Raw genomic sequence first — 56,769 nt, 5'->3', positions numbered from 1 at the left:
GCCGTCGGGATCCCGGCCGGGATCCTCTCCTTCGTGATCGGGATCGGCGTGAGCTTCCTCGACATGCTGATCATGTTCCTCCAGGCGTACGTCTTCACGCTGCTGACCGCGATGTACATCGGCACCGCGATCTCCGACGAGCACTGATCCCTCACCTCCACCTCAGCTCCCGCTAATGACGCAGTCGCGTCACCAGGAAAGGAAAGAACCGTCATGGAAGGTTCCATCGCAACTGTTGGACTCGGACTGGCAGCGATCGGCCCGGCCATCGCCGTCGGCCTCATCTTCGCCGCCTACGTCACGGGCGTCGCCCGTCAGCCCGAGGCCCAGAGCCGCCTCCAGGGCATCGCGATCTTCGGCTTCGTCCTCGCCGAGCAGTTCTTCATCATCTCCCTCGCCCTGGCATTCGTCTTCGGCTACAACTGATCGACTCGAAGGAGTTAAGCGATGAGCGCGTTGCTACTCGCAGCAGCAGCCGAGGAGGAGGAGCACAACCCCCTCATCCCGGAGTGGCCAGAGATCGTCCTGGCCCTCGTGGTGCTGGGCATCCTGTTCCTCCTGGTGCGCAAGTTCGTCGTCCCTGCCTTCGAGAAGGCCTACGCCGAGCGGACCGCTGCCATCGAAGGTGGCATCGAGGACGCTCAGCAGGCTCAGAAGGAAGCACAGGCGGCGCTGGAGAAGTACACGGCGCAGCTCGCGGAGGCCCGCCACGAGGCGGCGCAGATCCGCGAGGAGGCCAAGGAGCAGGGCGCGCAGATCATCGTCGAGCTCCGGGCCCAGGCCCAGGCCGAGGCCGAGCGCATCACCTCCACCGCGCACGCGCAGGTGGAGGCCGAGCGCTCGCAGGTGCTCGCCCAGCTGAAGTCCGAGGTCGGAAGCCTGGCGACCGACCTCGCCGGACGCATCGTGGGTGAGTCCCTCGAGGACGAGGCGCGTCAGAAGCGCACCGTCGAGCGGTTCATCGCCGAGCTCGAGGGGTCGGCCAACTGATGTCGAGCCAGCTCCGAGGCATCTCCGCCCGTTCGCTCGAGGACGTCCTGTCGGCGGTCTCCGCCGCACAGGGCGACTCCGCCGAGACCGGGCGGGGCCTCTTCGGCGTCGTCTCCATCCTCGACTCCGCCCCGGCCCTGCGCCGGGTCCTCACCGATCCGTCCACCGAGTCCGACGCCAAGGTCAAGCTCGCCGAGTCCGTCTTCGGTGGCAAGGTCTCGGCCGGTGCGCTCGAGGTCGTCAAGGCGGCCGTCGCCGGTCGCTGGGCGGCCGGGCGCGACCTGCCCGACGGCATCGAGACCGCCGGCGTGGTCGCGTTCGTCAAGGCCGCGGGGAAGGGTGCCGACGACGTCGAGACCCAGCTCTTCGAGGCCGGCGAGATCGTCGCCTCGGACCCCGAGCTCCGGGCGGTCGTGAGCGACCGTTCCATCCCCACCGAGCCCAAGGTCACGCTGCTCGGACGCATCTTCGAGGGCAAGCTCTCCGCGGAGACGCTCGCCCTCGTGCAGCAGGCCGCGTCGGCCCGGCTCGGCTCGTTCGAGCGTGTGCTGGCCTCGTTCGGCCAGGTCGTGGCGGAGCAGGGACAGCGCTCCGTCGCCGTCGCCCGTGTCGCCTACGAGCTGGGTGACGACGAGAAGACGCGTCTCGCCGCGGCGCTCAAGGCCAAGTACGGCCGCGACGTCCACCTCAACATCATCGTCGACCCCGAGGTCGTCGGAGGCATCGCTGTCTCCGTCGGAGCCGAGGTCGTCGACGGCACCATGTCCAGTCGCCTCGAAGCAGCCCGCCGGCAGCTCGCAGGCTGAAGCATCACGACCATCCCGTAGAGAAGGCAGGCACCCACATGACGGAACTCTCCATCCGTCCGGACGACATCCGCGACGCGCTGCAGCAGTTCGTCGCCGACTACTCGCCCTCCGCGAGCAAGACCGAGGAGGTCGGTCACGTCACCGACGCCTCCGACGGCATCGCGCACGTCGAGGGTCTGCCCTCGGCGATGGCCAACGAGCTCCTCGAGTTCGAGGACGGCACGCTCGGCCTCGCGCTGAACCTCGACGTCCGCGAGATCGGCGTCGTCATCCTCGGTGACTTCGCCGGCATCGAGGAGGGCCAGACCGTCCGTCGCACGGGCGAGGTTCTCTCGGTCCCCGTCGGCGACGGCTACCTCGGCCGCGTCGTCGACCCGCTCGGCAAGCCCATCGACGGGCTCGGCGACCTCGAGACCGACGGCCGTCGTGCCCTCGAGCTCCAGGCCCCCAACGTCATGGAGCGCAAGTCGGTCCACGAGCCGCTCATGACCGGCATCAAGGCCATCGACTCGCTCACGCCCATCGGCCGCGGCCAGCGTCAGCTCATCATCGGTGACCGCCAGACCGGCAAGACGGCCATCGCGATCGACACGATCATCAACCAGAAGGAGTTCTGGGAGACGGGTGACCCGACCAAGCAGGTGCGCTGCATCTACGTCGGCATCGGTCAGAAGGGCTCCACGATCGCCTCGGTGCGCGGCGCCCTCGAGGAGGCCGGCGCGCTCGAGTACACGACGATCGTCGCGGCTCCTGCCTCCGACTCCGCCGGCTACAAGTACCTGGCCCCGTACACGGGCTCGGCCATCGGTCAGCACTGGATGTACCAGGGCAAGCACGTCCTGGTGATCTTCGACGACCTCTCCAAGCAGGCCGAGGCGTACCGCGCCGTGTCGCTGCTGCTGCGCCGTCCGCCGGGCCGCGAGGCCTACCCGGGCGACGTCTTCTACCTCCACTCGCGTCTGCTCGAGCGCTGCGCCAAGCTCAGCGACGAGCTGGGTGCGGGCTCCATGACCGGTCTGCCGATCATCGAGACCAAGGCCAACGACGTGTCGGCCTACATCCCGACCAACGTCATCTCCATCACCGACGGCCAGATCTTCCTGCAGTCCGACCTCTTCAACGCCAACCAGCGCCCCGCGGTCGACGTCGGCATCTCGGTCTCGCGCGTCGGTGGCGCCGCCATGACCAAGGCCATGAAGGCCGTCACCGGCTCGCTCAAGGTCGAGCTGGCGCAGTACCGCGCCATGGAGGCGTTCGCCATGTTCGCCTCCGACCTCGACGCTGCCTCCAAGGCCCAGCTCGCCCGTGGCCAGCGCATCATGGAGCTCTTCAAGCAGGGCCAGTACCGGCCCTTCTCGATGGAGCTGCAGGTCGTGTCGCTCTGGGCGGCCAAGGAGGGCAAGCTCGACACCGTGCCGGTGCAGGACGTCAGCCGGTTCGAGTCCGAGTTCATCGACTACGTCAAGCGCTCCCACGGCGGTGTCCTGGACGCCATCCGTGAGTCGGGCAAGTTCGACGACGACAGCGCCCAGGCGCTCGAGTCGGCGTACGAGTCCTTCACGGACCAGTTCGAGACCAGCGAGGGCGGCAGCATCAAGGCCGGCCACGAGGAGCACGAGGCCCTGGACGACGCCGACGTCGACCAGGAGCAGATCGTCAAGCAGAAGCGGTCCTGATCCATGGCCGCTTCGGTACGCGAGCTCCGCGCCAAGATCAGGTCGACTCAGGCGACCAAGAAGATCACGCGCGCCATGGAGCTGATCGCTGCCTCGCGCATCATCAAGGCCCAGCAGCACGCCGCTGCTGCTGCGCCTTACGCGCGCGAGCTGACGCGCGCCGTCTCGGCGGTGGCCACGTTCTCCAACGTGGAGCACCCGCTCACGACGGAGAAGGAGAACCCCAAGAAGGCTGCGGTGCTCGTCATCACGGGCGACCGCGGCCTGGCCGGGGCCTACTCCTCCAGCGTGCTCAAGGAGGCGGAGCGTCTCGGTGAGAAGCTCCGCGCCGAGGGCAAGGAGGTCGACTACTACCTCGCCGGCCGCAAGGCCGAGGGGTACTTCAACTTCCGTGGCCGTGAGTTCATCACGTCGTGGACGGGCTTCTCGGACAAGCCGCAGTACTCCGACGCACGGACGATCGGCGAGACCCTCACCAAGACGTTCGCCTCGCAGGAGTCCGACGAGGACGCCATCGACCCGGCCCTGGCCGCGGACGAGCTGCACGTGGTGTTCACGCAGTTCCGCTCGATGCTGACGCAGGAGCCCGACGTCATCCGTCTGCTCCCGCTCGAGGTCGTCGAGGGCACGGAGGCGCCGTCCAGCGACGACCTCCTGCCGCTGTACGAGTTCGAGCCGTCGGCGCACGAGGTGCTCGACGCGCTGCTGCCCAAGTACGTCAACAGCCGGATCTACTTCTGCCTCCTGCAGGCGGCCGCCTCCGAGCTGGCCGCACGTCAGAAGGCCATGAAGTCCGCGACGGACAACGCGCAGGACCTCATCGAGAAGTACACCCGCATCGCCAACCAGGCCCGCCAGGCCGGCATCACCCAAGAGATCAGCGAAATCGTCGGTGGCGCGAACGCGCTCGCCGACTCCTCTGCGAAGGATTGAGAGAACATGACTGCCACTGCAGAAGAGAAGACGACGGCCGACGGCCGCGTCGCCCGCGTCATCGGCCCGGTCCTGGACATCGAGTTCCCCGCGGACCAGATGCCCGAGATCTACGCGGCCCTCAAGGTCGAGACCGAGGTCGCCGGCGTCAAGGAGACGCTGACCCTCGAGGTCGCGCAGCACATCGGTGACGGCCTGGTCCGCGCCATCAGCCTGCGCCCCACCGACGGCGTCGTCCGCGGCACCACGGTCATCAACACGGGCGGGCCCATCACGGTCCCCGTCGGCGACATCACGCTCGGCAAGGTGTTCAACACCACCGGCACCGTGATGAACCTCGAGGAGGGCGAGACCTTCGAGCCCAAGGAGCGTTGGGGCATCCACCGCAAGGCTCCTGCGTTCGACCAGCTCGAGCCCAAGACCGAGATGTTCGAGACCGGCATCAAGGTCATCGACCTCCTGACGCCCTACGTGCTCGGCGGAAAGATCGGCCTCTTCGGCGGCGCCGGCGTCGGCAAGACGGTGCTCATCCAGGAGATGATCGCCCGTGTCGCCAAGGACCACGACGGTGTCTCCGTGTTCGCCGGTGTCGGCGAGCGCACGCGTGAGGGCAACGACCTCATCGCCGAGATGGAGGAGGCGGAGGTCCTCGACAAGGTGGCCCTCGTCTTCGGCCAGATGGACGAGCCGCCGGGAGCGCGCCTGCGCGTCGCCCTGTCCGCCCTCACGATGGCGGAGTACTTCCGCGACGTGCAGAAGCAGGACGTGCTGCTCTTCATCGACAACATCTTCCGCTTCACGCAGGCCGGCTCCGAGGTCTCCACGCTGCTGGGCCGCGTGCCCTCGGCCGTGGGCTACCAGCCGACGCTGGCCGACGAGATGGGTGTGCTCCAGGAGCGCATCACCTCCACGCGTGGTCACTCGATCACGTCGCTGCAGGCCATCTACGTGCCCGCCGACGACTACACCGACCCGGCCCCGGCCACGACGTTCGCGCACCTCGACGCCACCACGGAGCTCAGCCGCGAGATCGCGTCGCAGGGCATCTACCCGGCCGTCGACCCGCTCACGTCCACGTCGCGCATCCTGGACCCGCGCTACATCACCCAGGAGCACTACGACACGGCCAACCGCGTCAAGGGCATCCTGCAGCGCAACAAGGAGCTCCAGGACATCATCGCCATCCTCGGTGTCGACGAGCTCAGCGAGGAGGACAAGACGATCGTCTCGCGCGCCCGTCGCATCCAGCGCTTCCTCAGCCAGAACACCTATGTGGCCAAGCAGTTCACGGGCATCGAGGGCTCCACGGTCCCGCTGGCCGACACGATCGAGGCCTTCACCAAGATCGCCGACGGCGACTACGACCACGTGGCCGAGCAGGCCTTCTTCATGTGCGGCGGTCTCGACGACGTCGACAAGAAGTGGGCCGAGATCCAGAAGAACAGCTGATGGCCTCGGACAGCACCGCGACGCTGCGCGTCGAGCTGGTAGCCGCCGACCGCGTCGTGTGGTCCGGCGAGGCCACCGAGGTCTCGGCGCGCACCGCCGAGGGTGACATCGGCGTCCTGCGTGACCACGCGCCGCTGCTGTCGCTCCTCGTCCCCGGCATCGTGCGGATCGAGTCCACCGACGGGGGGCGCGTCATCGCGGCCGTCGAGGAGGGCTTCATCTCCGTGGCCGACAACCGGGTCTCGATCCTCAGCGAGGACGCGTCCCTGGTCAACGAGATCGATGTCGCCCAGGCCCAGTCTGCTCTCGAGCAGGCCCAGGCCGACGGCGACGAGCTGGGTGTGCTGCGGGCCGAGGCCCGGCTCGCAGCGCAGAAGGCATCCTGACGTCAGACTGACCGTGCGCGAGGGAGGCGACGAGTAGTGCCGTGGTGGCTGTGGCTCGTCGACTTCCTCGCGTTCGTCGTCATCATGACGGCGCTCGCCCTCGTGGCCCTCGTGTTCCGTCGGCGCTACATCGCGCGGGGGACGGCGTCGTTCGACCTCAGCATCAACCGGCGCGCCGAGCACGGCCCCCAGGGCTGGACCCTGGGTCTCGCGGTCTACCGCGGCGAGGTCGTGGAGTGGTACCGCACGTTCTCCTTTACGCTGCGGCCCAAGTACCGCTTCGTGCGTGGCGAGGTGATGGTGGAGGGCCGACGACTGCCCGACGGTCCTGAGGCCCACGCCGTGCACGCCGGACACCTCGTGGTCACGACCCGGAACCCCAGCGGTGTCCAGCAGCTCGCCCTCAGCCCCGACTCGCTCACCGGGCTGCTGTCCTGGCTCGAGGCCTCCCCGCCCGGACGCGGCGTCAACACCGTTGTCTGAATGAAACCTCCTCTCCCTTGACCGGTCTCGAGGACGGCGAGGATGATGGTCTGCACTGCAGCCACCCCCTGGGCTGTCATCGGAGGAGAAGCATCATGATGAAACGTCTTGTCGTCGCAGCCGTCGCCTCGGTGGTCGCGGTCCTGCCGCTCTCGGTCAGCGCCGCCGACGCCGCGCCCCAGCACAAGCCGGGCAAGGTCGTCGTCCAGGTCATCGACTGGGAGTAGGTCCACGACCTCCGGTCCTCGACGGGCTCAGGCAGGGCGGACCGCCCGAGCCCGTCGAGGGCCTCGGCTCAGCGCTCGCCGCCGGGGACCCAGAGGATGTCGCCGGCCTCACGGTTGGCGTAGCGGCCCAGGATGAAGAGCAGGTCGCTCAGGCGGTTGAGGTACTTGGCCGTGAGCACGTTCATGGTGTCGCCGTGCTCGTCGAGCGCGGCCCACGCGGAGCGCTCGGCCCGTCGGGACACCGTGCGGGCCACGTGAAGCGCCGACGCCGAGCGGGTTCCGCCCGGCAGGATGAACGAGCGCAGCTTCTCGATGCGGTCGTTGAAGTCGTCGCACCAGCCCTCGAGCCGCTTGACGTAGTCGGGCTCCACGCGGAGCTGCGGGTAGGGCGGCTCGGCCACCACGGGAGCGCCGAGGTCGGCGCCGACGTCGAAGAGGTCGTTCTGGATGTGGCGCAGCACGGCCACGACCTCGTCGTCGAGCTCCCCGAAGGAGATCGCCATGCCGATCTGGCTGTTGGCCTCGTCGACGTCGGCGTAGGCGATGAGCCGCAGGTCGTTCTTGGACGTCCGCGACATGTCGACCAGGTTGGTGGTGCCGTCGTCGCCGGTCTTCGTGTATATCCGCGTGAGGTTGACCATGGGCCGAGCCTAGCCACCTTGTGACCGGTACCTCCCCGGGAGTTGGTGCCGTGTGACGTAACCGTTCGGTAACCTGCCCCTATGCCTGACAAGTCTGCGCCCGACAAGCCTTGGGTGATGCGCACGTACGCCGGCCACAGCTCGGCCGCCGAGTCCAATGCGCTCTACCGCAAGAACCTCGCCAAGGGCCAGACCGGCCTGTCCGTCGCCTTCGACCTGCCCACGCAGACGGGGTACGACCCCGACCACGTGCTCTCGCGCGGCGAGGTCGGCAAGGTGGGCGTGCCCATCCCGCACCTCGGGGCCATGCGCCGGTTGTTCCAGGACATCCCGCTGTCGGAGATGAACACCTCCATGACCATCAACGCGACCGCCATGTGGCTGCTCGCGATGTACCAGGTGGCCGCGGAGGAGCAGGGTGTCGACCCGGCTCAGCTGGCCGGCACCACGCAGAACGACATCATCAAGGAGTACCTCTCGCGCGGCACGTACGTGTTCCCGCCCGAGCACTCCCTGCGGCTCACCACCGACATGATCGCGTACACGGTCAACAACATCCCCAAGTGGAACCCGCTCAACATCTGCAGCTACCACCTGCAGGAGGCCGGTGCCACGCCCACGCAGGAGCTGGCGTTCGCGCTGAGCACCGCCATCGCCGTCCTCGACTCGGTCAAGGCCTCCGGCCAGGTGGCCGACGAGGACTTCGAGAAGGTCGTCGGCCGCATCTCCTTCTTCGTCAACGCCGGCGTCCGGTTCATCGAGGAGACGTGCAAGATGCGTGCCTTCGGTCAGCTGTGGGAGGAGATCACCCGCGAGCGCTACGGCGTGCAGGACCCCAAGATGCGCCGCCTGCGCTACGGCGTCCAGGTGAACTCGCTCGGTCTCACCGAGGCGCAGCCCGAGAACAACGTCCAGCGCATCGTGCTGGAGATGCTCGGCGTCACCCTCAGCAAGAGTGCCCGGGCGCGTGCAGTCCAGCTCCCGGCGTGGAACGAGGCCCTCGGCCTCCCACGGCCCTGGGACCAGCAGTGGTCGCTGCGCCTGCAGCAGGTGCTCGCGTTCGAGTCCGACCTCCTCGAGTACGAGGACATCTTCGACGGCTCGCACGTCATCGAGGCCAAGGTCGCCGAGCTCGTCGAGGGCGCCAAGGCCGAGATCGACCGCGTCCAGGCCATGGGCGGTGCGGTCGCGGCCGTCGAGTCCGGCTACATGAAGTCCGAGCTGGTGGGCTCGCACGCCGAGCGCCGCGCCAAGATCGAGGCCGGCGAGATCAAGGTCGTGGGCGTCAACAGCTACATCGAGACCGAGCCGTCGCCGCTCACCGAGGACCTCGACGCCGCCATCATGGTGGCGGACCCGCAGGCCGAGGCCAACGCCGTCGCCGACGTCCAGAAGTGGCGCTCCGAGCAGGACCGGGCAGCCGTCGATGCGGCCCTGGCAGCCCTGCAGGAGCAGGCCAAGACCGACCAGAACCTCATGGCCGCCACGCTCGACGCCGTGCGCGCCGGAGCCACGGTGGGCGAGTGGGCCGGCGCCCTGCGCGAGGTCTACGGGGAGTACCGGGCCCCCACGGGTGTCTCGGGCGTCGTGGGCGTCGCCGAGGCCGGTGCCGAGCTCACCGCCGTCCGTGAGCGCGTCCGCAAGACAGGGGAGGAGCTGGGCAGCCGGCTGCGTCTCCTGGTCGGCAAGCCGGGACTCGACGGCCACTCCAACGGGGCCGAGCAGATCGCCGTGCGGGCTCGCGACGCGGGCTTCGAGGTCATCTACCAGGGCATCCGCCTCACGCCGGAGCAGATCGTCGCGGCCGCAGTGGCCGAGGACGTCCACGTCGTGGGCCTGTCTATCCTGTCCGGGTCGCACATGGAGCTCGTGCCCGACGTCCAGAAGCGTCTGCTCGAGGCAGGCGTGGAGAACGTGCCGCTCATCGTCGGCGGCATCATCCCCGACTCCGACGGTCGCCGGCTCGAGGAGTCGGGCATCGCTGCGGTGTTCACGCCCAAGGACTTCGGCATGACCGACATCATGGGCCGCATCGTCGACGAGGTGCGCAAGGCCAACGGCCTCGACGTCTGACGTCCCCGCTGGGTGTGACGTTCGCAGGGGAGATCGGTCCGATTCACCCCCGAGACGTCACACCCAGCGGAGGGTGCGTCAGTTGAGCATGCGGAAGTCCGAGGGCAGGCCGCCCCCGGCGACGACGTCCTTGGCCAGGTTCTCCAGGCCCATGAGGGCGACGGACTGGGCGAACGGTCCGTAGGAGACCCGGGCCACGCCCAGCTCGGCCATCCGCGCGAGCGGGACCGATCCCGGTGCGCCGATGAGCGTGAGCCTCTGCGGGCCCCAGGCGTCGACGAACGCGGCGATGTCGTCCTCCGAGACGGCGCCGGGAACGAAGACCACGGGTGCGCCCGCCTCGAGGAACGCCTTGCCGCGCTCGATGGCGTCGGCGAGGACGTCGGCGTGCGGGCGGTCGCCTGCCTTCACGAAGGCGTCGGTGCGGGCGTTCAGGACGAACGTGATGCCCTCGGCCTCGCCGGCCTTCACGACCGCCTCGACGGCGGCGACGGCCTCGGGCAGCGGCTTCATCTGGTCCTCGAGGTTGGCGCCGACGATGCCGACGCCCATCGCCTTGCGGGCGGTCTCGCCCGGGTCGCCGTAGCCGGCCTCGAGGTCGGCCGTGACGGGGAGGTGGGTGGCGGCGACGACGCGTCCCACGGCCTCGATCATGAGGTCGACGGGGATGTTCTCACCGTCCTCGTAGCCGTAGGACGCGGCGATGGAGTGGCTGGCGGTGGCGAGCGCGGTGGTGCCCTCGACGTCGGTGACGACGCGGGCGCTGATGGCGTCCCACACGTTCACGACCTTGAGCAGCTCCGGGGCCGTGTGCAGGTCGAGCAGGGTCTGGGCGCGATGCGAGAGTTCACTCATACCCCGAACGTAGCGCGGGACACGGCACCGCGCCGGGCGACCGGAGGACAGCCATTCCTTGCTGGAACCGGGCCACCGCGGACCACTAGGCTCGGGTCGACCGAGACGCCGAGGAGGGAACGATCAGGCCGCGAGAGCCGTCTTCTTCTTGGAGCCCTTCTTCACCTTCACGAGCTTGCGCTTCTTGACGGTGTAGCCCTCCGGAAGCTTGCCATCCTTCAACATCTGGATGGGGCAGCGCTTGCATCGCGGCTTGCTGACGCAGCACTTCTTCTTGGGCATCTTCGGCACCCTTTGACCGTAACATCCGTGAGGTGAGGCTCACCTCGGAAGGACTGATCCCCATGGCAGCACCCACGTTCGTCGCCAAGCTCCAGGAGCAGATCGGGCACGAGTTCGAGGCGCACCAGCAGTACGTGTCCATCGCCACCTACTACGACGCCCTGACGATGCCCCAGATGGCGGCGCTGTTCTACGCCCAGGCGGTCGAGGAGCGCGACCACGCCATGATGATGGTCCAGTACCTCCTCGACTCCGACGAGGTGCCCGAGATCCCCGCGCTGGCCGCTCCTCAGTCCGGCTTCGGCGACGTCATCGCCCCGGTCAAGCTCGCGCTCGAGCAGGAGAAGCGCGTCACCGACCAGATCAGCGAGCTCACGCGCATCGCCCGCGAGGCCAACGACTTCGCCTCGGACCAGTTCATGCAGTGGTTCATCAAGGAGCAGGTCGAGGAGATCTCCAAGATGAGCGACCTCCTGGCCGTCGTCACGCGCTCGGCCAACGACTACGAGCGCATCGAGGACTGGGTGGCGCGCGAGGACAAGGGCGAGGGCAGTGACCCCACGGCGCCTCCGGTCGCGGGCGCCTGAGCTCGGCGCAGCCCTCCTGCTGGCCGTGCTCTGCACGGCCTGCGGCACTTCGGATCTTCCTTCGGACCCCGATGGCACCGACGTGACGATCGAGCTGCAGAGGAAGCCGGGCGCCGACTCGGACGTCGTGACGCTCACGTGCGACCGCGTCGAGGCGGGCTGCTACGAGCTCGAGGACCTCGACCCGGCCGATCTCGCGGACGTTCCCGCCGGCCAGGCCTGCACCGAGATCTACGGCGGTCCGGAGAAGGTGACGATCAAGGGCACCATCCGCGGCACCGCGGTCGACACGGTGCTGACGCGCACCGACGGCTGCGAGATCAAGCGCTACGAGGCCTTCAAGCCAGTCCTCGACGCCCTGCCCTACAGCCAGCCCTGACCACCCGATGTGTGACGTTCCGGTCCTCATTCGAGCCGTTTGAGAGCGATACCGTCACACTTCGCGGCGGGGCTAGAACAGCCGAAGGCTGGGGTCGTCGATGCCGCGCAGCTCGTCGTAGTTCACGACGACGCACTGGATGCCCCGGTCGAGGGCGAGGGTGCGGGCCTGGGGCTTGATCTCCTGCGCGGCGAAGATGCCCTTCACGGGGCGCAGGTGCGGGTCGCGGTTCATGAGCTCGAGGTAGCGGGTGAGCTGCTCCACGCCATCGATGTCGCCCCGGCGCTTGATCTCCACGGCCACCGAGGCGCCGGTGGCGTCCTTGCACAGGAGGTCGACCGGGCCGATGGCCGTCATGTACTCACGACGCACGAGCGTCATCCCGGGGCCCAGGGAGGCGGTGTGCTCGGCGAGGAGCTCCTGGAGGTGCTTCTCCACGCCGTCCTTCTGCAGGCCGGGGTCGACGCCCAGCTCGTGGGCGGAGTCGTGCAGCACCTCCTCGAGGAGGATGCGCAGCGTGTCGTCGGACTTGTGGGCCGACACCGTCCACTCCGGCACGCCGTCGTCGGTGACGCCCTCGCGCAGCGTGCACGGGGGGCTCATCCAGTTGAGGGGCTTGTACGAACCGCCGTCGGAGTGCACGAGCACGGAGCCGTCGGCCTTCACCATGATGACCCGGGTGGCCATGGGCAGGTGGGCGCTGAGCCGGCCGGCGTAGTCGACCTGGCAGCGCGCGACGACGATCCTCACTCGGCAGCGACGCGCTCGAGCGTGCCGAGCTTGAAGACCAGGGTGTTGCCCTCGACAGTGCCCTCGTCGACCCCGTCGCCACCCTCGAGGGTGACCTTGCCGTCCTCGAGCGTGTAGGTGCCCGACATGAAGTCGGTGACGCCCTCGTAGTCCATCGTGAACTGCCCGCCGTCCTTGAAGTGGACGGTCCACTCGGCCTCGGCGTCGGTCCAGTCGCCCACGAGGTCGTCGGCGGTGGCGGGGGAGCCCTGCTCGGGGGCCGCGGACTCGCTGGGGGAGTCCGACGGGGTGGCGGCGGACGTGGGCTCCGTGAGCGGCGGCGACGGCTTCTCGTCGGTGCCGCAACCTGCCAGGACGCCGAGCGCCAGGGCACCCGTGCCCAGGGCTGTGGCCACTGTCATACGCCGATTCATGAGGCTCCCTCGCTCGTGGTCGTGATCGACGCTAGTGTGTCACGACCCCTTTCCTACTGAGGAGTAGCCATGCAGGAGATCGTCGACCGTCTCACCGCGTCGGACCGCGGCGCGGAGATCGCACGCACGCTGGTGCTGCCGTACCTGAACCACGCCGCCACGATGCTCGAGAGCGGCTACGCCACCGGTGAGGACATCGACGCCGGCATGCGGTTCGGCTGTGGCTACCCCGTGGGGCCGATCGCCCTCATCGAGGGCCTCGGCGCGCAGACGGTGATCGACGGGCTGAACGACCTGCACGCGCAGACCGGCGACCCGCTGCACGTGCCGGCCCCCATCCTGTCCGACCTCGCCGGTGCCGCCGGTGCGTCCGCCGCCGAGCCCGAGGTCCACCACCCCGTCTCCACCGTCGGTGTCGTCGGCACGGGCACCATGGCCTCCGGCATCGCCCAGGTCTTCGCGCAGGCGGGCTACGACGTCGTCTACGTCGGCCGCTCGCAGGACAAGCTCGACGGCGTCCTCGCCTACATCACCAAGAACCTCGATCGTGCCGTCTCCAAGGGCAAGCTCGACGAGGACGGCAAGTCCGACGTCCTCGGTCGCCTGTCCGGCTCCACCGAGCGCGAGGCGCTGGCCGGCGTCGACCTCGTCGTCGAGGCCATCGCCGAGGACCTCGAGATCAAGAAGCAGCTCTTCCGCGACCTCGACCGCATCGTGAAGCCCGGCGGCATCCTGGCCACCACCACGTCGTCGCTCTCCATCGACGCCCTGGCGGCGGAGACGGCGCGTCCCGCCGACGTCATCGGCATGCACTTCTTCAACCCGGCGCCCATCATGAAGCTCGTCGAGGTCGTGTCGGGCTCGGCCACGGACCCGAAGCTCGCCGAGACCATCCGGGCCATCTGCCTCAACGTCGGCAAGCACCCCGTGTCGTGCGGTGACCGGGCCGGCTTCATCGTGAACGCGCTGCTGTTCCCGTACCTCAACGACGCCGTCAAGCTGCACGAGGCCGGCGGCGGCTCACTCGAGGAGATCGACGAGGCCCTCAAGGCCACGAAGCTCCCCATGGGTCCGTTCCAGCTGCTCGACGTGGTGGGCAACGACGTGTCGCTCGCCATCCAGAAGACGCTCGTCGAGACCTTCGGCCACGAGGGCTGGACGCCGGCACCCACGCTCGAGAAGCTCGTGGCCGACGGCAAGCTGGGTCGCAAGACCGGTGCCGGGTTCCACACGTACTGAGCCTCGCCACGACACCACAGCGCGTGAGCCCCGTCCCTGGTGGGACGGGGCTCACGCGCGTCCGGTGTAACCCGTGGAGGCGTGGCTCGTTGATCTGGGCAGTGGGGGGAGACCACTACTGACTAGGAGCCCAGGTGCAGGTCGTCACCCTGGTGGACCGCTCGGCGCGCGTCGTCCGGCTCAGCGTCATCGTCGCGATCCTGACCGTGCTCCCCATGCTCGTCGCCCTGCGCGCGTTCGACCAGGCGCATGCCCAGACCTTCGACGCCGTCGTGGACCGCTCGTGCGTGGGCTCCTGCCGCGCCGAGTCGCCCGAGGTCCGGGTGGAGCAGGATCGGCTCGAGAAGGCAGGCCTGGTCTGCAGCAGGACGCCGACACTCACCGACCACGTGGTCGTGGAGGACGCGAAGGGCCGGGCGTCCACCGTGACCTTCGACCAGGCGCTGCGTCGGTCCGCCGACGGCGACGTGTGGGTGCGCCGGTACTGCTCGAGGTCCTGACCCCGGCTCGCGGCCCCGGTCCTAGGATCGACGTCGTGCCCCGCCGTCGCCCCCGACCCCGCCCCGAGCGGGGAGGACGGCCCGAGCCTCGTCAGAGCCCCGACGTGGTGGAGGAGCACGGCGGACGGGCGTGGTTCGTGCGTCGCCTGACGGGGTCGTCGTCGGCCAAGACCTACACGTGCCCGGCCTGCCACCGACCCATCCCACCCGGCACGGCCCACGTCGTGGCCTGGCCGGTGGAGAAGGCGCTGCTGAGCGAGGACGCCGCCGAGGAGCGGCGCCACTGGCACCACGACTGCTGGCGCCGGCTGCGCTGACGGGCTCGCCGAGCAGCCGGCTCGACCAGGGTCAGGCCTTCTCGGCCGTCTCGGTGCTCGTGGCCTCGGCCGGGGTCTCGTCGGCGGTCTCGGCCGCAGCAGCGGGAGCAGCCTGCGTCGTCGGGGCGAACGTGGCCACGATGTCGCGCAGCTGACCCATCTGGGACAGGATGCCGTCGCGCTTGCGCTCGAGGTCCTCGACCTCGGCGCGCAGGGCCCGCGTCTCGCGCTCGACCTCGGTGGTGGCGCTGGCGCGCAGGTGGTCGGCCTCGGCCTTGGCGTTGGCCACGAGGGCGGCACCCTCCTTGCGAGCGCTGTCGAGGAGGCCGGCGTTCTCCGCCGTGGCCTTCTCGCGCGCGGCGTTGGCCTGGCTCAGGACGGTGCGGGCGCGGTCCTCGGCCGCCGCGGCGCGAGCCTCGGCGTCGTGGACGAGCTTGGAGGTCTGCTCCGTGGCCGCGGCGTGGTTGTCGGCGGCCTCGCGGGCGAGGCGCTCCTTCTCCACGGCGAGCACGCGGCGAGCCTCGGTGACCTCGCGGTCGGCGGCGGCGCGGGCCTGCTCGACCTCGCGGGTGGCGCCGAGGCGCATGTTCTGGACGTCCTGCTCGGCGGCGACGCGGAGCTGGCTGGCCACCCGCTCGGCGGCCGCGCGGACCTCGTCGGCCTCGGCAGCGGCGTCGGCCTTGGCGGCCTCGGCCTCGTCGAGGAGGGTGCGGCGCTTCTCCTCGAGCTCGGAGACGGCGCGGGTGCGCAGGTCCTCGGCCTCCTTGGTGGCGGCGGTGCGGATGAGCGCCGCCTCCTCCTGGGCCCGCTTGACGACCTCGGTGGCCTCGCGGGACGCCTTGGCGCGGACGTCCTCGGCCTCCTGCTCGGCAAGGCCGAGGAGCTGGGCGGCGTGGTTGCCCAGGCCCGAGTACGAGGGGCGGTCGACCGAGTCGACCCGCTCCTTGAGCTCGGCCACGAGGTCGTGGAGCTCGTTGTTCTCCTGCTGGAGCGCGCCGACGGTCTCGGCGGCGCTCTGCAGCTCGGAGGACTGCGTGCGGGCCCAGGCATCGACCGCGTCCGGGTCGTACCCGCCGCGGCGCGCCAGCGGGAACGAGGCGTCGGCCGACTTCTGCGCGGCGTCGAAGATGGACAGACCGGACTGATCAGACATGCGTGCTCGGCTCCCTGGAAGAACGTTGGCTCAGGACGAGGGCCCGACATGACGGTGGGCTCCTCACCCTCACTGTAGCGAGGATGAAGAGCCCACCGTCAGGGCGTTCGCCGGGTCTCAGTCGATGGAACCCGAGCGACTCGGAAGGACCGCCTCAGATCCCGCGGACTGTCCTGATCGTTCCCGGGATCTTCGTGCCTCAGATCCCGCGGAACCTGTTGATCGCGTCGAGGTGCTTGGCGCGGAACTCCTCGTTGCGCACGCCGAGACCCTCCTCGGGGGCCAGCGCGAGCACGCCGACCTTGCCCTGGTGAAGGTTCTTGTGCACGTCGAGGGCGGCCTGTCCGACGTCCTCGAGCTTGTACGTGCGCGAGAGCGTGGGGTGGATCTTGCCCAGCGCGATGAGGCGGTTGGCCTCGTACGCCTCGCGGTAGTTCGCGAAGTGGCTCGAGATGATCCGCTTGAGGTTCATCCACAGGTAGCGGTTGTCGAACTCGTGCATGAAGCCCGTGGTGGAGGCACACGTCGTGATGGTGCCGCCCTTGCGGGTGACGTAGACCGAGGCGCCGAAGGTCTCGCGGCCCGGGTGCTCGAAGACGATGTCGATGTCCTCGCCGCCCGTGAGCTCACGGATCTTCTTGCCCAGGCGCTGCCACTCCTTGGGGTTCTGCTTGGTGCCCTCGTCGTTCCAGAACTTCCAGTCCTCCTCGGACCGGTTGATGACGTGCTCGGCACCCATGCTGCGGACGATCTTGGCCTTCTCCTCGTTGGAGACGACACAGATCGGGTTGGCGCCACCGTTGAGCGCGTACTGCGTGGCGAAGCCGCCGAGGCCGCCCGAGGCGCCCCAGATCAGGACGTTGTCGCCCTGCTTCATGTTGCCGGCGTTCTTGGAGACGAGCTGGCGGTAGGCGGTGGCGTTGACCAGACCGGGCGACGCCGCCTCCTCCCACGTGAGGTGGTCGGGCTTGGGCAGCAGCTGGTTCGACTTGACGAGCGCGACGTGCGCGAGGCCGCCGAAGTTCGTCTCGAAGCCCCAGATGCGCTGCTCGGGATCCATCATCGTGTCGTCGTGGCCGTCGGGGCTCTCGAGCTCGACGGAGAGACAGTGGGCCACGACCTCCTGGCCGGGCTTCCACTTGGTGACACCGGGGCCCGTGCGGAGCACGACGCCGGCGAGGTCGGAGCCGACCACGTGGTACGGCAGGTCGTGGCGCTTCGTGAGCGGGGAGAGGCGGCCGTAGCGCTCGAGGAAGCCGAACGTCGAGACGGGCTCGAAGATCGAGGTCCAGACCGTGTTGTAGTTGATGGCGCTGGCCATCACGGCCACGAGGGCCTCGCCCGGGCCGAGCTCGGGCATCGCCACGTCCTCGACGTGGATCGACTGGCGGGGGTCCTTCTCCTTGCTGGCGACTCCCTCGAACATGTTGGCCTCGTCCTTGTGGACGGTCGCGGCGAGGTAGTGGTCGGGGATATCCAGGTTGGCGAACTCTTCGCCGGGCGTGTCGCCGGCAAGGATCGCGTCGAGGATGTTCTGCACGTGGCCTCCAGGGTCGGTGGGATCCCGGCGATGTTACCGAGGGTTAACATGCGCCGCCACGAAGACGGCTGTGACACCGCTCTCGTCGCGACGGGTGGTGCTCAGTGGTGCGACGGGGCTGCCGGCTCGACGAGCTCGACGAGGACGCCGCCCGCGTCCTTGGGGTGGACGAAGTTGACGCGGCTGTCGGAGGTGCCGCGCTTGGGCGCGTCGTAGAGCAGCCGGACGCCGCGCTCGCGCAGGACGGCGCTCACCTCGTCGATGTCGGTGACGCGGTACGCGAGCTGCTGGATGCCCTGGCCGTTGCGGTCCAGGAACTTGGCGATGGTGGACTCGTCGCTCAGCGGGGCGAGGAGCTGGATGCAGGAGCCGGACTCGCCGACGGCGAGCATCGCCTCGCGGACGCCCTGCTCCTCGTTGACCTCCTCGTGGATGGCGTGGAGGCCGAAGGTGTCGGCGTAGAACGTGAGGGCGGCGTCGAGGTCGGGGACGGCGATGCCGACGTGGTCGATCGCGACGAGCAGGTGCGCGGGTACGTGCTGGGTCATGGGGCACAGCGTAGGGCGTCCCCGACGTCGGCACGCGGTGGTGTCGGCGGCCGGATCCTCGCGTGAGGGAGATCATCGGCAGGACCGCGCCGATCGGGCGGCAGCCCGTGGGTACAGTGACCCCAACGTCCACGAAGGAGCTCCACCATGACCAAGTCCGTGATCGTCGCGGGTGCCCGCACCCCGATCGGCCGCCTCCTCGGCGGCCTCAAGTCCTTCTCGGCCGCCGACCTCGGCGCCGTAGCGATCAAGGGCGCTCTCGAGAAGGCCGGCGTCAGCCCCGAGCAGGTCGAGTACGTGATCATGGGCCAGGTCATCCAGGCCGGAGCAGGTCAGAACCCGGCCCGCCTCGCGAGCGTCAACGCCGGCATCCCCATGTCGGTCCCCACCATCACGATCAACAAGGTCTGCCTGTCGGGCCTCAACGCCATCGCCACGGCCGACCAGCTGATCCGCGCCGGCGAGTTCGACATCGTCGTGGCCGGTGGCATGGAGTCCATGACCAACGCGCCGCACCTGCTGCCCAACTCGCGTGAGGGCTTCAAGTTCGGCGACACCGCGCTCGTCGACTCCATGGCCTACGACGCCCTGTACGACCAGTTCACCAAGCAGGCCATGATCAACCTGACGGACGGCTGCAACGCCGCCACCAACAAGTTCTCCCGCGAGGAGCAGGACTCCTTCGCCGCCGAGTCGCACCAGCGTGCGGCCGCCGCGCAGAAGAACGGTTTGTTCGACGACGAGATCGTCCCCGTCGAGATCCCGCAGCGCAAGGGCGACCCGGTCGTCGTCGGCGCCGACGAGGGCGTCCGTGGCGACACCACGGTCGACTCGCTCGCGCGTCTGCGCCCGGTCTCCAAGGAGGGCACCATCACGGCGGGCTCGGCCTCGCAGATCTCCGACGGCGCTGCGGCGGTCATCGTCATGAGCCAGGCCAAGGCCGAGGAGCTCGGACTCACCTGGATCGCCGAGATCGGCGCGCACGGCCAGGTGGCCGGCCCCGACTCCTCCCTGCAGCTGCAGCCTGCGGCCGCCACGGCCAAGGCGCTCTCGAAGGAGGGCCTGGCGGCCTCCGACCTCGACCTGGTCGAGTTCAACGAGGCCTTCGCCGCCGTCGGTCTGGCCTCGGCCGCCGAGCTGGGCATCTCTGCGGACAAGGTCAACGTCAACGGCGGCGCCATCGCGCTCGGCCACCCGGTCGGCATGAGCGGCGCCCGCGTGGTGCTCCACCTCGCGCTGGAGCTCCAGCGTCGCGGTGGCGGCATCGGTGCGGCGGCCCTCTGCGGCGGCGGTGGCCAGGGCGACGCCCTGATCATCCGCGTGCCCGCGTCCGCCTGACCCGTCCAGCGCACCCGACAGCCCGTGCCTGCTCCACGCCCCTCGTCCGACCAGGTCGACGACCTCGTCGCGAGGGCCCGTGAGGGCCAGGCGCGGGCTGTCGCGCGTCTGATCTCGCTCGTCGAGGACGAGTCGCCCGCTCTGCGCCAGGTGAGCTCGGCGCTCGCGCCGCACACGGGCCGCGCCCACGTGGTGGGTCTCACCGGCTCGCCCGGGGTGGGAAAGTCCACCTCCACGGCTGCGCTCGTCACGGCGCTGCGCGAGGCGGGCAAGACCGTCGGCGTCCTGGCGGTCGACCCGTCCTCCCCGTTCTCCGGAGGTGCGCTCCTGGGAGACCGGGTCCGCATGGGGGAGCACGCCACCGACGAGCGCGTCTACATCCGTTCCATGGCCAGCCGGGGCCATCTCGGCGGCCTCTCGTGGGCCACGCCCCAGGCCCTGCGCGTCCTCGACGCCGCGGGCTGCGACGTCATCCTGGTCGAGACCGTGGGGGTGGGGCAGTCCGAGGTGGAGGTGGCCGGACTGGCCGACACCACGCTCGTGCTCCTCGCACCCGGCATGGGCGACGGCATCCAGGCGGCGAAGGCCGGCATCCTCGAGGTCGGCGACGTCTTCGTCATCAACAAGGCCGACCGAGACGGCGCCCAGTCCACCCGTCGCGAGCTCCGCTCCGTGATCGCCATGGCCGATCGTGTCGAGGACGCGTGGAAGCCGCCCATCGTGCTCACCGTCGCCACCCGCGGCGAGGGGGTCGCGGAGGTGGTGGAGGAGATCGAGAACCACCGCGTGCACCTCGTGTCCGGGGAGGGTCTGCGCACCAGGCGGCTGGCCCGTACGCGCCGGGAGATCGAGGCCATCGCGCTGGCATCGGTCCAGCAGCGGTTCGCCCACGTCTCCGGTGATGCTCGGCTCGGCGACCTGGCGGCCCAGGTGCTGGCGGGAGAGTCCGACCCCTTCGCGGCGGCCGACACGCTCGTCGCGTCACTCTGACCCGCCTCGGCGCGGCTCCCGCAGTTCATGGCCCGGATGGACTAGAACGGACCACGTGCTGAAAAAGCTCTTGGTGCTCCTGGTGGCCGCCTTCGCGGTGTACTACCTGCTGCAGACCCCTCAAGGCGCCGCCGACGCGGTGAGCGATGCCGCCGGCGCGCTCATGGACGCCTTCAGCCAGATCGGCGTCTTCGTCGACTCGCTGACGAGCTGAGCGCCGCCATGGGCCGGGAAGCATGATCCGCGCCCTGCTCGACCGCCTGCCCGAGCAGGAGGTCGAGAGCCACCTCCTGAGCGAGGAGGGCGAGGAGGTCATCGACCTCGTGCGTCACCACTGGATCGTCTACTGGCTCCCGGCCCTCGAGCTCGTGGGCGTGGCCCTCCTGTGGCTGCTCGCCCTGCTGGGTCCCATCCAGCTGGGCTGGTTCTTCCTCGTCGGCGGGGCGGTGCTTGCGCTCCACGCCGTCTACACGATCGCCGGGGAGCACCGCGACGTCTTCGTCATCACCAACATGCGGGTCTTCCGGGCCTCGGGCGTCTTCTCGGTGCGCATCGCCACGATGCCCATCACCCGCATCCTCGACATCACGGTCGAGAAGCCCTTCCTGGGACGGGTCCTCGGGTACGGGCACTTCGTGTTCGAGTCCGCGGCCCAGGCCCAGGGGCTGCGCGACATCCGCTACATCGGCGACCCCGACCAGCGCGACCTCACCATCCAGCGGGTCGTGCAGCGCTCGGGCCTGCGCACCCGGTCGACCGTCGACCGCCAGATGCTCGACGGTCACTGACGGGCGTCCGTCCTCCTGCTGGCAGGGGTTCATAGGATGGACCCATGACGTTCTCGCGCCCCGGTGCCATCGACCTCTCCGCACTCTCGCGTCCGCAGCAGCCCGCAGCCGGGCCCGGGGCCGGCCGAGCGCCCGCGCCCGGTGGCGCCAGCTGGGTCACCGACGTGTCCGAGGCCGACTTCCAGGCCGTCGCCCTCGAGGCATCGGCCCGCCACCTCGTGGTCCTCAACCTGTGGTCGCCCCGTGCCCAGAACGCCCAGGACTTCAACGACCTCCTGGCCCGGGTGACCGACGAGCAGCAGGGTCAGGTGCTCCTGGCCAACGTCGACGTCGACGCCAACCCCGGGATCGCCCAGGCCATGCAGGTGCAGGGCGTGCCGTTCGTGGCCGCCGTGGTGGGTGGCCAGCTCGTCCCGCTCTTCCAGAGCACCGCGGAGGAGGCCGACGTCCGGCAGGTGTTCGGCCAGCTGCTCGCCCTCGGTGCGCAGCAGGGGATCACGGGCCGCGCGGAGCCGGTCGGCTCGGCAGCGGCCCCTGCGGCTGACGAGGAGCCCGCCGACGACCCGCGTTTCGCGGCCGCCGACGCGGCCTTCGGCGCCGGCGACGTCGAGGGCGCCGTGGCCGAGTACGAGAAGCTGCTCGCCCAGGCACCGGCCGACACCGAGGTGGCGGAGCGACTGGCCGGCGTCAGGCTCTTCGGCCGGACCCAGGGCGCCGACCTCCAGGCGGCTCGCGCCGCGGCCGCCGACACGCCCGACGACGTCGACGCCCAGCTGCTCGTGGCCGACCTCGACGTGAGCGGCGGACACGTCGACGACGCGTTCAGCCGCCTCATCGACCTGGTGCGCCGTACCTCCGGAGACGAGCGCGACCGCGTGCGGGAGCGCCTGCTGGAGCTCTTCACGGTCGTCGGCACCACCGACGAGCGCGTGGCCGTCGCACGACGCGCCCTCGCGTCGGCGCTCTTCTGACCCGTTCGGGTGTCTGCGGCGGATAGGGTTCAGGACGGTCGCCCTCCCTGCAGGTGACCTGGAGGGCACGCATGCGCACGAAGCTCGGGTGGGTCGCCACCGTGCTGGGTGCTGCGCTCGCGCTGTCCGGGATCGCCGTGATGGTGCTCCTCGGCCCCGACAGCCGCTTCACCACCGGACCGCACTCGGTGGAGACCGACGGCGTGGCCATCGTGACGCGCCCCGGCGTCGTCACGTGGAAGGGTCTGCAGATCGACGTCCTCGCCGAGGTGCCGGTCAACAAGCCGGTCTTCGTGGGTGTGGGCAACAGCGTCGACGTCCAGAGCTACGTGCGCCGCACGCGCCGCCTCGAGGTCACCTCGTTCAACACCCCCTGGGACGTCGAGACCCGTGAGGTCAAGGGCGTCGCCGCGCTGCCCGCAGCGCCCACCGCCCTCGACTGGTGGCGATCGGGGTCGGCCGGCCTCGGCGGGGCCTCCATCTCCACGACGCTCCCCGACGAGACCTCGTCGGTCGCGGTGCTCGCCGTGGGGGCCACGAACCTCTCGGGGCTCAAGATCACGTTCGCCTACGGGATGAAGGGCGGGTTCTGGATCGGGGTGGGAGCGCTGCTCCTGGGTCTCGGGCTCGCCTGGGGCGGCACGCAGGCGCGCCGCGGGGGACTGCTGTTCGCCACGGCTTCCGAGCCTGAGGACGACGCGGAGGTGGAGTACCTGTACGTCTTCGTCGACGAGGACGGCGTCGAGCGCGAGATCACGGCCGAGGAGGCCGAGCGCCTCGAGGCCGAGGGAGCCGTCACGGTCACCGAGCACGACGATGCACCCGACGACACGTCCGACGACGACCAGGAGCCCGAGCCGGACCCCGAGCCCGAGCCCCGCCCGGCTCAGCCATCGCCGGTCACCGCCTCCGTCCTGACGGCGGCCGACATCGTCGCCCAGTCCGAGCAGCCGGAGCCCGAACCCGAGCCGGAGCCGGAGCCGGAGCCCGAGCCGGAGCCGGAGCCGGAGCCGGAGCCGGAGCCGGAGCCGGAGCCGGAGCCGGAACCCGAGCCCGAGCCGGAGCCGGAACCCGAGCCCGAGCCGGAGCCGGAACCCGAGCCCGAGCCCGAGCCGGAGGCGGTCTACGTGTACGTCGACGACGACGGCGTGGAGCACGAGCTGACGGCCGAGGAGGCCCAGCGGCTCGCCGCCGAGGAAGGCTTCGAGCTGGTGGACGAGACCGACGAGACCGCGGAGGACGAGAGATGAGTCGGCTGCGCATCCTGGTCGTCGCCGTCCTCGTGCTCGCCCTCACGGCGTGCACGGTGCCCTCGCGTCGTGGTGACTCCGCCCTGGGCAAGAGCGCGGTCCGCCCCTCGGAGGTCACCGAGGTGTTCGACAACTACCGCGACGTCTGGGCCACCGCGTCGGCGGTGCTCGACCCCAAGCCCCTGTCCACCGTGGAGACCGGGGCCGCCCTCGCCATCGACACGGGCTCCTTCGACGTCGCGCAACGGTCCGGATCCGACGACAGCCGCGCACCGGGCCCCTCCGACGTCGTCCAGGTGGAGGCCCCGTACTTCACGCGGTACCCGTTGTGGTTCGTGGCGGTGTCCCGCAACGAGAAGACCCAGCGGGTCCAGGTCTTCGAGCGCACGTCCGCCGTGGACCCGTGGCTCCTGGTCGACACCCCCGAGATCGCCGCCGGCGCGCAGCTCCCCGAGCTGCGCCGACGCGAGGGCGATGCCTTGGCGGTCAAGGCCGCCAACGGCGCCGGCATGGCCGCCTCGCCCCAGAAGGCGGCCGCCGCCTACGCAGCGGCTCTGGTCCCCGGCGCCAAGAGCGGCACGGTCGACGTCAGCGACGACACCTTCCGCCAGCAGATGTCCAGGACCGCGGAGCAGAACAGCGCGCTCAAGGGCGTGGGGTTCTCCCAGAGGTGGAGCGCCGAGCCCGTCGCCCACGCGCTGCGCACCTCCGACGGGGGCGCACTCGTCTTCGCGACGCTCGAGCGTCTCGACGCCTACGAGGTGCAGGACGGCGTGACGGTCACGTTCGCCCAGGACTCACCACAGCAGGCGTTCCTGCAGAGCGGCATCTCCACGTCGGGCACGCTGCGCTACCTGCACCAGGTGCTCCTGCGCGTCCCGCCGGGCGACGGGCCCGTGCGGGCGCTGGGCCAGTACGGCGGAGTCGTGGAGGCCCAGGGCTTCTGACCCTGGACCGGACCGCCGTCAGCCGAGCTTCTTGATCGACGAGGTCGTGTTGCGGAACTTCGGGTAGAAGGTGGCCTTCGCGGTGCGCGGCACGAGCTCGCTGATGCCGTCGGCGCTGCCCCCGTTGTAGTTGCGCTCGGGGTAGAACGCGAAGTTGTTGCTGCTGCGGTTCCACACGCTCTCGATGTTGTTGTTCAGGCCGCTGGGGCCGGGCGCTGCGCCGAGGTCGACGTCGCCGGTGGAGAAGATGCCGATCACCCCGCTCCCGTCGGTCCCGCTGAACACGCACAGCTTGCCTGCGGGGCAGCGCGCGTAGCCGGTGGCCGCCTGGCTCGGCGTGATCGCGAGCGCAGCCGCGGCCGCTGCGGAGCCGACCACGAGGGCGGCGCGGACGGAGACGGATGTGACCTTCATGGTTCCCCCTGGAGCCGAGATGTGGGACGAAGGTACCAACCTCACTCGTTCTCGGCACGTCCTGCTCACTCCGGAGCGAGCGGCGCCTCTCGATAGGTGCTCACCGTGCCGGCCGTGACGTCGGCGAGGAGCTCGACGGCTGCCGCCGTGGCCTTCTCGCGCCACGTGGCCTCGTCGCACCACTCCACCCCCGCGATCTCGGTGGGCTGCAACGTGAGGTCGTCGGACCACGAGGAGTCGACGGTGCCGAGGTCGAAGAGGAAGATGCACGCGTCGTCCCAGCCCCTCCAGGCGGGGAGCCAGTTCACGGTGACGAGGTCGCCCAGCGGCAGGGTGACGCCGAGCTCCTCCTGCAGCTCCCGCACGAGACCCAGGCCGGGTGCCTCACCGACCTCGATGACGCCGCCCGGGAGGTCCCACTCGCTCTTGTACGTGAGCCGGCACAGCAGGACGCGGCCCCGCTCGTCGCGCAGCAGGCCTTGGGCGATGACCCGCTTCGTGGGCAGGCCCGCGTTGAGCAGAGCGATGAAGCCGTCGCGGCTGGACGCCGGCGGGTCGTCGACGAGCCGGGCCAGGAGGGCCCGGTCGGGGAGCGTGCCGGCGCCGCGCACGATGCCCTCTCGCCGCAGTCCCGAGACCGACGCGGCGCGGACGTCGTCGGTGCGCTCCACGGGGATGCGCGCCTCCACGCGGACTGCGCCGAGGTCGGTGAAGGCATGCTCCACCACGAGCCGCAGCGCTCGGACGGCCAGGCCGAAGGCCTCCGGGCCGGTGCCGGTGTTCCATCGGACCGAGAAGGTGCGTCCGGAGTCGTCGCGCAGCGCGATGGTGCCTCGACGCTCGCCGTCGACGACGACGCTCCACCCGTCGAGTCCGTCGGCGCCGCTGGTGGGCTCGAGGACGAGGTCGTCGTGCTGCAGCGGGACGGTCACCCGTCCACCGTATCCGGGTGGGGGAGGGGCCTGCACCCGCTGGTGCGCGGGACGGGCGGGGTCGGAGGACCGGGCGGGCTCAGCCGGCCGAACCGGTCCCCAGGGTGACACCGGCCTGGTGGGAGGCTCCGCTCCCGTCGGTCCACCCCACCACCACCTGGGCTCCTGCGGGGTGGTCGGCCACGGCGGAGGCCAGGGCGTCAGCCGTGCTCACGCGGTCACCGTCGAGCGACGTGATGGTGCTGCCGGACGTGATGCCGGCACCGTCGGCGGCGGACCCGTCCACCACGTCGGCCACGACGGCTCCTGCGCCGGTCCCCGACAGCTGCACGCCGAGGAACCCGGGTGACCCCACGCGGACGGTTCCGCTCCCGGCGCCGGACTCGACCTGCTCCACCACGGCGAGGGCGTCCGCGATGGGGATCGCGTAGCCGGTGACGTCCTGGGTGCCGCTCGAGGCGGCCGTGTTCATGCCGATGACCTCGCCGTCGGCGTCGTACAGCGCGCCACCGGAGTCGCCGGAGATGATGTCGGCGTCGACCTGGATGAGGTCGCTCAGCTGCTCCGTGGCCTGGCCGCTCTCCGAGGAGACGGAGATGGAGCGGTCCAGCGCGGAGACCGTGCCTGCGGCCGCGCTGGCGGCGCCTCCGTCGCCGTTGGCGTTGCCCACGCCCACCACGGCGTCGCCGACCTCGACGTCGCCGCTCGGGTCGGTCGTCACGGTGGCCAGCCCGGAGGCATCCGTGAGCTCGAGGACGGCGACGTCGTGGGTGGCGTCGTAGCCCACGACCGTGGCGCGGTACTTCTCGCCCGTGGAGACGACCTCGGCGGTGATCGAGCCGGCACCCTCCACGACGTGGTGGTTCGTCACGACCTCGCCGTCGGCGGTGAGGACCATGCCGGTGCCGGCCGAGGTGCCGCCGGCCACGGTCGAGGTGAGGTAGACGAGGCCCTTCTCCTGCTCCGTCGTGGCGTCGGTGGCCTGCGACTGGATCGAGGTGCCTCCCGACCCGGCCGACGAGCCGCCGTCGAGCGAGCCCCAGGCCCCTCGCGGCCGGGTGGGCAGCGCGGCCTCCTCTTGGGAGGGTGATCCCTGGACCGCGACGGCGGTCTGCTGCTGCGCGGGTCCTGCGCCGGTGGTGGCATAGGCGATGCCGCCGGCCCCCAGGGCGAAGGCGAGTGCGGTCCCGAGACCACGGACGATGACGTGTCGGCTGCTCATGACTCCAGGGAAGGCGCCGGTCCTGGGCGTTCCCTGTGGACGTGCACTGACCTCGCTGGGAGGTCGGCCTCAGCTGTGGGCGAGCACCAGGATGCGGGCCGGCGAGTCGAGGTCGAGCGGGACCGAGGAGACCTCGCACTCCGTGCCGTCGATCTCGTCGCGCATGCGCAGGGCGGTGCCGCTCGGGAGCCCCAGGTCCTCCGGCGTCACCTCGATGCCCACGCGCTTGCGGAACGCGGGGAAGAGGTCGATGACGACGAGGACGAGGTCGTCGCCACTCACCTTGGAGAAGGCGATGACGCCCATGTGGTCGACGGAGTGGACGACCAGGTTGCGCAGCCTCTGCAGCGCGACGTGCCGGCGACGGATCTCGTTGAGACGGGCCACGTACGGCGCGATGGACTCGGCGGAGTCGTGGTCGCGCAGCTTGACCTCGTAGGCCTCGGGATGGCGATAGGCATCGGCGGCGACGCCCTGGTGGGCCCCGGCCGCCTCGTTCTCGCACAGCTCGAAGCCGGCGGAGATGCCCCACGTGGGTGAGCCCGTGGCCGCCAGCGCGGCGCGCATGGCGAACATCGAGGGCTCGGCGCCCTGCAGGTTCCGGGGGAGCAGCTCAGGGGTGTTGACGAAGAATGCGGGCCGCAGCACGTCGCTCGTGCGGTTGGACACCTCGTCGAGGTGCGCCGAGGTCTCGCTCGCGCCCTCGTGGACCATGAGGGACGTGGTGCTCTGGTGGAAGCCCACGGTGGCCAGGGCCCTCGTCATGGCCGGGCCGGCTGCTGCGCCGCTCGTGGTGTCGGAGACGAAGATGACGTCGGGGTCGATGGCGCGGACGTCGGCCAGGAGCTGCTGCCAGAACGCCACCGGCTTGCCCTGCGGGCTGTGGACCCGGAAGATCCGCACGCCGTGGTCGATCCAGGTGCTGAGGACGTGGAGCACCTCGACGTAGAGACCCACCGGGTCGGCGTCGAAGTCGAGTGGACTGACCTCCTGCTGGGGCGCGAGCGGACCGGCCGACCCGGGCCGGAACCACTCCGGGTGCTCCTGGGCCCAGGGATGGTCGGGTGAGCACTGGAGCGCGAGGTCGAGTGCCACCTCGATCCCCAGCTGGTGGGCGCGCTCCACGAAGGCGTCGAAGTCGTCGAAGGTGCCGAGCTCGGGGTGGACGGCGTCGTGACCGCCCTCGACCGCGCCGACGGCCCAGGGCGAGCCCGGGTCGCCGGGTGCGGCCACGAGCGCCCCGTCGCGGCCGCGGCGACCGGTACGGCCGATGGGGTGGACGGGCGGCAGGTGCACGACGTCGAAGCCCATGGCCGCGACCTGCTCGAGGCGCTTGGCCGCAGTGCGCAGGGTGCCGGGCCGGACGGTGCCGTCGGCGTCGACGGCTGCGCCCTCGGACCGGGGGAACAGCGTGTACCAGGACCCGACGAGCGCGCGTTCGCGATCGACCACGAGCGGGAAGGCCGCCGTGGTGTCGAGGTGCTCGCGCACGGCGTCGCGGGGCAGGGTGGCGATGAAGGCGAGTGCCATGGCAAGTCGTTCGACCGCCTCGACGGCAGGGTCGGTGAGCCCCTCCGCCACGGAGACGGCGGCCGGGTCGAGGTGCTGGGCCCGGCGCAGGACGGCGCTGCCCTCGGCGAGCGTGAGGTCGACGTCGACACCGGCCTCGATCGTGACGCGTGCGTCGCGGACCCAGGCCGCGAGCGGGTCGTGCCACGAGACGATGCGGTAGGTCCAGGTGCCGGTGCGGTCGGGCGCGACGGTGGCGGCCCAGAGGTCGTCGCCCACGAGCCGCAGCGGCACGGCAGGGCGGTCGTGACCGTCGGGGTCGGCCAGGACGACCGCGGCCCGGACCACCAGGTGGTCCTCCCCGAACACCTGGGCGCGGACCGTGATCTCCTCGTGCTCCACGACCTTGACCGCGTGACGTCCGCCCTCGATCTGCGGGCGCACGTCGAACACGGGGACGCGAGTGACCATGCGAGCACCCTAGTAGTCAGAAGCACGTTCCTGGGACAGCCGGACGGCCGTGGCGGGGATCGGGGAGCGGACGGACGCCGCCCACTATGCTCGGGCGCGTCCGGCGGCAGGCCGTCGGCGAGGCCGCGGCTCGCGAGTCGCCGAGGAGAGGACTGCCGTGGGAGAGCTCGTACGACTCGAGATCGAGGACGGGGTCGGCACCATCCGGCTCGACCGTCCCAAGATGAACGCCCTCGACGCCCAGATGCAGCAGGAGATCCTCGAGGTCGCTCGTCAGGCCGACGCGGACGACGACGTCGCTGCCGTGGTCGTGCACGGTGGCGAGAGGGTCTTCGCGGCCGGCGCCGACGTCAAGGAGATGGCCGACATGAGCTACCAGCAGATGGTGCGCCACGCCCACCTGCTCCAGGAGTTCACGCGCGCCGTCGCCGCCATCGGCAAGCCCACCGTCTCTGCCATCACCGGCTTCGCGCTGGGCGGCGGCTGTGAGCTCGCCCTCAGCACGGATCTCCGCTTCGCCGCCGACAACGCCAGGCTCGGCCAGCCCGAGATCCTGCTCGGCATCATCCCCGGGGCGGGCGGCACGCAGCGTCTCGCCCGGCTCGTGGGTCCGGTGACCGCCAAGGACCTCATCTACACCGGCCGTTTCGTGGACGCCCAGGAGGCGCTGCGCATCGGTCTCGTCGACCAGGTGCACCCCGCCGACGAGGTCTACGCCAAGGCCGTGGAGTGGGCGCGCCAGTTCGTGGGCGGTCCTGCTCTGGCGCTCCGCGCGGCCAAGGGAGCGGTCGACAAGGGCCTCGAGGTGGACCTCCAGACGGGCCTCGAGATCGAGCGCACCGAGTTCACCGGGCTGTTCGCCACAGACGACCAGTCCGCAGGTATGGCATCGTTCGTCGAGAACGGGCCGGGCAAGGCGACCTTCACGGGTCGCTGACGCCGCCGCGAAGAGAGCTTGGACCAAGCCCTACGTCCTGTGACACAGGGGACGCATGGGGCATACTGGGCACGACGTTGGACGCCCATCGGTGTCGGAGAAAGGGAGTCATGACCGACTCAGGATCGAACAAGCCTGCGGAGCGACGTCGAGTCGACCCGTTGCAGGTCGCCGCCGAGACGCTCGCGCAGGAGGAGTCAGACACTCCCGAGGAGGCCGGCAGCGACGACCGCCGCGGCCGCCGCGCAGCGTCGCGCGCCGCACGCCAGGCGGCTTCGGACCGCCGTCGTGAGGAGCGTTCAGCGGCTCGGGCCCTGGCTCGTCGCCGTCAGGGCAACGACTCCGGTTCTGCTCCCGAGCGCGCCAAGGATGCCGACCCCACGCCCGAGACGGCCGCCGCACCCGAGCCCCAGCCCGTCGTGAGCCCCCAGGGGTCCTCCGACACGCCCGAGCCCACCGCCGAGATCCCGCGGATCGAGGAGCCGGTGGCCGAGGCGCCCGCGCCCGAGCAGGCCCCGGCCGAGGAGCCGCAGGCGGAGCCCGCCCCCGAGGTCGCCCAGGCCGAGGAGCCGGTCGTCGTCGAGGAGCCCGTCGTCGAGACCATCGTGAACGAGGAGCCCCCCGCGGCTCCCGCGCAGGAGAGCGTCCCGGAGGAGCCGCCGTCGCGTTGGGCGAGCGTGCTGTCGCAGAAGTTCGCCGGACAGTCCGCAGCCGACTTCGCCGCCGACGAGCCGTCGCGCGACGCCGACATCGAGGCCGCGCTCACCGACTCCGTGCCCGAGTCGGCCGAGCCCGAGCCGGCCCCCGTGGCCGAGGTCGCGCCTGAGCCGGCCCCCGTGGCCGAGGTCGCGCCCGAGCCCGAGCCTGAGCCCGAGCCCGAGCCGGAGCCTGAGCCGGAGCCCGAGCCCGAGCCGGAGCCGGAGCCCGAGCCGGCCCCGGTGGCCGAGGTCGCGCCCGAGCCCGAGCCGACCCCCGAGCCGGAGCCGGCCCCGGTGGCCGAGGCCGCGCCCGACCCCGCCTTCGCGTCCTACGCCGAGCCCACGCCTGCCGCCGAGCCCACCCCGGCCCCGGCCGCGGGCGAGAGCTTCGCCCAGAAGCTGGCCGCGGCCAGCTCCGCCGCCCAGCAGCGCGTCGCCGCGGCGCGCGCCGAGGCAGCGCGACTCATGGAGGAGGCCGCTCGTGAGCGCGCCGAGGCCGTCGCGCGCATCGAGGCCGACGAGAACTCCCAGCGCGTGGCGCTGCAGGCCAAGCTGGCCGCTGCCGAGAAGGCAGCGGAGGACCGCGTCAACGCGGCCCGCCAGGAGGCCGAGCGCGTCGCCGCCGAGATCGAGCGCGAGCGTGCTGCCGCTGCGGAGAAGATCGCCCAGCTCCAGCGCGAGGCCGACGACCGCGTCGCCCAGGCCAGGGAAGATGCCGAGCGCGAGGCGCAGCGTCGTCTCGACGAGGCCAAGATGGAGGCCGAGCGTCGTCTCGAGGCCGCCGAGGAGCAGGCCAAGCGCACCGCGGCCGAGAAGCTCGTCGAGGCCGAGCGGGCAGCGTCAGAGGCGGCCCAGCGCCGGCTCGAGGCCGCCGAGGCGGACGCGCAGCGCCAGATCGCCGAGGCACGTTCGCTGGCCGAGTCCCTCGCGGACAAGGCCCAGCAGGAGCGCGCTGCCGCCGAGGCACAGCTCGCCCAGGAGCGTGCCGAGGCCGATGCCAAGCTCCGCGAGGTCCAGGCCGAGGCCGAGCGCATCGTCGCCGACGCCAAGTCCACCTCCGAGCAGCACGTCCAGGCAGCCAAGTCCGAGGCCGAGAAGTACGCCCAGGAGGTCGCCGCCGAGCGCGTCGCGATCGCCGTCAAGCTGTCGGATGCCGAGCGCGCCGCCGAGGCTCAGCTCACGGCGGCCCGCACCGAGGCCGAGCGCCTCGCGTCCGAGGCCGCAGCGCGTCACGAGGACGCCGCCGCCCAGCTGGCACGCGAGCGCGACGAGGCCAAGGCCGACGCCGCCCGCGTCACCGAGGAGGCTGCTCGTGTGGCACGCGAGGCCGAGGCCGAGCGTGCCGAGGCCAAGGCCAAGCTGGCCGACGCCGCCCGGGAGGCCGAGGAGCGCGTCCGCAACGCCCAGGCCGAGGCCGAGCGGGTGGCCTCCGAGGCCGCTGATGCGGCTCGTGCAGCCGCAGCCGCCCGTGAGGAGGCCGCGCGCAAGCAGGCCGAGGAGGCCGACGCCGCCCGTCGCGCCGCCGAGGAGCGTCTGGCCCAGGCCGAGAAGGATGCCGCCGAGCGCATCGCCAAGGCCGAGGCCGAGGCCAAGGCCGTGGCCGAGCGGGCCGAGGCCGACGCGCAGCAGCGCATCGCCGAGGCCCAGCGCGAGGCCGAGCGTCTCACCCAGGCCTCCAAGCTCGAGGCGCACGAGCGCCTGAGCCAGGCGGTCGCCGCGGCTCGCGTCGCCGCCGAGGAGAAGCTGGTCGAGGCCGAGCGCACCGCCATGGAGTGGGTGGCAGCGGCCGAGGCCGAGGCCGAACGGGTCGCTCAGGCCCACATCGTCATGGCCAACCAGTCCGCCAAGGACACACCGCTCGCGGTGTCGTCGCAGCCGAGTGTCGACGAGTTCGTCGACGAGAAGCCGGCTGAGGGTTCCCCGGAGGTGAACGACGAGTCAGGGGATCTCGCCGGTTCGGCCAAAAAAAGCATCATCCGGCGCAAGTGAGGTCCTGACGGCGGGAGACATCGCCGCAGACCTGCCGGTCCGTCCCACCCGTGGCTCGAACGCCGAGCCCGGTCCCACCTCGTCCGAGACCACCCAGTCCTGGACGTCGGCGTCCTACGACGACCCGGTCGCCGGTGCCGTCACGGCTGCCTCGCTCGCCGAGACGGGTGACGTCGGGTCCGGGTCCGACCCTGCCGAGGAGCGTCGCGCGTCCCGCGAGGACCGTGCTGCCGCCCGACGCGAGGCCAAGCAGGCCAAGGCCGAGGCCAAGCAGGCTCGTCGTCGCGAGAAGAACGAGGCGCGTGCCGTGGCCAAGGCCCGGCGTGAGCGTCACTCCATCGAGGCGCGCATCGAGCGGGAGAAGGCTGCGGCCGGACGTCCGGTCGTCGAGCCCGAGCAGGACGCCGTCGAGCCCGAGGACGCAGAGCTCGTCCAGGACGAGGTCGTCGAGGAGACGCCCGTCGTGGAGGAGGCGCAGGCGACCCCGGTCGGCGTCGCTCCGGACCAGGACGCCGATCAGCCGCCGGTCATCGACCAGGACACCGCCGTGGCCCTGGCGGTGGAGTCCGCCCGTCCCGAGGCCGTCTCGCGCCTCGTGGACCCCATCCGGGTGGCCTCCGACGCCCTCGACCGCGACGACGCCGAGACCGAGACCAAGGCCGAGGTCGAGACCGAGGCCGAGGTCGAGACCGAGGCGGAGACCGACACCGAGGGGTCGGCAGCGGCCGAGGACGTTCCTGCTCGCCCGCGCGACGCCGTGTCGGCCTCGCTCAGCGATCGCGCTGCGGCCCAGCTGGCCAAGCGCCGTCGTCGTGAGGAGGAGCGAGCGGCCCGCGAGGCGGAGAAGAGCGCCAAGAACGACAAGCACGAGACCGCCGAGAAGTCCGAGAAGAGCGACCGCACGGCCGCCCTCCCGGCGGTCGGCTCCGCCGAGGCCGAGGGGCCCGGCAGCACCGACCGGGAGCGCCGGTCCGCCGCCACCGCGTGGGACGTCCCCGAGCCTCGCGCGCCGCGGGCCGAGGACGAGAAGCGCTCGGGCCGCGTCTGGGGCATCATCGTCTCGGTCGTGGGGATCGTCGGCTACGTGTGCGCCGTGCTGCTCGCCGTGGGCGCCATGACGGTGGCTCTGGGGCTGGAGAGCGGCGACGCCGTCTTCGACCTCGTCTCGCCCGTGTGCGACGTCCTCGTCTCGCCTGCGCGCGGCCTGGTGTCGTTCAGCGGCGAGAACGCCGAGACCAAGGAGCTCTTCCTGGCCTACAGCCTGGGCTCCATCGTCTATCTCGTCGTCGGCCTCGTGGCGCAGAACCTGCCGAAGCGCCAGGACTGAGCACCTCGACAGACAGCACGCGGCACGTGGCACCGTCCTGGGGACGGGTCACGTGCCGTCGGTGCTCGAGGTGGCCGGTCGGATGCGAGCGGACTCCACCCACTGCACGGTGAGCGTCCCGTCGAAGGCCACGGTGGCCACGAGCGCGGCCCACTCGGCGCCGTTGTGCTTCCACTGCACGATGACCCCGGGCCAGGGCGTGAGGTCGCCGTACGTGGCCGAGGGCCGGATCCACACGTGGCGGACGCGGCGAGCGGGGGAGTGCTCGGGCTCCCTCCGTGCGCGATCGGCCATGGGAGCAGGATAGAACACGTGTTCGATCTCCGGGAGACCCGTCGGAAGGGCCACTGTGACCCAGCCCATGCCGCCAGCGGTCGCCCCGCTCGTTACGCATGGGTAACATGCAAGTGACCAAGGGTCGCCTCACCGTCTCAGGCAGGACGGTGGCACAGTGTCCCTTGCACAGTCTTCCGACTGCCGCGGCCACCCCGGCCGCGCCACGACCAAGGAGGGTCTTCGTGACCAACATCGTCGTCGCGGTGAAGTACGTGCCGGATGCTACGGCCGACCGCACCTTCAACTCTTCCGACAACACCGTCGACCGTGAGAACGTCGACGGCCTGCTGTCCGAGCTCGACGAGTACGCCGTCGAGCAGGCACTTCAGGTCGTCGAGGCAGGCGAGGGTGAGGTCACCGTCGTCACGGTCGGCCCCGCCGACGCTGCCGACGCCGTCCGCAAGGCGCTCCAGATGGGCGCCGACAAGGGCGTCCACGTCGAGGACGACGCCATCCACGGGTCCGACGCCTTCGCGACGTCGCTCGTGCTGGCCAAGGCCATCGAGAAGCTCGACTACGACCTCGTGTTCTTCGGCATGGCCTCCACCGATGGTGGCCTGGGCGTCGTTCCCACGCTCGTCGCCGAGCGCCTCGGCCTGCCGGCCGTGACGTTCGCGTCCGAGGTCAGCGTCGACGGCGACACCGTCAAGATCCGTCGCGACGGCGACGCCGCCACGCAGCAGATCGAGGCCACGGGCAAGCTCGTCGTCTCGGTCACCGACCAGACCGGCGAGGCTCGCTACCCGTCGTTCAAGGGCATCATGGCCGCCAAGAAGAAGCCCGTCGAGGAGTGGACCCTGTCCGACCTCGGCGTGGACGCCTCCGACGTCGGCCTCGACGCCGCCTGGACGAAGGTCGAGTCCTTCACCGAGCGCCCGCCGCGCACCGCGGGCGAGATCGTCACCGACGAGGGCGACGGCGGCAGCAAGCTCGTCGAGTTCCTCGCCTCCAAGAAGTTCGTCTGAGCAGGAGATACAGACATGACTGAAGTTCTCGTCCTGATCGAGGCTCCCCAGGGCAAGGTCACCAAGCCCTCGCTGGAGCTCCTCACCATCGCGCGCAGCATCGGCGAGCCCTCGGCCGTCGTCTTCGGAGAGGCCGACGCGTCGGTCCTCGCCGAGTACGGCGCCGAGAAGATCTACACCTACGACGACGCCGCCTACGGCGACTTCCTCGTGGCTCCCAAGGCGGAGGCCCTCGCGGCCCTCGTCGCGGAGAAGTCGCCCGCAGCGGTCCTGGCCCCGGCCTCGACCGAGGGCAAGGAGATCAGCGCCCGCGTGGCGCTGAAGACCGACTCCGGCTGGATCGGCGACGCCGTCGACGTCAGCGTCGACGGTGGCACCATCACCACCACGCAGTCCGTCTTCGCCGGCAACTTCACCGTGCAGTCCCAGGTGAGCAAGGGTGCGCCGATCATCACGGTCAAGCCCAACTCCGTCACCCCGGAGGCCGCGTCCGGCGCCGGCACCGTCGAGGCCGTCTCGTTCGACGTCCCCGACTCGGCCAAGACGGTCAAGATCGTCTCGTCCGAGGCGCGTCAGAGCACCGGTCGCCCCGAGCTCACCGAGGCCGCCATCGTGGTCTCCGGTGGCCGTGGCACCGGCGGCGACTTCTCCGAGGTCGAGGCGTTCGCCGACAGCCTCGGTGCCGCCGTGGGCGCCTCGCGCGCCGCCGTCGACTCCGGCTGGAAGCCGCACACGTTCCAGGTGGGCCAGACCGGCAAGACGGTCTCGCCGCAGCTGTACGTGGCCAACGGCATCTCCGGCGCCATCCAGCACCGCGCCGGCATGCAGACGTCCAAGACGATCGTGGCGGTCAACAAGGACGACGAGGCCCCGATCTTCGAGCTCGTCGACTTCGGTGTCGTGGGCGACCTCAAGACGGTCCTGCCGCAGGCCACCGAGGCCATCACGCAGCGCAAGGGCTGATCCTCCGGGTCCCTCACGAGGCCCCCGCGACCGCCGGTTTCACCGGTCGGACGCGGGGGCCTCGTGCTGTGTCCACGTGCTGTTCAGGTTTGGTTCCAATTCGGTGACATCACCCGTTCGGTCTAGTCCCTTGTGACTACCCGGTGATATCCATGACGAGCGCACGCGCACGCGTGCACTCATTCACAGGAGGAACCTGATGCGACTCTCTCGGCGTACACGCCTTGCGGGAGTGGGCCTTGCCGCTGCTGCCAGCCTGATCCTGGCGGCCTGCGGCGGCGGTGACGACAGCGGCTCTGACAGCAATGTCATCACCGTCTACGGCACGAACCCCCAGAACCCCCTCATCCCCACCGCCACCAACGAGGTCGGCGGCGGCGACCCGCTCAACAACCTGTTCGCCGGACTCGTGTCGTACAAGACCGACGGCTCCGTCGAGAACGAGGTCGCGGAGTCCATCGAGCCCAACAAGGACAGCACCGTCTGGACCGTCAAGGTCAAGAGCGGCTGGAAGTTCACCGACGGCGAGCCCGTCACGGCTGAGTCCTTCGTGAAGGCCTGGAACTACGGCGCCAACCCGGCCAACAAGCAGCTCAACAACTACTTCTTCTACCCGATCAAGGGCACCGACGACGTCGGCAACACGGTCAAGGGCGCTGACACGGTCTCCGGCCTCAAGGTGGTCGACGACTCCACCTTCACGATCTCGCTGAAGTCGGCGGAGTCGGACTTCCCGCTGCGTCTCGGCTACTCGGCCTACTTCCCGGTCCCGGCCAAGGCCTACGGCTCGGACGGCAAGATCACCAAGGAGTACGGCGACAAGCCCATCGGCAACGGCCCGTACAAGCTCACGGCCAAGGGCTGGGAGAAGAACAAGCAGATCTCCATGGTCCCCAACGGTGACTACAACGGGAACCGCAAGGCCAAGAACGAGGGCCTGACGTTCAAGTTCTACAACTCCACCGACGCCGCCTACAGCGACGTGCAGGGCGGCAACCTCGACGTCCTCGACCAGGTCCCGCCGAGCGCCCTCACGACGTTCGAGTCCGACAACCAGATCAAGGCGTACAACGAGCCGGGCTCGAGCTTCTCCTCGATCACCATCCCGGAGCGCCTGGCCCACTTCAAGGGCGAGGAGGGACAGCTGCGTCGCGCGGCCATCTCCGAGGCCACCAACCGTGAGCAGATCACCGACAAGGTGTTCAACGGTGCGCGCACGCCCGCCAAGGACTTCACGTCGCCCGTCCTCGACGGCTGGACCGACAAGGTCGAGGGCAACGAGGTCCTCGACTTCAACGCGTCCGACGCCAAGGCCAAGTGGGCCGCCGCCGACAAGATCAGCAAGTGGGAAGGCACGTTCACGATCGCCTTCAACAACGACGGCGCCGGCAACAAGGAGTTCTCGGAGGCCATGGCGAACCAGATCAAGAAGACCCTGGGGATCAATGCCGAGGCCAAGGTCTACCCGACCTTCGACGAGCTGCGCACGGTCGTCACCGACCGCAGCATCAAGACGGCGTTCCGTACCGGCTGGCAGGCCGACTACCCGTCGATGCTGAACTACCTCGGCCCGATCTACGCCACCGGCGCGGGCTCGAACGACGGTGACTACAGCAACAAGACGTTCGACAAGCTGATCAGCGAGGCCTCGGCCGCCACCGGCGACGAGCGCTACAAGCTCATCGGCGAGGCGCAGACGATCCTGCTCAAGGATCTGCCGGCCATCCCGCTGTGGTACCAGAACGCCACCGCGGTCACGTCGACGGACCTCAAGGGCTTCGTCTTCAACTGGCAGCAGAAGCCGGACTACTACGCCCTGTCGAAGTAGCCCGACCGCACGACGACGCGGGGGCCGCCCTCACCAGGGCTGCCCCCGCGTCCCGTGCCGTGCTCCCCGGGCCGTGGCACCCTGAACCCGGGGGAGTCGGCTCGGTCCCTCACCCCCTCTCACACCCCAGGAGGCTCTCGTGTGGTGGTATGTCGGCAAACGGCTGCTGCAGACGATCCCGGTGTTCCTCGGCGCCACGCTGATCATCTACGCGCTGGTGTTCCTCCGGCCCGGTGACCCGATCCTGGGTCTCGTCGGCGACAAGCCCATCTCGCCCGAGGTCCGTCAGGCCCTCCGCGACCAGTACCACCTCGACGACCCGTTCCTCCTGCAGTGGCTGTTCTTCCTCAAGGACGTCGTCACGTTCAACCCCGACTTCGTGGGCCTGGACGGACAGCCGGTCTTCGAGAAGATCCAGAACGCCTTCCCCGTCACGGTCACCCTGGCGCTCATGGCGCTCGCGCTCGACGCCGTCATCGGCATCGTGGTCGGCACCTTCGCGGGGCTGCGTCGCAACGGCTGGTTCGACTCGGCCACCCTGCTGGTCTCGCTCGTGCTGCTCTCGGTCCCCATCTTCGTCGTGGGCTTCGTGCTCCAGCTGTTCTTCGGGGTCAAGTTCGGTCTGGCGCCCGTCACGGTCGGCGGTGACTGGACGATCGGGAAGCTCCTGCTCCCGGCGTTCGTCCTGGCCATCGCCAACATCGCCACCACGCTGCGGCTCGCCCGTACCTCCGTGGCCGACAACCTGAGCGCCGACCACGTCCGGACGGCTCGCGCCAAGGGGCTGAGCAACGGCACCGTGGTCCGCAACCACGTCCTGCGCAACTCCCTCGTCCCGGTGGTCACCTACATCGGCATCAACCTCGGCTCTCTCATGGCCGGTGCCGTCATCACCGAGGGCATCTTCAACATCCAGGGGATCGGCAACCTGGCCTACCAGGCCGTGAACCGTGGCGACGCCCCCGTGACCGTCACCGTCGTGGCCGTCATGGTCATGGTCTACGTGTTCATGAGCCTCGTCGTCGACCTCATCTACGCCGTTCTCGACCCGAGGATCCGTTATGTCTGAGTCAGCTGCCCGTCCCGGACAGGCGCGCTACGTCGCACCCCTCGAGGAGACCCCGCTGCGCGCCATCGATGCCGTGGTCATCGATGCCGCGCCCGAGAGCCAGTGGCGGGAGGCCTGGAAGAGGCTGCGTCGCTCGCCGCTCTTCTGGCTCGCCACGGCCATCATCGTCGTCATCATGGTCGCGATCTTCTTCCCGACCCTCTTCACGAACGCCGATCCGCAGGACGGCGACCTCGACCGTCAGTTCGCGCCCGCCGGCGAGGGCCACCCGTTCGGCTACACCTTCCTCGGCTACGACGTGTGGGCCCGCACCGTGTACGGCGCGCGGGCCTCGGTGGCCGTCGGCGTCCTCACGACGATCGTCGCCACGCTCCTCGGCATGGTCACGGGAGCCGTCGCCGGCTTCTACGGGGGCTGGGTCGACACGCTGGTCTCGCGCTTCAGCGACATCTTCTTCTCCATCCCGCTGCTGCTCGCGTGCCTCGTGGTCATCGCCGTCATCAACAACCTCTATCCGCAGCGAGGCTTCTGGGGGTCCGTGCTGGTCGTCGTCATGGCGCTGTCGTTGTTCGCGTGGCCGCAGATCACGCGCCAGATGCGTGGTGCGGTGCTCGAGGTCAAGAACCTCGAGTTCGTCGACGCCGCGACCGCCATCGGCGCCTCGCGGCTCGTCAACCTGCGCCGCCACATCGTCCCCAACGCGCTCGCGCCGGTCATCGTGACCGCCACGATCCTGCTGGGCACGTTCATCGTCGCCGAGACCTCGCTCTCGTTCCTCGGCCTGGGGCTGCCGTCCAACGTCGCCTCGTGGGGCAACGACCTGTCCGGCGCGACCAACCAGGTCCGGTCCGGCACGCACCTCACCGTCATGTGGGTCCCGGCCACCGCGCTGGCCGTCACGGTGCTCGGCTTCATCCTGCTCGGCGAGGCCGTGCGCGAGGCGCTCGACCCGAAGGCGAGGAAGTCATGACCGAGACACCGCTGCTCAAGATCACGGACCTGCACGTCGGGTTCCGGGGCGAGAAGAAGAAGATCCTGCCCGCCGTCGACGGCGCCAGCCTCACCATCTACCCCGGTCAGACCGTGGCCATCGTGGGAGAGTCCGGCTCGGGCAAGTCCACGCTGGCCCACTCCGTGATCGGGCTGCTGCCCGGTGCCGGCGTGGTCACCGGCGGCACCATCGAGTTCGAGGGCCAGGACATCGCCCACGCCAAGAAGGACGACATCCTCGCCCTGCGCGGCTCGTCCATCGGCCTGGTGCCGCAGGACCCCATGTCCAACCTCAACCCGTTGTGGAAGGTGGGCTTCCAGATCAAGGAGGCCCTCGTCGCCAACGGCGTGGCCGAGGGCAAGGAGGCCGACCGTCGCGTCGTCGAGCTCCTCGAGGAGGCCGGCCTGCCCGACGCCGAGCGTCGAGCCCGCCAGTACCCGCACGAGTTCTCCGGCGGCATGCGCCAGCGTGCGCTCATCGCCATGGGCCTGGCGGCCCGCCCCAAGCTGCTCATCGCCGACGAGCCCACGTCGGCGCTCGACGTCACGGTCCAGAAGCAGATCCTCGACCACCTCGACATGCTCACCGACGACCTCGGCATCGCGGTCATGCTCATCACGCACGACCTCGGTCTCGCGGCGGAGCGGGCCGACCACCTCGTGGTCATGTACCGCGGCAAGGTCGTGGAGTCCGGTCCCGCCCTGGAGATCCTGCGCGAGCCGGAGCACCCGTACACGCAGCGGCTCGTCTCCAAGGCGCCCTCCATCGCGTCGCAGCGGCTCTCGTCGCAGCGGGCCCGTGCCGAGGTGCGCGAGCAGGCGGTGCAGACCGCCGGCGAGATCGCGGCCGAGGTGGCCCAGAGCAACGTCGTGCTGGGCGAGGGCGCTGACGACATCGTCGTGGCGGAGAACCTCACCAAGATCTTCCAGCTCCGTGGTGCCCGCCCGTGGCAGAAGGTCGACTTCCCGGCCGTCGACGACGTCTCGTTCCGGCTCAAGCGCGGCACCACCACCGCCATCGTGGGGGAGTCCGGCTCGGGCAAGTCCACCGTGGCCCGCATGGTGCTGGGGCTGCTGCCCATCACGTCGGGACGGGTGCTGTTCGACGGCGTCGACGTCAAGGACCTGACCAGCAAGAAGGATCGTCTGCGGTTCCGTCGCCAGCTCCAGCCGGTGTTCCAGAACCCGTACGCCTCGCTCGACCCGTTGTACTCCATCTACCAGTCCATCGAGGAGCCGCTGCGCACGCACGACATCGGCTCCAAGAAGGAGCGCGAGGCCAAGGTCCGCGACCTGCTCGACAAGGTCGCCCTGCCCACCACGGTCATGAGCCGCTTCCCTGCGGAGCTCTCCGGCGGCCAGCGCCAGCGCGTGGCCATCGCCCGTGCGCTCGCCCTGGACCCTGAGGTCGTCATCTGCGACGAGGCCGTCTCGGCTCTCGACGTGCTGGTGCAGGCGCAGATCCTGGAGCTGCTGAACGACCTGCAGGCCGAGCTGGGCCTGTCGTACCTGTTCATCACCCACGACCTCGCGGTGGTGCGCCAGATCGCCGACGACGTGCTGGTCATGCAGAACGGCAAGGTCGTGGAGCACTCGAGCGTGTCCCAGGTGTTCGACGAGCCGCGCGAGGCGTACACGCGACGCCTGCTCGACGCCATCCCCGGCGGCACCATCTCCCTCGGGTCCTGACGGATCCTCGACGGGTCCAGGGAGCGCCTGCTCCCTGAACCCGTCGAGGGGTGAGACGAAACGCCGGACGACTTGACTCGTTCGAACAGGTGTTCGAACATGGGTGGGTGAGCGTCACCTCCCTCGATCCCGTCCGCAGCGAGCTCCTCGCTGAGCTCCAGCAGAAGGTCGAGCGGATCCAGAGCGGGCCCACCGCCGAGCCCGTGGCCACGCACCCCGCGCTCTCTGGCCTGCTGCAGCTGCGCGCCGGCGGGGTCTACGGGGTCGACGCCGCCAGCGCCGCGCTGCTGCTCGCCGCCGGTCCCTCGCTGGCCGGTGCGTGGTGCGGGATCGTGGGGGTCCAGGACCTCGGGGTCGAGGCGGCCCAGACCTACGGTCTCCAGCTCGAGCGCACCATCGTCGTGCCCGAGCCGCGGGAGCGCTGGCTCGAGGTCGTGGCCGCCCTCGCCGACGTCGTCGACCTCGTGCTCGTGCGCCCACCCGGTCCAGTGCGCCAGGGCGAGGCGGCCCGGCTCGCGGCCCGCCTGCGCAAGCGCGGTGCCGTGCTCGTGGCGTGGGGGGAGTGGCCGCGCTGCGACGCCCGCCTCACCGTGGCCGGGACCCGCTGGGAGGGCCTGGAGCAGGGGCACGGCCGGCTCAAGGCCCGCCGGGTCCGGCTCGAGGTGCGCCGCGGTGCTGCACCGCCGCGCGAGCGTGAGCTGTGGCTGCCCGCGGCCGACCTCGCGGTCCGCCCCGTCGAGGCCGAGCAGGTCCGGCGCGTCGAGGCCGTCCCGGATCCTGTGCGGGTGGTCTCGTGAGCGTGTCGCCGCCGCTGCGCACCATGACGGTGTGGTGCCCCGACTGGCCGGTCATGGCCGCCCTGGAGGAGCTGCGCCCCGATGCCCCGGTGGCCGTCCTCGAGAACAACGTCGTGCTGGCGTGCTCGCCCGCGGCACGGGTCGACGGCGTGCGCCGCGGGATGCGTCGGCGCGACGCCCAGGCCCGGTGCCCCGAGCTCGTCCTGGCTCCTTCCCGTCCCGACGCCGACGCCCGGGCCTTCGACGCCGTGCTGGAGGCCGTCGAGGAGCTCAGTCCCGGGGTCGCGCCGCTGCGCCCCGGTCTGTGCGCCCTGCGGGTGCCCACCCGGTTCTACGGCGGCGAGGCCGAGGCGGCCGCCGTCATCGCCGAGCGCATCGTGTCGCTCGGGGTCTGGGACGTCCGCCTGGGCGTGGCCGACGGGCTGTTCGCCGCCGAGCAGGCGGCCCGTCGAGCGGCGCCGCAGGACGTCGTCGTGGTGCCCACCGGCGGCTCGGGCGACTTCCTCGCCGACCTCCCGGTGGAGGTGCTCGACGACCCCGAGCTCGTGAGTCTGCTGCGCAGGCTCGGCCTGTCCTCGTTGGGTGCGTTCGCGCGGCTCCCGCAGTCCGACGTCCACACCCGGTTCGGCACGCACGGCGCCCTGCTGCACCGGCTGGCCTCGGGCGGCGACCCGCACCCCATCAGCCGGCGCCAGCCCCCGCCCGAGCTCGTGGCCGCGCTGGCGCTGGAGCCGCCGCTGTCGCTCGTGGAGCCCATCGCCTTCAGCCTGCGCACCACGGCCGAGCGCTTCGTGGCCGACCTCGCCGGCCACGGCCTGGTCTGCACCGCCGTGCGCATCGAGGCCGACGTCGACGGCGTCGTCTCCTCCTCGCGTCGCTGGGCGCACCCGCGCTGGTTCGGCACCGCCGACCTCGTCGACCGGGTCCGGTGGCAGCTCACGGCGCAGCCGGCGCACGGCCCCGTCGAGGCGGTCCGGCTCGTGCCCGAGGTCGTCGAGCCTCTCGGCGACCACGCCGACGCCCTCTTCGGCCCCGGTGCCGACGAGCAGGTCGAGCGCGGCGTGGCGCGCGTGCAGTCGCTCGTGGGCCACGACGGCGTGGTGGCGCCCTCGGTGCAGGGCGGCCGTGGTCCGGCCTCCCGGCGGGCCCTCGTCACGTGGGGCGAGCGGGCCGACGGCGTCCGCCCGGCAGCGCGGCCCTGGCCCGGCCAGGTGCCGGCCCCCGCGCCTGCCACGGTCTATCGCGAGCCCTTCCCGGCGCTCGTGGTGGGGGCGGAGGACCAGGTCGTGGGCGTCGACGGCCGCGGCGGCATCAGCTGCCCTCCGGCCCGGTTCCGCGCCCAGCAGGGCGACCCGTGGCAGCGCGTGGCGGCCTGGGCCGGCCCCTGGCCCGTCGACGAGCAGTGGTGGGACGAGGCCGCAGCGCGCCGGGTCGCCCGGTTCCAGGTGGTCGGCGTCGACGGCAGCGCGTGGCTCATGGTCGTCGAGAACGGCCAGTGGTGGACCGAGGCCCGCTATGACTAGCCCCGTCCCCGCTGAGTGTGACGTTTGCGGGGTAAGAACAGCGATCTCACCCCGCAAACGTCACACTCAGCGGAGAAGGGCGTGAACTGGAACAACCCGGAGATGCCGTGGCGCGAGCTGGAGCGCCGGCTCTCCGGGAGACCCACCCCCGACGGCGGCGACGGTCCCGCGTTCAGCCGCAAGCGGGCCCGGTACTCACCGCCCGAGCAGGTGGAGGTGCCGCGCCCCGACGCCGTCGTGCCGTACGCCGAGCTCCACGTCCACAGCCACTACAGCTTCCTCGACGGCGCGAGCAGTCCCGAGTCGCTCGTGGAGGAGGCGGTCCGTCTCGGTCTGCACGGCCTCGCCCTCACCGACCACGACGGCTTCCACGGCGCTCCGCTGTTCGCCGAGGCGGCCCAGGCGTTCCCCGGCCTGCAGACCGTCTACGGCAGCGAGCTCTCGCTGGGCCTCGACCGCCCGCAGAACGGCGTGGCCGACCCCGAGGGGAGCCACCTCCTCGTCCTGGCGCGGGGCGTCGAGGGCTACCACCGCCTGTCGGCGGCCCTCACCGAGGCGCACCTGCGCGGCGACGAGAAGGGCCGACCGCTCTACGACCTCGAGGAGCTGGCCGCCACGGGGCGCGACCACTGGCTCGTCCTCACGGGCTGCCGCAAGGGCTCGGTCCGTGCCGCGCTCGCCTCGGGCGGCCGGGAGGCGGCGGCGCGCGAGCTCGACCGGCTCACGGCGCTGTTCGGGCTCGAGTCGGTCGTCGTCGAGCTCACCCGCCACGGCAACCCGCGCGACGACGAGGTCAACGACGTCCTCGCCCAGCTGGCGCACGACCACGGGCTCCCCGTCGTCGCCACCAACAACGTGCATGGCGCGGCCCCCGCCGACCGTCGCCTCGCGCAGGCCATGGCGGCCGTCCGGGCACGCCGCAGCCTCGCCGACATGGACGGCTGGCTCGACGTCGCCGGTGGCGCGTTCCTGCGCTCGGGCGCCGAGATGCAGGCGCGGTTCGCGCGCTACCCCGGCGCCGTGGCGCGCTCGGTGGCCATCGCCGACGAGATCGGCTTCGACCTGCAGAAGGCCCGCCCGCGCCTGCCCGTGCAGGCACCCGAGGGCCACACCCCCATGAGCTGGCTGCGCGAGCTCGTGCGTCTCGGCGCCGACGAGCGGTACGCCCACAACCGGGAGGAGGCGGAGGAACGCCTGCAGCGCGAGCTGGCGGTCATCGAGGAGAAGGACTTCCCGGGCTACTTCCTCATCGTCCACGGCATCGTGGCGTTCGCCCGCGAGCAGGGCATCCTCTGCCAGGGCCGAGGCTCCTCGGCCAACTCCGCGGTCTGCTACGCCCTCAAGATCACCGCCATCGACTCCATCTACTACGACCTCCCGTTCGAGCGCTTCCTGGCCGCCACGCGGGAGGAGGAGCCCGACATCGACGTCGACTTCGACTCCGACCGCCGCGAGGAGGTCATCCAGTGGGTCTACGACACGTACGGGCGCCGCAACGCCGCCCAGGTGGCCAACGTCATCCAGTACCGCCCCCGCTCGGCCGTGCGCGACGCCGCCAAGGCGCTCGGCTACTCACCGGGCCAGCAGGACGCGTGGAGCAAGGGCATCGAGCGCTGGGGCGCCATCCACCCCGACGACGTCGAGTCCTCGGGGATCCCCAAGGCGGTCGTGGCGCTGGCCGCGTCCTTCCTCGGTGCGCCCCGGCACCTGGGCATCCACTCCGGCGGCATGGTGCTCACCGAGCGACCCGTGGGCGAGGTCTGCCCCATCGAGCGGGCGCGGATGGACGACCGCACCGTGCTGCAGTGGGACAAGGACGCCAGCGCCTGGATGGGTCTGGTCAAGTTCGACCTGCTCGGCCTGGGCATGCTCGGCGCCCTGCAGCACACCTTCGACCTCGTGAAGCAGCACCTCGGCGAGGAGTGGAGCCTCGACACCATGCCCAAGGAGGAGGCCGGCGTCTACGACATGCTCTGCAAGGCCGACTCCATCGGCGTCTTCCAGGTGGAGAGCCGCGCCCAGATCGGCACGCTGCCCCGGCTCCAGCCGCGCTGCTTCTACGACCTCGCCATCGAGATCGCGCTCATCCGTCCCGGGCCGATCCAGGGCGGAGCGGTGCACCCGTACATCCGCAGGGCCACGGGCGTCGACCCCGTCACGTACCCGCACCCCGTCCTCGAGCCGGTCCTGCGGCGCACCAAAGGGGTGCCGCTGTTCCAGGAGCAGCTCATGCAGATGGCCATCGCCATCGGCGACTGCACCCCCGACGAGGCCGACCTCCTGCGCCGCGCCATGGGCTCCAAGCGCGGGCTCGAACGCATCGAGACGTTGCGCGAGAAGCTCTTCGCGGGCATGGCCAAGCACGGCATCGTGGGGGAGGAGGCCGACGCCATCTACGTGCGCATCCAGTCGTTCGCCAACTTCGGCTTCGCCGAGAGCCACGCGCTCAGCTTCGCGCTGCTCGTCTATGCCAGCAGCTGGCTCAAGCTGCACTTCCCGGCAGCGTTCTGCGCTGCGCTCCTGCGCAACCAGCCCATGGGGTTCTACTCTCCGCAGTCGCTCGTGGCCGACGCCCGGCGTCACGGCGTGGTCACCCGCCGTCCGTGCATCCAGGCCTCGCAGGCCCAGGCCGACCTCGAGGCGCTCGACGGGGCCGTCCGCACCACGGGCCTGGACTCGTGCGTCGGGACGCAGCCGCAGGTCCCGCGGTTCGACCGCCGGGCCCGGCACTCGCTGGAGGACCATCGCCGCGACGGGGCCCTGGCCATCCGCATGGGCCTCACCGACGTCAAGGGCATCGGTGCCGACGTCGCCGCGCACGTGGTCCGGGTCCGTCAGGAACGACCCTTCACCGACATGACCGACGTCGCGCGGCGCACGGGCCTCACGACGGCCCAGATGGAGGCGTTGGCCACCGCGGGGGCGTTCGACGTCTTCGGCCTGAGCCGGCGCGAGGCGCTGTGGAACGCGGGCTACGTCGACTCCCTCGACCTCCTGGAGGGCACCGCCGTGGCCGTGCGTCCACCCACGCTGCCGGGCATGAGCGACGTCGAGCTTACGGTGGCCGACCTCTGGGCCACGTCGGTCTCTCCCGAGGAGCACCCGTTCAGCCACCTGCGCGAGCTGCTGCGCTCCGAAGGCGTCTGGTCCGTCGGCGACGCCATGGCCGAGGGCGTGGCCAAGGACCTGGGGGAGGGCGCGTCGCGTCGCTACGTCCGGGTGGGCGGACTCATCACGCACCGCCAACGTCCCATGACCGCAGGTGGCGTCACCTTCCTCAACTTGGAGGACGAGACGGGCATGCTCAACGTCGTCGTCTTCGCCACGGTGTGGGAGGAACATCGACGGGTCTTCCGCACGGCAGCCGGGGTCGTGGTCCAGGGGATGCTCGAGGTCACGGGCGACGGGGTGGTCAACCTCGTGGCCCAGCGCGTGGAACGGGTGGAGGCCCTGTATCCCCAGGCCTCGGGGGCCATGCCGGCCCGCCACCAGGCCCGCGACTTCCAGTGACGGACACGCCGCCCGCTTAGGGTTGACGCGACCTTAAGCCCGGGTTAGAGTCAGACTCACCTTAAGGAGGTGAGTCGGATGCAACGCATCGACCTGGCGGTCTCGACCGTGATCTTCGCGCTCCGGCCCCACCCCCAGACCGGTGAGTCCACGCTCTGGCTGCCGCTCGTGCGCCGCATCCGCGAGCCCTACGAAGGTCGCTGGGCCCTGCCCGGTGGCCCGCTCGAGAGCGACGAGGACCTCGTGGCCTCGGCGCGCCACACGCTCGAGCGCACCACGGGCCTCGACCCGCACTACCTCGAGCAGCTCTACGCCTTCGGCCGCGTCGACCGCTCGCCCGACCGCGTCGTCTCCATCGTCTACTGGGCGCTCGTGCGCCCCGACGAGGACGCCCGGGCCATCGACGGCGAGAACGTCGAGTGGTTCGTGGCCGACGAGGTGCCCGAGCTGGCCTTCGACCACAACGACGTCGTGAAGTACGCGCTCGACCGCCTGCGCGCCAAGATCACGTACTCGCCCATCGCGTTCGGGTTCCTGCAGCCCGAGTTCACCCTCGCCCAGCTGCGCGAGGTGCACGAGGCGGTGCTGGGTCGCACGCTCGACCCGGCCAACTTCCGCCGGCACGTGCTGGCCACCAAGACCCTGCAGCCCACGGGGGAGTGCCTGTCGGGCACGAGCCACCGTCCTCCAGCGCTCTACCGGTTCGACCCCACCCACGCCCGCCCCACCCTCACCGTCGAGGAGCCCCGATGACTGTTCCTGATCTCCGCCCCGGGCCCGGAACCCCCGCCGGGCCCGACACCGCTTCGGTCAACGACCGGATCGTCGCCGCGCCCGCCGCGTCCTGCGACACCGAGCTCGCGGCCGAGCCGTGGATCTTCGACCTCGTGCCGGGCTACGGCCCCGGCGCGTCGGAGGACGACGTCATCCCCGACCCCGTCGTGCGCACGGGCCAGCTGCCCGCGGCCTACCAGCGCATGAGCGACGAGGAGCTGCACGCGCGGATCAAGGCGGCCAAGGAGACGCTCGGCAGCAAGCTCGTCATCCTCGGGCACTTCTACCAGCGCGACGAGGTCATCCAGTACGCCGACTTCGTGGGCGACTCGTTCCAGCTGGCCAACGCGGCGCTCACCAAGCCCGACGCCGAGACCATCGTCTTCTGCGGCGTGCACTTCATGGCCGAGACCGCCGACATCCTGGCCCGCCCGGAGCAGCACGTGATCCTGCCCAACCTCGCCGCCGGCTGCTCCATGGCCGACATGGCCGACGAGGAGTCGGTGGAGTCGGCGTGGGAGGAGCTCATGGAGCTGTACGCCGACGAGGACCAGTCCGAGCTGGCGTCGGTCATCCCGGTCACCTACATGAACTCCTCCGCCGCGCTCAAGGCGTTCTGCGGTCGCCACGGGGGCATCGTGTGCACGTCCAGCAACGCCGCCACGGTGCTCGAGTGGGCCTTCGAGCGGGGCCGCCGTGTCCTGTTCTTCCCCGACCAGCACCTCGGGCGCAACACGGCCAAGGCCATGGGCGTCCCGCTCGAGCAGATGCCCATGGTGAACGCGCGCAAGCCCGGCCTCGGGCAGGAGCCGCAGGTGCTCCTCGACGCCAAGGTCCTGCTCTGGCCCGGCTTCTGCTCCGTGCACAAGCGCTTCACCGTCGCGCAGATCGAGCAGGCCCGCGCGCAGCACCCTGGCGTCAAGGTGATCGTGCACCCCGAGAGCCCGATGCCCGTCGTCGACGCCGCGGATGCCGCGGGCTCCACCGACGCGATCCGCAAGTTCGTCCTCGCGTCGGAGCCCGGTGACACCATCGCCATCGGCACCGAGATCAACATGGTCAACCGGCTCGCGGCGGAGTTCCCCGACCGCACGATCTTCTGCCTCGACCCCGTCATCTGCCCGTGCTCCACGATGTACCGCATCCACCCCGGCTACCTCGCCTGGACCCTCGACGGCCTCGTCGAGGGCGAGGTCCGCAACGAGATCATCGTGTCCGACGACGTCGCGGCCGATGCCAAGATCGCGCTCGAGCGCATGCTCGCCGCGCTTCCCAAGTAGGGGCCTGACATGACACACATCCTCGTCATCGGGTCCGGCGTCGCCGGGCTCACGGCTGCACTCGACGCCGACTCGCGCCCCGGCGTCGAGGTCACGCTCGTCACCAAGGCCACGCTCGACCAGTCCAACACCTGGTACGCCCAGGGCGGCGTGGCCGTGGTCACCTCGGCCGACGACACCGTGGCGTCCCACGTGGCCGACACGCTCGTGGCCGGCGCCGGCCTCTCCGACGACGAGGCCGTCGAGGTGCTCTGCGCCGAGGGCCCCGAGGCGGTCCAGCACCTCATCGACCGAGGCGTCCTCTTCGACGTCCACGACGGGCAGCTCGCTCGCGGGCTCGAGGCGGCGCACTCGCACGAGCGCATCCTGCACGCGGGCGGCGACGCCACGGGAGCCGCCATCGCAGCAGCCCTGATCGCCCGTCTGCGTGACTCCGACGTGGTGATCCGTGAGAACACCATGGTGGTCGACCTGGTCGTGGAGGGTGGCCGGGTCACCGGCGCCACGCTGCTCGACGGCGGCAGCATCGAGGCCGACGCCGTCGTGCTCGCCACCGGGGGAGCGGGACAGCTGTACCCGTACACGACCAACCCCGCGGTGGCCACGGGAGACGGCCTCGCCATGGCGCTGCGAGCCGGTGCGGTGGCGTCGGACCTGGAGTTCTACCAGTTCCACCCCACGTCCCTCGCGGTCCCGGGCAACCCGCTCGTCTCGGAGGCGGTCCGGGGCGAGGGCGCGGTGCTCGTCGACCGCGACGGCCGGCGCTTCATGCTCGACGTCCACCCCGACGCCGAGCTGGCCCCGCGTGACGTCGTGGCCCGAGGCATCGCCGCCCAGATGGCTCGCCAGGGCGGCGAGCCGGTGCGGCTCGACGCCACGGGGCTCGGAGCGGCGTTCCTGGCCGAGCGGTTCCCCACGATCGACGCCACCGTGCGGGCGCACGGGATGGACTGGGGCCGCGAGCCCATCCCGGTCACGCCCGCCGCGCACTACTTCATGGGCGGTGTCCGGACCGACCTCTGGGCCCGGACGTCGCTGCCCGGGCTCTTCGCCGTGGGCGAGGTGGCCTGCAACGGCCTGCACGGAGCCAACCGGCTCGCGTCCAACTCGCTCCTCGAGGGCGCCGTGTACGGACGCCGGGTGGTCGACGCCGTGCTCGACCCCGAGGTCGCGCCGCTCGAGCCGTTCGACGCCGACTGGGCCGAGCCCGTCACCACCACGATCGACGGGGAGGGCCCGTCGCTGAGCCGCGCCGACCTGCAGCAGCTCATGTGGGACGCCGCTGGCCTCACCCGTGACGCCCGGGGACTCGAGGACGCGCTCGCCGAGCTCGGCCGCAGCGCCGTGCGGGACGCCACCGACGTGAAGTCCGTCGAGGACGCCAACCTGCGCGTGGTCGCCCAGGCCGTCGTGCAGAGCGCGCTGGCCCGTCGGGAGTCCCGCGGCGGACACTTCCGCACCGACTTCCCCCAGCCGGACCCGGGCCGGGCCGTCCACAGCGGCGTCGTGGTGACGCGGTGATCACCGAGCGGCAGATCCGTCGGGTCGTCGAGATGGCCCTCGACGAGGACGCGCCCTTCGGCGACCTCACCTCCCAGACGTTCGTGCCGGCGGACGTGTGGGCCACCGCCGACCTCGTGGCGCGCGAAGCCGGTGTCATGGCGGGGGCCGACGTCTTCCGCATCGCCATGACGACCCTCGACGATCGCGTCGAGGTGGAGCTCAGGAGCGCCGAGGGCGAGCGGTTCGAGCCCGGCCAGACGTTGGCCCGTGTCAGCGGCCCGGCGCGTGCCGTGCTCACGAGCGAGCGCGTCGCCCTGAACCTCGTGCAGCGGATGAGCGGCATCGCCACCCTCACGGCGGTCTACGTGGAGGCGGTGTCCGGCACGGCCGCCCGGGTCGTCGACACGCGCAAGACCACGCCCGGGCTGCGCGCGCTGGAGCGCCACGCGGTGCGCTGCGGCGGTGGCCACAACCACCGGTTCAGCCTCTCCGACGCCGTCATGGCCAAGGACAACCACCTGGCCGTCGTGCCCGACATCACCGCAGCCATCCGTCAGGCCCGCCAGGACCTCCCGCACACCACCCACGTCGAGGTGGAGGTCGACCGCCTCGAGCAGGTGGAGCCGGTGCTGGCCGGAGGGGTCGACACGATCATGCTCGACAACTTCTCGCTCGCCGACCTGCGGGCCGGCGTGGAGCTCGTCGCCGGCCGGGCCGTCGTGGAGGCCAGCGGTGGCATCACGCTGGAGACCATCGCCGACGTCGCCGCCACGGGTGTCGACGTCATCAGCGTCGGCGCCCTCACCCACAGCGTCCGCGCCCTCGACCTCGGCCTCGACGTGGTCGTCGGGCCGCAGGGGCTCTAGCCCGTGCTGTACCTCGACGAGGCGGCCACCACGCCGTTGCGGCGCGACGTGCTCGCCGCCATGGGGCCGTACCTGGGACCGGAGTTCGGCAACCCGTCGAGCCACCACGAGGTGGGGGAGTCCGCACGCCGTGCGCTCGACCAGGCCCGGCTCGACGTCGCCCAGGTCCTGGGGGCTCGTCCGGGCGAGATCACGTTCACCTCGGGCGGCACCGAGTCCGACAACACGGCCGTCAAGGGCATCGCCCTCGCGCAGCCCCGGGGTCGGCACGTCGTGGTGTCCTCCGTGGAGCACCCGGCCGTGCTGGAGTCCGCTGCCTGGCTCGGCCGGATCGGGTACGAGGTGACCGAGCTGGCGGTGGACCGCCACGGCGTGGTGCACCCCGAGACGCTGGCCGAGGCCCTGCGTGACGACACCACGCTCGTGAGCATCCAGCACGCCAACAACGAGGTCGGCACGGTGCAGCCCGTGGCCCGGCTGGCCGTGGTGGCCCGCGAGCGCGGCGTCCCGTTCCACACCGACGTGGTGCAGTCCGCCGGCTGGCTCGACGTCTCGGTCGGCGCCCTGGGCGTCGACGCCATGAGCCTCTCGGGCCACAAGCTCGGCGCGCCCAAGGGCGTGGGCGTCCTGTGGGTGCGCCGTGGCGTGCGGTTCGAGCCGCTCCTCCACGGCGGCGGCCAGGAGGACGGTCGGCGCTCGGGCACGGAGGCCGTGGCGCACGCAGTGGGCATGGCGGCGGCGCTGCGGCTCGCCAAGGGAGATCCCTCCGACGTCGTGCGCCGGCGCGACGCGTTCGTCGCCCGGGTGCTGGCCGAGGTGCCGGGGGCACGGCTCACCGGGCACCCCACCAACCGGCTGCCGGGCCACGCCTCGTTCGTCCTTCCCGGGCGGTCGGGCGAATCGGTCCTGCTCGACCTCGAACGGCGCGGCATCGTGTGCTCCAGCGGCTCGGCCTGCCACGCCGGCAGCGACGAGCCCAGCCACGTCCTCACCGCCATGGGGTACGAGCGCGAGGTCGCTCAGACCGCCCTGCGCTTCACCTTCGGCCGCGCCGTGAGCGACGAGCAGCTCGAGCAGGCGGCCGACGCGCTCCGGGACGTCACGGCATGAGCGGCGTCGCGGAGACGGTCGTCATGCGGCCGTCCTGGGCGGCCTACCGGCGCTTCTTCTCCTCGCCCATCCAGGGGCTGGGCCTGCTCGGCGGCGCCGTCGGCGTCGGGACCGCGGGCTTCGCACGGTCCGGGATCGGGCTCCTCATGGTCCTCGGGTTCGTCCTCGGCGTCGCCGCGGCGACCGTCGGGACCATCGCCGTGTACATCGCCACCAGCCGGGTCGTCCTCGGCCCGGGCGAGGTGCAGTACCGACGCTGGCTCCGGCGCTCCACCGTCCGGCTCGACCACGACGTGGTCGGCGTGCTGGGGGTCATCGTCCTGTCACCGGTCGGGCGGCTGAGCAAGGTGCTCGTGCTGCGCTCGCGCTCCGGAGGCCCGCGCATCCAGCTCAACGGCGCCTACTGGCGCGAGGACGACCTCGTGCGCATCGCGTCGGCCGCCGGCGTCGCGACGAGCGCCGACGCGCTCACGACCGCCGACGTCGACCGCATCGCACCCGGGACGATGCCATGGCGCTACCTGCACCCCAAGTCCTTCGGAGCGCTCGTCTCGGTCCCGGTCATCGCGGCCGTCGTGGTGGGCGTCATCGCCTGGTTCGACGTGCGGGACATCCCCCCGTTCGACGAGCAGCCTCCCCGTGCCGTCTCAGGTGCCACAGCCAAGGCCCAGGACGACATGGTGGCTGCGCTCCAGTACGTCGTCGGCGGGCGGTGGGAGACCCCGGAGGTCAGTCTCACGACGTGCCAGGACGACGACGACTACAAGGGCTGGCAGCGCCGTGTCGACGTTAGTCTCGCCCAGGCGATCAGCGACGAGGGCAGGGACATCATCGTGACACCGGTCCGCGCCACGGAGAGGATGGCCGAGGCCCTCGAGGCCGAGCTCGTCCGGTTCGGGCACCGCGACCCCTACCGCTCGGGCGACCTCGCCGAGCTGTCCATCCAGACGGGCTCCTTCCTCAGGACGCCGAGGGCGGGTGACGTGAGGATCTCGTTCCTCGACAGCGGGTACGTCTCCCTGGACGCCACCACCGAGTGCGAGGTCCCGGGACGCTGAGAGGCCCGATCCACCGTCGTGCGTCTACGCTGGAACCGCAATGACCCAGCCAGATCCTGTCTACCTCGACCACGCGGCCACCACGCCCATGGTCCCTGAGGCGATCGCCGTGATGACCGAGGAGCTGGCCCGCACCGGCAACGCCTCGAGCCTGCACGCCTCGGGACGCGCCGCGCGCCGCGTCGTGGAGGAGTCGCGCGAGCTCATCGCCGAGCGGCTCGGTGCGCGTCCCAGCGAGGTCGTCTTCTGCTCCGGCGGCACCGAGGCCAACAACCTCGCCATCAAGGGGCTCTACTGGGCCCGGCGGTCCGAGGACGAGCGTCGCAACCGCGTGGTCTTCAGCTCCATCGAGCACCATGCGCTGCTCGACCCCGTCACGTGGCTGGCCGCCCACGAGGGCGCGGAGATCGACACCACCCCGGTCGACAAGATCGGACGCATCCGTCTGGAGGCGCTGCGGTCCGCCGTCGAGCGCGACCCGTCCCGCGTCGCGGCCATCACCACGATGTGGGCCAACAACGAGATGGGCACCGTCCAGCCCGTGAGCGACGTCGTGGCCATCGCGCGCGAGCACGGCATCCCCGTGCACAGCGACGCCGTGCAGGCCGCGGGCTACCTCCCGCTCGACTTCGCCGCCTCGGGGCTGGACGCCATGACCGTCACGGCGCACAAGCTCGGCGGGCCCGTGGGCGTGGGTGCCCTGGTGGTCCGACGCGAGATCGAGCCCACCCCGCTCCTGCACGGGGGCGGTCAGGAGCGCGACGTCCGCTCCGGCACCATCGGCGTCGCGCTCATCGCGTCGTTCGCGGCAGCGGTGGAGGTCACGCTGGCGCGTCAGGCGGAGTCGTCGGCCCGCATCGAGCGGCTGCGCCAGCGCCTGGTCGAGGGCGTGCTGCGTGCGGTTCCCGACGCCGTGGTGAACGGCGATCCCGTGCCCGGTCCCGAGCACCGGCTGCCCAACATCGCGCACGTCACGTTCCCCGGGTGCGAGGGCGACGCCATGCTCATGCTGCTCGACGCCCAGGGCATCGAGGTGTCCACCGGCTCGGCCTGCGCGGCCGGCGTGCCGCAGCCGAGCCACGTCCTGCTGGCCATGGGCTACGACGACGTCGCGGCCCGGGGGTCCCTGCGCTTCAGCCTGGGGCACACCTCCACCGAGGCCGACGTCGATGCCGTGCTCGCGGCGCTGCCCGCCGTGCACGAGCGGGCCTGCGCGGCCTCCCTCGTGAGGGCACGCTCGTGAGGCTCGTGGCCGCCATGTCCGGTGGCGTCGACTCCGCGGTGGCGGCCGCACGCGCCGTCGAGGCGGGGCACGACGTCACGGGCGTGCACCTCGCACTCAGCCGCAACCCGCGGTCGTACCGGTCCGGCGCCCGGGGCTGCTGCTCCATCGAGGACTCCGGGGACGCCCGGCGCGCCGCCGACACCCTCGGCATCCCGTTCTACGTGTGGGACATGAGCCAGGAGTTCGCCGACGAGGTGGTCGACGACTTCGTGGCGGAGTACGAGGCGGGCCGCACGCCCAACCCGTGCCTGCGCTGCAACGAGAAGATCAAGTTCGCCGCCGTGCTCGACCGGGCGCTCGCGCTCGGCTTCGACGGCGTGGTGACGGGCCACTACGCCCAGGTGCGCGAGGGCGCCGACGGCGTCGTCGAGATGCACCGGGCCCACGACGCCGCCAAGGACCAGTCGTACGTGCTGGGCGTGCTGACGCAGGACCAGCTCAGCCGCTCCCACTTCCCGCTCGGCGACTCGGTGAAGCCCGAGGTGCGGGCCGAGGCCGAGCGTCGTGGACTGCAGGTGGCCAGCAAGCCCGACAGCCACGACATCTGCTTCGTCGCCGACGGCGACAACGCCGGCTGGCTCGCCGAGAAGATCGGACCCCGGCCGGGCGTCGTGGTCGACGAGGACGGTGCTGTGCTGCGGGAGCACGAGGGCGCCTACGCCTACACGATCGGGCAGCGTCGGGGTCTTCGGCTCGGCGTCCCGGCCGACGACGGCAAGCCGCGCTTCGTCCTCGACATCGAGCCGGTGTCGGGGACGGTCACCGTCGGACCGCGCGAGCAGCTGCGCGTCGACGCGCTCGAGGGGTTCAAGCCGCTGTGGTGCGGCGCCGCGCCCGTGGGTCGGCTCGAGTGCACCGTGCAGCTGCGCGCCCACGGGGCCGAGCACCGCGCGGTCGTGGAGGTGCTCGACGACGACACCGTGCGGGTCGACCTCCTGGACCCGGCCGAGGGCATCGCCCCGGGTCAGGCCTGCGTGATCTACGACGGCACCCGCGTGGTCGGATCCGCCACCATCACCCGCACCCACCGCGCTGCCCCGACCGCCTGACCTCCCCCCGCCCCCGGTGGGAGGTGGCTCAGAGTCCGTTCCGATGGGTCCGGCCGGGTGGGCGGTGAGTCAGCGTTTGTTCTGGTGGGTCTGGCCGGGTGGGCGGTGAGTCAGCGTCCGTTCGACGTCCGGATCAACCCTCGAACGGACGCCAGCTCACA

The 56,769-nt window shown here is 71.1% G+C and carries 56 protein-coding genes (1 of these 56 cut by a window edge); 43 read left to right on the top strand and 13 right to left on the bottom strand.

Annotated elements, in window-relative coordinates; translation table 11 throughout:
• The 10 genes from atpB to ASD11_RS18810 form a co-directional block, all read left to right on the top strand.
• On the top strand, positions 1–147 hold the 3' portion of the coding sequence (gene atpB, locus ASD11_RS09115) for a F0F1 ATP synthase subunit A (protein ID WP_056286144.1). Its footprint begins 654 nt before the window's first position; 147 of the gene's 801 nt are visible here — the last part of the coding sequence; its start codon lies beyond the left edge, outside the window; it ends in the stop codon at positions 145–147.
• A 66-nt stretch (positions 148–213) separates the two neighbouring features.
• Positions 214–426 (top strand): ATP synthase F0 subunit C, encoded by a 213-nt coding sequence (locus ASD11_RS09110; RefSeq protein ID WP_056286140.1) that lies wholly within the window; start codon positions 214–216, stop codon positions 424–426.
• A gap of 21 nt (positions 427–447) precedes the next feature.
• Positions 448–990: a F0F1 ATP synthase subunit B gene (locus ASD11_RS09105; RefSeq protein WP_056286138.1), complete on the top strand. Its 543-nt coding sequence runs from the start codon at positions 448–450 to the stop codon at positions 988–990.
• On the top strand, positions 990–1,796 hold the full coding sequence (locus ASD11_RS09100; RefSeq protein ID WP_056286135.1) for a F0F1 ATP synthase subunit delta: 807 nt from the start codon (positions 990–992) through the stop codon (positions 1,794–1,796). The genes ASD11_RS09105 and ASD11_RS09100 overlap by 1 nt, the downstream gene beginning before the upstream one ends.
• Before the next feature lie 38 nt (positions 1,797–1,834).
• Positions 1,835–3,475 (top strand): F0F1 ATP synthase subunit alpha, encoded by a 1,641-nt coding sequence (gene atpA, locus ASD11_RS09095; RefSeq protein WP_056286133.1) that lies wholly within the window; start codon positions 1,835–1,837, stop codon positions 3,473–3,475.
• A 3-nt stretch (positions 3,476–3,478) separates the two neighbouring features.
• Entirely contained in the window at positions 3,479–4,408 is a 930-nt protein-coding gene (locus ASD11_RS09090) for a F0F1 ATP synthase subunit gamma (RefSeq protein WP_056286129.1), read from the top strand.
• Positions 4,409–4,414: 6 nt separating this feature from the next.
• Positions 4,415–5,857: a F0F1 ATP synthase subunit beta gene (gene atpD, locus ASD11_RS09085; protein ID WP_056286125.1), complete on the top strand. Its 1,443-nt coding sequence runs from the start codon at positions 4,415–4,417 to the stop codon at positions 5,855–5,857.
• Positions 5,857–6,243 carry a F0F1 ATP synthase subunit epsilon gene (locus tag ASD11_RS09080; RefSeq protein WP_056286122.1) on the top strand — a complete coding sequence of 129 codons (387 nt, stop codon included), beginning with the start codon at positions 5,857–5,859 and terminating at the stop codon, positions 6,241–6,243. The genes atpD and ASD11_RS09080 overlap by 1 nt, the downstream gene beginning before the upstream one ends.
• Before the next feature lie 36 nt (positions 6,244–6,279).
• Complete coding sequence (locus tag ASD11_RS09075; RefSeq protein WP_056286119.1) at positions 6,280–6,726, top strand: DUF2550 domain-containing protein; 447 nt, start codon at positions 6,280–6,282, stop codon at positions 6,724–6,726.
• Positions 6,727–6,821: 95 nt separating this feature from the next.
• The gene (locus tag ASD11_RS18810; RefSeq protein ID WP_268750699.1) at positions 6,822–6,953 is read left to right on the top strand and encodes a hypothetical protein; all 132 of its coding nucleotides are present in this window, start codon (positions 6,822–6,824) and stop codon (positions 6,951–6,953) included.
• 68 nt (positions 6,954–7,021) lie between these two features.
• Here ASD11_RS18810 and ASD11_RS09070 read toward each other — a convergent pair whose 3' ends face one another.
• Positions 7,022–7,594, bottom strand: a complete 573-nt coding sequence (locus ASD11_RS09070) for a cob(I)yrinic acid a,c-diamide adenosyltransferase (protein ID WP_056286116.1) — start codon at positions 7,592–7,594, stop codon at positions 7,022–7,024.
• An 81-nt stretch (positions 7,595–7,675) separates the two neighbouring features.
• Between ASD11_RS09070 and ASD11_RS09065 the strand changes: the two genes are divergently transcribed.
• A complete protein-coding gene (locus ASD11_RS09065) occupies positions 7,676–9,667 on the top strand; it encodes a protein meaA (protein ID WP_056286114.1) in 1,992 nt (663 codons plus the stop codon).
• 78 nt (positions 9,668–9,745) lie between these two features.
• On the opposite strand, the gene ASD11_RS09060 is transcribed toward ASD11_RS09065, so the two are convergent.
• Both ASD11_RS09060 and ASD11_RS18105 read right to left on the bottom strand, forming a co-directional pair.
• Positions 9,746–10,522, bottom strand: coding sequence for an isocitrate lyase/PEP mutase family protein (locus ASD11_RS09060; RefSeq protein WP_056286112.1), 777 nt, complete (start codon positions 10,520–10,522; stop codon positions 9,746–9,748).
• Between the two features lie 123 nt (positions 10,523–10,645).
• Positions 10,646–10,813: a hypothetical protein gene (locus tag ASD11_RS18105; protein WP_156464653.1), complete on the bottom strand. Its 168-nt coding sequence runs from the start codon at positions 10,811–10,813 to the stop codon at positions 10,646–10,648.
• A 53-nt stretch (positions 10,814–10,866) separates the two neighbouring features.
• On the opposite strand from ASD11_RS18105, the gene ASD11_RS09055 reads away from it, so the two are divergent.
• A complete protein-coding gene (locus tag ASD11_RS09055; RefSeq protein ID WP_056286110.1) occupies positions 10,867–11,391 on the top strand; it encodes a ferritin in 525 nt (174 codons plus the stop codon).
• An 82-nt stretch (positions 11,392–11,473) separates the two neighbouring features.
• Positions 11,474–11,770 (top strand): hypothetical protein, encoded by a 297-nt coding sequence (locus tag ASD11_RS09050; protein WP_156464652.1) that lies wholly within the window; start codon positions 11,474–11,476, stop codon positions 11,768–11,770.
• Positions 11,771–11,842: 72 nt separating this feature from the next.
• Here ASD11_RS09050 and nucS read toward each other — a convergent pair whose 3' ends face one another.
• Entirely contained in the window at positions 11,843–12,520 is a 678-nt protein-coding gene (gene nucS, locus ASD11_RS09045; RefSeq protein WP_056286103.1) for an endonuclease NucS, read from the bottom strand.
• Entirely contained in the window at positions 12,517–12,921 is a 405-nt protein-coding gene (locus ASD11_RS09040; protein ID WP_156464651.1) for a hypothetical protein, read from the bottom strand. Before ASD11_RS09040 ends, nucS begins: the two co-directional genes overlap by 4 nt.
• Positions 12,922–13,002: 81 nt before the next feature.
• Between ASD11_RS09040 and ASD11_RS09035 the strand changes: the two genes are divergently transcribed.
• The 3 genes from ASD11_RS09035 to ASD11_RS18655 all read left to right on the top strand — a co-directional run bounded on the left by ASD11_RS09035 (position 13,003) and on the right by ASD11_RS18655 (position 14,989).
• On the top strand, positions 13,003–14,172 hold the full coding sequence (locus ASD11_RS09035; RefSeq protein WP_056286098.1) for a 3-hydroxyacyl-CoA dehydrogenase family protein: 1,170 nt from the start codon (positions 13,003–13,005) through the stop codon (positions 14,170–14,172).
• 134 nt (positions 14,173–14,306) lie between these two features.
• Positions 14,307–14,672, top strand: coding sequence for a hypothetical protein (locus ASD11_RS09030; RefSeq protein WP_056286096.1), 366 nt, complete (start codon positions 14,307–14,309; stop codon positions 14,670–14,672).
• Between the two features lie 35 nt (positions 14,673–14,707).
• Positions 14,708–14,989, top strand: a complete 282-nt coding sequence (locus ASD11_RS18655; RefSeq protein WP_235503280.1) for a hypothetical protein — start codon at positions 14,708–14,710, stop codon at positions 14,987–14,989.
• A gap of 31 nt (positions 14,990–15,020) precedes the next feature.
• Here ASD11_RS18655 and ASD11_RS09020 read toward each other — a convergent pair whose 3' ends face one another.
• From ASD11_RS09020 to mce, 3 genes are all read right to left on the bottom strand, one after another.
• Positions 15,021–16,142: a DivIVA domain-containing protein gene (locus tag ASD11_RS09020; protein WP_056286090.1), complete on the bottom strand. Its 1,122-nt coding sequence runs from the start codon at positions 16,140–16,142 to the stop codon at positions 15,021–15,023.
• 199 nt (positions 16,143–16,341) lie between these two features.
• Positions 16,342–17,682 carry a crotonyl-CoA carboxylase/reductase gene (ccrA, locus tag ASD11_RS09015; protein ID WP_056286087.1) on the bottom strand — a complete coding sequence of 447 codons (1,341 nt, stop codon included), beginning with the start codon at positions 17,680–17,682 and terminating at the stop codon, positions 16,342–16,344.
• A gap of 101 nt (positions 17,683–17,783) precedes the next feature.
• Positions 17,784–18,230, bottom strand: a complete 447-nt coding sequence (mce, locus tag ASD11_RS09010) for a methylmalonyl-CoA epimerase (RefSeq protein ID WP_056286084.1) — start codon at positions 18,228–18,230, stop codon at positions 17,784–17,786.
• A gap of 147 nt (positions 18,231–18,377) precedes the next feature.
• On the opposite strand from mce, the gene ASD11_RS09005 reads away from it, so the two are divergent.
• The 7 genes from ASD11_RS09005 (at position 18,378) to ASD11_RS08980 (ending at position 24,514) form a co-directional block, all read left to right on the top strand.
• Positions 18,378–19,568, top strand: a complete 1,191-nt coding sequence (locus ASD11_RS09005) for an acetyl-CoA C-acetyltransferase (RefSeq protein WP_056286081.1) — start codon at positions 18,378–18,380, stop codon at positions 19,566–19,568.
• Positions 19,569–19,592: 24 nt separating this feature from the next.
• Positions 19,593–20,558 carry a methylmalonyl Co-A mutase-associated GTPase MeaB gene (gene meaB, locus ASD11_RS09000; RefSeq protein WP_056286080.1) on the top strand — a complete coding sequence of 322 codons (966 nt, stop codon included), beginning with the start codon at positions 19,593–19,595 and terminating at the stop codon, positions 20,556–20,558.
• Positions 20,559–20,613: 55 nt separating this feature from the next.
• Complete coding sequence (locus ASD11_RS18500) at positions 20,614–20,772, top strand: hypothetical protein (protein WP_200940110.1); 159 nt, start codon at positions 20,614–20,616, stop codon at positions 20,770–20,772.
• Between the two features lie 22 nt (positions 20,773–20,794).
• The gene (locus ASD11_RS08995; RefSeq protein WP_056286077.1) at positions 20,795–21,346 is read left to right on the top strand and encodes a PH domain-containing protein; all 552 of its coding nucleotides are present in this window, start codon (positions 20,795–20,797) and stop codon (positions 21,344–21,346) included.
• A gap of 44 nt (positions 21,347–21,390) precedes the next feature.
• The gene (locus ASD11_RS08990; protein ID WP_056286074.1) at positions 21,391–22,317 is read left to right on the top strand and encodes a tetratricopeptide repeat protein; all 927 of its coding nucleotides are present in this window, start codon (positions 21,391–21,393) and stop codon (positions 22,315–22,317) included.
• A gap of 71 nt (positions 22,318–22,388) precedes the next feature.
• Entirely contained in the window at positions 22,389–23,567 is a 1,179-nt protein-coding gene (locus ASD11_RS18495) for a hypothetical protein (protein ID WP_056286072.1), read from the top strand.
• Positions 23,564–24,514: a hypothetical protein gene (locus tag ASD11_RS08980; RefSeq protein ID WP_056286070.1), complete on the top strand. Its 951-nt coding sequence runs from the start codon at positions 23,564–23,566 to the stop codon at positions 24,512–24,514. Before ASD11_RS18495 ends, ASD11_RS08980 begins: the two co-directional genes overlap by 4 nt.
• Positions 24,515–24,532: 18 nt before the next feature.
• On the opposite strand, the gene ASD11_RS08975 is transcribed toward ASD11_RS08980, so the two are convergent.
• The 4 genes from ASD11_RS08975 to ASD11_RS08960 form a co-directional block, all read right to left on the bottom strand.
• Complete coding sequence (locus tag ASD11_RS08975) at positions 24,533–24,928, bottom strand: peptidase inhibitor family I36 protein (protein ID WP_056286067.1); 396 nt, start codon at positions 24,926–24,928, stop codon at positions 24,533–24,535.
• 65 nt (positions 24,929–24,993) lie between these two features.
• Positions 24,994–25,860: an NUDIX hydrolase gene (locus ASD11_RS18490; protein WP_056286065.1), complete on the bottom strand. Its 867-nt coding sequence runs from the start codon at positions 25,858–25,860 to the stop codon at positions 24,994–24,996.
• Positions 25,861–25,939: 79 nt separating this feature from the next.
• Complete coding sequence (locus tag ASD11_RS08965) at positions 25,940–27,082, bottom strand: S1C family serine protease (RefSeq protein ID WP_056286062.1); 1,143 nt, start codon at positions 27,080–27,082, stop codon at positions 25,940–25,942.
• A 69-nt stretch (positions 27,083–27,151) separates the two neighbouring features.
• Positions 27,152–29,062 (bottom strand): maltotransferase domain-containing protein, encoded by a 1,911-nt coding sequence (locus ASD11_RS08960; protein ID WP_082554254.1) that lies wholly within the window; start codon positions 29,060–29,062, stop codon positions 27,152–27,154.
• Positions 29,063–29,219: 157 nt separating this feature from the next.
• Between ASD11_RS08960 and ASD11_RS08955 the strand changes: the two genes are divergently transcribed.
• The 3 genes from ASD11_RS08955 (at position 29,220) to ASD11_RS08945 (ending at position 34,013) form a co-directional block, all read left to right on the top strand.
• Complete coding sequence (locus ASD11_RS08955) at positions 29,220–29,999, top strand: enoyl-CoA hydratase/isomerase family protein (RefSeq protein ID WP_056286060.1); 780 nt, start codon at positions 29,220–29,222, stop codon at positions 29,997–29,999.
• Positions 30,000–30,109: 110 nt separating this feature from the next.
• Positions 30,110–32,686, top strand: a complete 2,577-nt coding sequence (locus tag ASD11_RS18095; RefSeq protein WP_056286057.1) for a hypothetical protein — start codon at positions 30,110–30,112, stop codon at positions 32,684–32,686.
• 307 nt (positions 32,687–32,993) lie between these two features.
• The gene (locus ASD11_RS08945; protein WP_056286056.1) at positions 32,994–34,013 is read left to right on the top strand and encodes a hypothetical protein; all 1,020 of its coding nucleotides are present in this window, start codon (positions 32,994–32,996) and stop codon (positions 34,011–34,013) included.
• 48 nt (positions 34,014–34,061) lie between these two features.
• On the opposite strand, the gene ASD11_RS08940 is transcribed toward ASD11_RS08945, so the two are convergent.
• On the bottom strand, positions 34,062–34,307 hold the full coding sequence (locus ASD11_RS08940; protein WP_156464650.1) for a hypothetical protein: 246 nt from the start codon (positions 34,305–34,307) through the stop codon (positions 34,062–34,064).
• 224 nt (positions 34,308–34,531) lie between these two features.
• On the opposite strand from ASD11_RS08940, the gene ASD11_RS08935 reads away from it, so the two are divergent.
• The 17 genes from ASD11_RS08935 to mnmA all read left to right on the top strand — a co-directional run bounded on the left by ASD11_RS08935 (position 34,532) and on the right by mnmA (position 56,608).
• A complete protein-coding gene (locus ASD11_RS08935) occupies positions 34,532–35,314 on the top strand; it encodes an electron transfer flavoprotein subunit beta/FixA family protein (RefSeq protein WP_082554253.1) in 783 nt (260 codons plus the stop codon).
• 15 nt (positions 35,315–35,329) lie between these two features.
• Positions 35,330–36,277 (top strand): electron transfer flavoprotein subunit alpha/FixB family protein, encoded by a 948-nt coding sequence (locus ASD11_RS08930; protein WP_056286051.1) that lies wholly within the window; start codon positions 35,330–35,332, stop codon positions 36,275–36,277.
• 199 nt (positions 36,278–36,476) lie between these two features.
• On the top strand, positions 36,477–38,105 hold the full coding sequence (locus ASD11_RS08925; protein WP_056286049.1) for a peptide ABC transporter substrate-binding protein: 1,629 nt from the start codon (positions 36,477–36,479) through the stop codon (positions 38,103–38,105).
• Between the two features lie 139 nt (positions 38,106–38,244).
• Complete coding sequence (locus tag ASD11_RS08920; RefSeq protein ID WP_056286046.1) at positions 38,245–39,174, top strand: ABC transporter permease; 930 nt, start codon at positions 38,245–38,247, stop codon at positions 39,172–39,174.
• Entirely contained in the window at positions 39,167–40,144 is a 978-nt protein-coding gene (locus ASD11_RS08915) for an ABC transporter permease (RefSeq protein WP_056286044.1), read from the top strand. Before ASD11_RS08920 ends, ASD11_RS08915 begins: the two co-directional genes overlap by 8 nt.
• Positions 40,141–41,853: a dipeptide ABC transporter ATP-binding protein gene (locus tag ASD11_RS08910; RefSeq protein WP_056286041.1), complete on the top strand. Its 1,713-nt coding sequence runs from the start codon at positions 40,141–40,143 to the stop codon at positions 41,851–41,853. The genes ASD11_RS08915 and ASD11_RS08910 overlap by 4 nt, the downstream gene beginning before the upstream one ends.
• A gap of 107 nt (positions 41,854–41,960) precedes the next feature.
• The gene (locus ASD11_RS08905; RefSeq protein WP_056286038.1) at positions 41,961–42,650 is read left to right on the top strand and encodes a hypothetical protein; all 690 of its coding nucleotides are present in this window, start codon (positions 41,961–41,963) and stop codon (positions 42,648–42,650) included.
• Positions 42,647–44,173 carry a DNA polymerase Y family protein gene (locus tag ASD11_RS08900; protein ID WP_327019524.1) on the top strand — a complete coding sequence of 509 codons (1,527 nt, stop codon included), beginning with the start codon at positions 42,647–42,649 and terminating at the stop codon, positions 44,171–44,173. The genes ASD11_RS08905 and ASD11_RS08900 overlap by 4 nt, the downstream gene beginning before the upstream one ends.
• 81 nt (positions 44,174–44,254) lie before the next feature.
• Complete coding sequence (locus tag ASD11_RS08895; protein ID WP_056286037.1) at positions 44,255–47,683, top strand: error-prone DNA polymerase; 3,429 nt, start codon at positions 44,255–44,257, stop codon at positions 47,681–47,683.
• Positions 47,684–47,761: 78 nt separating this feature from the next.
• Positions 47,762–48,436, top strand: a complete 675-nt coding sequence (locus tag ASD11_RS08890; protein WP_056286033.1) for an NUDIX hydrolase — start codon at positions 47,762–47,764, stop codon at positions 48,434–48,436.
• A complete protein-coding gene (gene nadA, locus ASD11_RS08885) occupies positions 48,433–49,737 on the top strand; it encodes a quinolinate synthase NadA (protein WP_082554252.1) in 1,305 nt (434 codons plus the stop codon). The genes ASD11_RS08890 and nadA overlap by 4 nt, the downstream gene beginning before the upstream one ends.
• Positions 49,738–49,746: 9 nt before the next feature.
• Positions 49,747–51,258: an L-aspartate oxidase gene (nadB, locus tag ASD11_RS08880; RefSeq protein ID WP_056286030.1), complete on the top strand. Its 1,512-nt coding sequence runs from the start codon at positions 49,747–49,749 to the stop codon at positions 51,256–51,258.
• On the top strand, positions 51,255–52,106 hold the full coding sequence (gene nadC / locus ASD11_RS08875; RefSeq protein WP_082554251.1) for a carboxylating nicotinate-nucleotide diphosphorylase: 852 nt from the start codon (positions 51,255–51,257) through the stop codon (positions 52,104–52,106). The genes nadB and nadC overlap by 4 nt, the downstream gene beginning before the upstream one ends.
• A 3-nt stretch (positions 52,107–52,109) precedes the next feature.
• Positions 52,110–53,216 carry a cysteine desulfurase family protein gene (locus ASD11_RS08870; RefSeq protein WP_056286027.1) on the top strand — a complete coding sequence of 369 codons (1,107 nt, stop codon included), beginning with the start codon at positions 52,110–52,112 and terminating at the stop codon, positions 53,214–53,216.
• Positions 53,213–54,274, top strand: coding sequence for a hypothetical protein (locus ASD11_RS08865; protein ID WP_056286024.1), 1,062 nt, complete (start codon positions 53,213–53,215; stop codon positions 54,272–54,274). The genes ASD11_RS08870 and ASD11_RS08865 overlap by 4 nt, the downstream gene beginning before the upstream one ends.
• Before the next feature lie 40 nt (positions 54,275–54,314).
• The gene (locus ASD11_RS08860; RefSeq protein WP_056286019.1) at positions 54,315–55,517 is read left to right on the top strand and encodes a cysteine desulfurase family protein; all 1,203 of its coding nucleotides are present in this window, start codon (positions 54,315–54,317) and stop codon (positions 55,515–55,517) included.
• A complete protein-coding gene (mnmA, locus tag ASD11_RS08855) occupies positions 55,514–56,608 on the top strand; it encodes a tRNA 2-thiouridine(34) synthase MnmA (RefSeq protein ID WP_200940109.1) in 1,095 nt (364 codons plus the stop codon). The genes ASD11_RS08860 and mnmA overlap by 4 nt, the downstream gene beginning before the upstream one ends.
• The last annotated feature ends 161 nt before the right edge of the window (positions 56,609–56,769 follow it).

This window comes from Aeromicrobium sp. Root495 (genome assembly GCF_001426755.1).
Classification (GTDB): Bacteria; Actinomycetota; Actinomycetes; order Propionibacteriales; family Nocardioidaceae; genus Aeromicrobium.
This window is presented reverse-complemented; position numbering and strand designations above follow the sequence as displayed.

Bases quoted from the DNA above. Each gene is read 5' to 3' on its own strand.
- ASD11_RS08995 (WP_056286077.1), top strand. From the start codon at position 20,795: ATGATCCGCGCCCTGCTCGACCGCCTGCCCGAGCAGGAGGTCGAGAGC.
- ASD11_RS08960 (WP_082554254.1), bottom strand. From the start codon at position 29,062: ATGGTCACTCGCGTCCCCGTGTTCGACGTGCGCCCGCAGATCGAGGGC.
- ASD11_RS09020 (WP_056286090.1), bottom strand. From the start codon at position 16,142: ATGTCTGATCAGTCCGGTCTGTCCATCTTCGACGCCGCGCAGAAGTCG.
- ASD11_RS18495 (WP_056286072.1), top strand. From the start codon at position 22,389: ATGCGCACGAAGCTCGGGTGGGTCGCCACCGTGCTGGGTGCTGCGCTC.
- ASD11_RS09070 (WP_056286116.1), bottom strand. From the start codon at position 7,594: ATGGTCAACCTCACGCGGATATACACGAAGACCGGCGACGACGGCACC.
- ASD11_RS18810 (WP_268750699.1), top strand. From the start codon at position 6,822: ATGATGAAACGTCTTGTCGTCGCAGCCGTCGCCTCGGTGGTCGCGGTC.
- ASD11_RS09055 (WP_056286110.1), top strand. From the start codon at position 10,867: ATGGCAGCACCCACGTTCGTCGCCAAGCTCCAGGAGCAGATCGGGCAC.
- ASD11_RS09005 (WP_056286081.1), top strand. From the start codon at position 18,378: ATGACCAAGTCCGTGATCGTCGCGGGTGCCCGCACCCCGATCGGCCGC.
- ASD11_RS08860 (WP_056286019.1), top strand. From the start codon at position 54,315: ATGACCCAGCCAGATCCTGTCTACCTCGACCACGCGGCCACCACGCCC.
- ASD11_RS09100 (WP_056286135.1), top strand. From the start codon at position 990: ATGTCGAGCCAGCTCCGAGGCATCTCCGCCCGTTCGCTCGAGGACGTC.
- ASD11_RS08915 (WP_056286044.1), top strand. From the start codon at position 39,167: ATGTCTGAGTCAGCTGCCCGTCCCGGACAGGCGCGCTACGTCGCACCC.
- ASD11_RS09040 (WP_156464651.1), bottom strand. From the start codon at position 12,921: ATGACAGTGGCCACAGCCCTGGGCACGGGTGCCCTGGCGCTCGGCGTC.
- nadB (WP_056286030.1), top strand. From the start codon at position 49,747: ATGACACACATCCTCGTCATCGGGTCCGGCGTCGCCGGGCTCACGGCT.
- ASD11_RS09065 (WP_056286114.1), top strand. From the start codon at position 7,676: ATGCCTGACAAGTCTGCGCCCGACAAGCCTTGGGTGATGCGCACGTAC.
- ASD11_RS08965 (WP_056286062.1), bottom strand. From the start codon at position 27,082: ATGAGCAGCCGACACGTCATCGTCCGTGGTCTCGGGACCGCACTCGCC.
- ASD11_RS08975 (WP_056286067.1), bottom strand. From the start codon at position 24,928: ATGAAGGTCACATCCGTCTCCGTCCGCGCCGCCCTCGTGGTCGGCTCC.
- ASD11_RS08910 (WP_056286041.1), top strand. From the start codon at position 40,141: ATGACCGAGACACCGCTGCTCAAGATCACGGACCTGCACGTCGGGTTC.
- ASD11_RS09105 (WP_056286138.1), top strand. From the start codon at position 448: ATGAGCGCGTTGCTACTCGCAGCAGCAGCCGAGGAGGAGGAGCACAAC.
- ASD11_RS09035 (WP_056286098.1), top strand. From the start codon at position 13,003: ATGCAGGAGATCGTCGACCGTCTCACCGCGTCGGACCGCGGCGCGGAG.
- ASD11_RS08930 (WP_056286051.1), top strand. From the start codon at position 35,330: ATGACTGAAGTTCTCGTCCTGATCGAGGCTCCCCAGGGCAAGGTCACC.
- atpD (WP_056286125.1), top strand. From the start codon at position 4,415: ATGACTGCCACTGCAGAAGAGAAGACGACGGCCGACGGCCGCGTCGCC.
- ASD11_RS09080 (WP_056286122.1), top strand. From the start codon at position 5,857: ATGGCCTCGGACAGCACCGCGACGCTGCGCGTCGAGCTGGTAGCCGCC.
- ASD11_RS09060 (WP_056286112.1), bottom strand. From the start codon at position 10,522: ATGAGTGAACTCTCGCATCGCGCCCAGACCCTGCTCGACCTGCACACG.
- ASD11_RS09090 (WP_056286129.1), top strand. From the start codon at position 3,479: ATGGCCGCTTCGGTACGCGAGCTCCGCGCCAAGATCAGGTCGACTCAG.
- ASD11_RS08990 (WP_056286074.1), top strand. From the start codon at position 21,391: ATGACGTTCTCGCGCCCCGGTGCCATCGACCTCTCCGCACTCTCGCGT.
- ASD11_RS08890 (WP_056286033.1), top strand. From the start codon at position 47,762: ATGCAACGCATCGACCTGGCGGTCTCGACCGTGATCTTCGCGCTCCGG.
- ASD11_RS08925 (WP_056286049.1), top strand. From the start codon at position 36,477: ATGCGACTCTCTCGGCGTACACGCCTTGCGGGAGTGGGCCTTGCCGCT.
- mce (WP_056286084.1), bottom strand. From the start codon at position 18,230: ATGACCCAGCACGTACCCGCGCACCTGCTCGTCGCGATCGACCACGTC.
- ASD11_RS08940 (WP_156464650.1), bottom strand. From the start codon at position 34,307: ATGGCCGATCGCGCACGGAGGGAGCCCGAGCACTCCCCCGCTCGCCGC.
- ASD11_RS09110 (WP_056286140.1), top strand. From the start codon at position 214: ATGGAAGGTTCCATCGCAACTGTTGGACTCGGACTGGCAGCGATCGGC.
- ASD11_RS18095 (WP_056286057.1), top strand. From the start codon at position 30,110: ATGACCGACTCAGGATCGAACAAGCCTGCGGAGCGACGTCGAGTCGAC.
- ASD11_RS08865 (WP_056286024.1), top strand. From the start codon at position 53,213: ATGAGCGGCGTCGCGGAGACGGTCGTCATGCGGCCGTCCTGGGCGGCC.
- atpA (WP_056286133.1), top strand. From the start codon at position 1,835: ATGACGGAACTCTCCATCCGTCCGGACGACATCCGCGACGCGCTGCAG.
- ASD11_RS08980 (WP_056286070.1), top strand. From the start codon at position 23,564: ATGAGTCGGCTGCGCATCCTGGTCGTCGCCGTCCTCGTGCTCGCCCTC.
- nadA (WP_082554252.1), top strand. From the start codon at position 48,433: ATGACTGTTCCTGATCTCCGCCCCGGGCCCGGAACCCCCGCCGGGCCC.